This window comes from Clostridium sp. MT-14, from assembly GCF_042436595.1.
In the GTDB taxonomy this organism is placed as follows: Bacteria; Bacillota; Clostridia; order Clostridiales; family Clostridiaceae; genus Clostridium_B; species Clostridium_B aromativorans.
In genome coordinates this window covers 57672-115342 of the sequence record NZ_JBHMIY010000008.1, presented here as the reverse complement: position 1 = coordinate 115342, position 57671 = coordinate 57672, and the positions used below count along the sequence as shown (strand labels likewise).

The 57671-nt window shown below is 33.6% G+C and carries 54 protein-coding genes, 1 pseudogene and 2 riboswitches (2 of these 57 cut by a window edge); of the genes and pseudogenes, 17 read left to right on the top strand and 38 right to left on the bottom strand.

The features are described from left to right. On the top strand, window positions 1-690 hold the 3' end of the coding sequence (locus tag ACFHWD_RS08230; RefSeq protein WP_378061361.1) for an FtsX-like permease family protein. The gene continues 2367 nt to the left of window position 1, outside the view; 690 of the gene's 3057 nt are visible here — the last part of the coding sequence; its start codon lies beyond the left edge, outside the window; the stop codon is at window positions 688-690. 84 nt (window positions 691-774) lie between these two features. On the opposite strand, the gene ACFHWD_RS08225 is transcribed toward ACFHWD_RS08230, so the two are convergent. The 9 genes from ACFHWD_RS08225 to ACFHWD_RS08185 form a co-directional block, all read right to left on the bottom strand. Then, a complete protein-coding gene (locus tag ACFHWD_RS08225; protein WP_378061359.1) occupies window positions 775-3819 on the bottom strand; it encodes an efflux RND transporter permease subunit in 3045 nt (1014 codons plus the stop codon). Between the two features lie 16 nt (window positions 3820-3835). Continuing rightward, window positions 3836-5101, bottom strand: coding sequence for an efflux RND transporter periplasmic adaptor subunit (locus ACFHWD_RS08220; protein WP_378061357.1), 1266 nt, complete (start codon window positions 5099-5101; stop codon window positions 3836-3838). Window positions 5102-5196: 95 nt separating this feature from the next. Next, window positions 5197-5880 (bottom strand): TetR/AcrR family transcriptional regulator, encoded by a 684-nt coding sequence (locus tag ACFHWD_RS08215; RefSeq protein WP_179977396.1) that lies wholly within the window; start codon window positions 5878-5880, stop codon window positions 5197-5199. Between the two features lie 142 nt (window positions 5881-6022). Beyond that, entirely contained in the window at window positions 6023-6604 is a 582-nt protein-coding gene (locus ACFHWD_RS08210) for a TetR/AcrR family transcriptional regulator (RefSeq protein WP_179977397.1), read from the bottom strand. A gap of 95 nt (window positions 6605-6699) precedes the next feature. After that, window positions 6700-6918, bottom strand: a complete 219-nt coding sequence (locus tag ACFHWD_RS08205; protein WP_179977398.1) for a hypothetical protein — start codon at window positions 6916-6918, stop codon at window positions 6700-6702. 39 nt (window positions 6919-6957) lie between these two features. Then, window positions 6958-7260 carry a YidC/Oxa1 family membrane protein insertase gene (locus ACFHWD_RS08200; RefSeq protein WP_378061354.1) on the bottom strand — a complete coding sequence of 101 codons (303 nt, stop codon included), beginning with the start codon at window positions 7258-7260 and terminating at the stop codon, window positions 6958-6960. Between the two features lie 25 nt (window positions 7261-7285). Beyond that, a complete protein-coding gene (locus ACFHWD_RS08195; RefSeq protein ID WP_378061352.1) occupies window positions 7286-7696 on the bottom strand; it encodes a YidC/Oxa1 family membrane protein insertase in 411 nt (136 codons plus the stop codon). Between the two features lie 37 nt (window positions 7697-7733). After that, entirely contained in the window at window positions 7734-8258 is a 525-nt protein-coding gene (locus tag ACFHWD_RS08190; RefSeq protein WP_179977399.1) for an HD family phosphohydrolase, read from the bottom strand. Then, window positions 8212-8925 carry a putative ABC transporter permease gene (locus ACFHWD_RS08185; RefSeq protein WP_378061350.1) on the bottom strand — a complete coding sequence of 238 codons (714 nt, stop codon included), beginning with the start codon at window positions 8923-8925 and terminating at the stop codon, window positions 8212-8214. Before ACFHWD_RS08185 ends, ACFHWD_RS08190 begins: the two co-directional genes overlap by 47 nt. 374 nt (window positions 8926-9299) lie before the next feature. Between ACFHWD_RS08185 and ACFHWD_RS08180 the strand changes: the two genes are divergently transcribed. The 3 genes from ACFHWD_RS08180 to ACFHWD_RS08170 all read left to right on the top strand — a co-directional run bounded on the left by ACFHWD_RS08180 (window position 9300) and on the right by ACFHWD_RS08170 (window position 12374). Then, window positions 9300-10133: a hypothetical protein gene (locus ACFHWD_RS08180; protein ID WP_378061348.1), complete on the top strand. Its 834-nt coding sequence runs from the start codon at window positions 9300-9302 to the stop codon at window positions 10131-10133. Window positions 10134-10256: 123 nt separating this feature from the next. Further along, window positions 10257-10910 carry a response regulator transcription factor gene (locus ACFHWD_RS08175; RefSeq protein ID WP_150356763.1) on the top strand — a complete coding sequence of 218 codons (654 nt, stop codon included), beginning with the start codon at window positions 10257-10259 and terminating at the stop codon, window positions 10908-10910. Continuing rightward, window positions 10911-12374 carry an ATP-binding protein gene (locus ACFHWD_RS08170; protein WP_378061346.1) on the top strand — a complete coding sequence of 488 codons (1464 nt, stop codon included), beginning with the start codon at window positions 10911-10913 and terminating at the stop codon, window positions 12372-12374. 7 nt (window positions 12375-12381) lie between these two features. Here the strand turns inward: ACFHWD_RS08170 and ACFHWD_RS08165 are convergent, their stop codons facing one another. From ACFHWD_RS08165 to ACFHWD_RS08135, 7 genes are all read right to left on the bottom strand, one after another. Further along, window positions 12382-13176: an ABC transporter permease subunit gene (locus tag ACFHWD_RS08165; protein ID WP_378061398.1), complete on the bottom strand. Its 795-nt coding sequence runs from the start codon at window positions 13174-13176 to the stop codon at window positions 12382-12384. Window positions 13177-13198: 22 nt separating this feature from the next. Further along, window positions 13199-14116 (bottom strand): ABC transporter ATP-binding protein, encoded by a 918-nt coding sequence (locus ACFHWD_RS08160; RefSeq protein ID WP_378061344.1) that lies wholly within the window; start codon window positions 14114-14116, stop codon window positions 13199-13201. Further along, window positions 14088-15233: a helix-turn-helix domain-containing protein gene (locus ACFHWD_RS08155; protein WP_378061342.1), complete on the bottom strand. Its 1146-nt coding sequence runs from the start codon at window positions 15231-15233 to the stop codon at window positions 14088-14090. The genes ACFHWD_RS08160 and ACFHWD_RS08155 overlap by 29 nt, the downstream gene beginning before the upstream one ends. A 365-nt stretch (window positions 15234-15598) precedes the next feature. Continuing rightward, entirely contained in the window at window positions 15599-16360 is a 762-nt protein-coding gene (locus tag ACFHWD_RS08150) for an ABC transporter ATP-binding protein (RefSeq protein WP_150356759.1), read from the bottom strand. Window positions 16361-16395: 35 nt separating this feature from the next. Then, window positions 16396-16824 carry an iron ABC transporter permease gene (locus ACFHWD_RS08145; RefSeq protein ID WP_150356758.1) on the bottom strand — a complete coding sequence of 143 codons (429 nt, stop codon included), beginning with the start codon at window positions 16822-16824 and terminating at the stop codon, window positions 16396-16398. Then, complete coding sequence (locus ACFHWD_RS08140; RefSeq protein ID WP_378061339.1) at window positions 16767-17225, bottom strand: RNA polymerase sigma factor; 459 nt, start codon at window positions 17223-17225, stop codon at window positions 16767-16769. The genes ACFHWD_RS08145 and ACFHWD_RS08140 overlap by 58 nt, the downstream gene beginning before the upstream one ends. Window positions 17226-17268: 43 nt before the next feature. After that, window positions 17269-19152 (bottom strand): DNA mismatch repair protein, encoded by a 1884-nt coding sequence (locus ACFHWD_RS08135; protein WP_378061337.1) that lies wholly within the window; start codon window positions 19150-19152, stop codon window positions 17269-17271. Between the two features lie 255 nt (window positions 19153-19407). Between ACFHWD_RS08135 and ACFHWD_RS08130 the strand changes: the two genes are divergently transcribed. Next, entirely contained in the window at window positions 19408-19971 is a 564-nt protein-coding gene (locus ACFHWD_RS08130; RefSeq protein WP_378061335.1) for a TetR/AcrR family transcriptional regulator, read from the top strand. A gap of 16 nt (window positions 19972-19987) precedes the next feature. Further along, entirely contained in the window at window positions 19988-21079 is a 1092-nt protein-coding gene (locus ACFHWD_RS08125; RefSeq protein WP_378061333.1) for a radical SAM protein, read from the top strand. A gap of 83 nt (window positions 21080-21162) precedes the next feature. On the opposite strand, the gene ACFHWD_RS08120 is transcribed toward ACFHWD_RS08125, so the two are convergent. From ACFHWD_RS08120 to ACFHWD_RS08075, 10 genes are all read right to left on the bottom strand, one after another. After that, window positions 21163-21996, bottom strand: coding sequence for a DNA adenine methylase (locus ACFHWD_RS08120; protein WP_179977407.1), 834 nt, complete (start codon window positions 21994-21996; stop codon window positions 21163-21165). A 60-nt stretch (window positions 21997-22056) separates the two neighbouring features. Continuing rightward, complete coding sequence (locus tag ACFHWD_RS08115; RefSeq protein ID WP_150358637.1) at window positions 22057-22422, bottom strand: VOC family protein; 366 nt, start codon at window positions 22420-22422, stop codon at window positions 22057-22059. Window positions 22423-22614: 192 nt separating this feature from the next. After that, on the bottom strand, window positions 22615-23349 hold the full coding sequence (locus ACFHWD_RS08110; protein ID WP_150358636.1) for a site-2 protease family protein: 735 nt from the start codon (window positions 23347-23349) through the stop codon (window positions 22615-22617). Between the two features lie 71 nt (window positions 23350-23420). Beyond that, window positions 23421-24800, bottom strand: a complete 1380-nt coding sequence (locus ACFHWD_RS08105) for an ATP-binding protein (RefSeq protein ID WP_378061330.1) — start codon at window positions 24798-24800, stop codon at window positions 23421-23423. Continuing rightward, entirely contained in the window at window positions 24790-25485 is a 696-nt protein-coding gene (locus ACFHWD_RS08100) for a response regulator transcription factor (protein WP_179977410.1), read from the bottom strand. Before ACFHWD_RS08100 ends, ACFHWD_RS08105 begins: the two co-directional genes overlap by 11 nt. Window positions 25486-25543: 58 nt before the next feature. Beyond that, on the bottom strand, window positions 25544-26776 hold the full coding sequence (locus tag ACFHWD_RS08095; RefSeq protein WP_378061328.1) for a hypothetical protein: 1233 nt from the start codon (window positions 26774-26776) through the stop codon (window positions 25544-25546). 221 nt (window positions 26777-26997) lie between these two features. Then, window positions 26998-27522 carry a peptidylprolyl isomerase gene (locus ACFHWD_RS08090; protein ID WP_179977411.1) on the bottom strand — a complete coding sequence of 175 codons (525 nt, stop codon included), beginning with the start codon at window positions 27520-27522 and terminating at the stop codon, window positions 26998-27000. Between the two features lie 649 nt (window positions 27523-28171). Next, window positions 28172-28366 carry a hypothetical protein gene (locus ACFHWD_RS08085; protein WP_179977412.1) on the bottom strand — a complete coding sequence of 65 codons (195 nt, stop codon included), beginning with the start codon at window positions 28364-28366 and terminating at the stop codon, window positions 28172-28174. Between the two features lie 216 nt (window positions 28367-28582). Continuing rightward, window positions 28583-29410, bottom strand: coding sequence for a DUF6179 domain-containing protein (locus ACFHWD_RS08080; RefSeq protein WP_229981882.1), 828 nt, complete (start codon window positions 29408-29410; stop codon window positions 28583-28585). A gap of 2 nt (window positions 29411-29412) precedes the next feature. Beyond that, a complete protein-coding gene (locus ACFHWD_RS08075) occupies window positions 29413-29877 on the bottom strand; it encodes a DUF6323 family protein (RefSeq protein ID WP_150358547.1) in 465 nt (154 codons plus the stop codon). Between the two features lie 274 nt (window positions 29878-30151). Between ACFHWD_RS08075 and ACFHWD_RS08070 the strand changes: the two genes are divergently transcribed. Further along, window positions 30152-31456 (top strand): ectonucleotide pyrophosphatase/phosphodiesterase, encoded by a 1305-nt coding sequence (locus ACFHWD_RS08070; protein WP_150358546.1) that lies wholly within the window; start codon window positions 30152-30154, stop codon window positions 31454-31456. A gap of 15 nt (window positions 31457-31471) precedes the next feature. Here the strand turns inward: ACFHWD_RS08070 and ACFHWD_RS08065 are convergent, their stop codons facing one another. Then, the gene (locus ACFHWD_RS08065) at window positions 31472-32227 is read right to left on the bottom strand and encodes a dipeptidase (protein WP_150358545.1); all 756 of its coding nucleotides are present in this window, start codon (window positions 32225-32227) and stop codon (window positions 31472-31474) included. Window positions 32228-32309: 82 nt separating this feature from the next. On the opposite strand from ACFHWD_RS08065, the gene ACFHWD_RS08060 reads away from it, so the two are divergent. Further along, window positions 32310-32894 (top strand): helix-turn-helix domain-containing protein, encoded by a 585-nt coding sequence (locus ACFHWD_RS08060; RefSeq protein WP_150358544.1) that lies wholly within the window; start codon window positions 32310-32312, stop codon window positions 32892-32894. 213 nt (window positions 32895-33107) lie between these two features. On the opposite strand, the gene ACFHWD_RS08055 is transcribed toward ACFHWD_RS08060, so the two are convergent. The 7 genes from ACFHWD_RS08055 to ACFHWD_RS08025 all read right to left on the bottom strand — a co-directional run bounded on the left by ACFHWD_RS08055 (window position 33108) and on the right by ACFHWD_RS08025 (window position 40420). Continuing rightward, window positions 33108-34658, bottom strand: coding sequence for a hydantoinase/oxoprolinase N-terminal domain-containing protein (locus ACFHWD_RS08055; protein ID WP_150358543.1), 1551 nt, complete (start codon window positions 34656-34658; stop codon window positions 33108-33110). 1 nt (window position 34659) lies between these two features. Next, window positions 34660-35760, bottom strand: a complete 1101-nt coding sequence (locus ACFHWD_RS08050) for a DUF917 domain-containing protein (RefSeq protein WP_150358542.1) — start codon at window positions 35758-35760, stop codon at window positions 34660-34662. A gap of 4 nt (window positions 35761-35764) precedes the next feature. Beyond that, window positions 35765-36046 (bottom strand): DUF6092 family protein, encoded by a 282-nt coding sequence (locus ACFHWD_RS08045; protein WP_150358541.1) that lies wholly within the window; start codon window positions 36044-36046, stop codon window positions 35765-35767. Continuing rightward, a complete protein-coding gene (locus ACFHWD_RS08040; protein ID WP_150358540.1) occupies window positions 36043-36579 on the bottom strand; it encodes a nitroreductase family protein in 537 nt (178 codons plus the stop codon). Before ACFHWD_RS08040 ends, ACFHWD_RS08045 begins: the two co-directional genes overlap by 4 nt. Window positions 36580-36613: 34 nt before the next feature. Beyond that, window positions 36614-37351: an aspartate/glutamate racemase family protein gene (locus ACFHWD_RS08035; RefSeq protein ID WP_150358539.1), complete on the bottom strand. Its 738-nt coding sequence runs from the start codon at window positions 37349-37351 to the stop codon at window positions 36614-36616. 73 nt (window positions 37352-37424) lie between these two features. Next, complete coding sequence (locus ACFHWD_RS08030; RefSeq protein WP_150358538.1) at window positions 37425-38750, bottom strand: cytosine permease; 1326 nt, start codon at window positions 38748-38750, stop codon at window positions 37425-37427. Between the two features lie 425 nt (window positions 38751-39175). After that, window positions 39176-40420, bottom strand: a complete 1245-nt coding sequence (locus ACFHWD_RS08025) for an HAD-IIA family hydrolase (protein WP_378061322.1) — start codon at window positions 40418-40420, stop codon at window positions 39176-39178. Between the two features lie 275 nt (window positions 40421-40695). On the opposite strand from ACFHWD_RS08025, the gene ACFHWD_RS08020 reads away from it, so the two are divergent. Both ACFHWD_RS08020 and ACFHWD_RS08015 read left to right on the top strand, forming a co-directional pair. Next, window positions 40696-40860 carry a hypothetical protein gene (locus tag ACFHWD_RS08020; protein WP_179977419.1) on the top strand — a complete coding sequence of 55 codons (165 nt, stop codon included), beginning with the start codon at window positions 40696-40698 and terminating at the stop codon, window positions 40858-40860. A gap of 59 nt (window positions 40861-40919) precedes the next feature. Continuing rightward, window positions 40920-41534, top strand: a complete 615-nt coding sequence (locus ACFHWD_RS08015) for a hypothetical protein (protein ID WP_150355656.1) — start codon at window positions 40920-40922, stop codon at window positions 41532-41534. 96 nt (window positions 41535-41630) lie between these two features. Here the strand turns inward: ACFHWD_RS08015 and ACFHWD_RS08010 are convergent, their stop codons facing one another. The 4 genes from ACFHWD_RS08010 to ACFHWD_RS07995 form a co-directional block, all read right to left on the bottom strand. Continuing rightward, window positions 41631-43421, bottom strand: a complete 1791-nt coding sequence (locus ACFHWD_RS08010) for a sigma-70 family RNA polymerase sigma factor (RefSeq protein ID WP_378061319.1) — start codon at window positions 43419-43421, stop codon at window positions 41631-41633. 190 nt (window positions 43422-43611) lie between these two features. Then, window positions 43612-47358: a BREX-1 system adenine-specific DNA-methyltransferase PglX gene (gene pglX, locus ACFHWD_RS08005; RefSeq protein WP_378061317.1), complete on the bottom strand. Its 3747-nt coding sequence runs from the start codon at window positions 47356-47358 to the stop codon at window positions 43612-43614. Window positions 47359-47383: 25 nt separating this feature from the next. Then, entirely contained in the window at window positions 47384-50950 is a 3567-nt protein-coding gene (gene brxC / locus ACFHWD_RS08000) for a BREX system P-loop protein BrxC (RefSeq protein WP_179977424.1), read from the bottom strand. Window positions 50951-50970: 20 nt separating this feature from the next. Beyond that, window positions 50971-51552 (bottom strand): DUF1788 domain-containing protein, encoded by a 582-nt coding sequence (locus tag ACFHWD_RS07995; RefSeq protein WP_150355660.1) that lies wholly within the window; start codon window positions 51550-51552, stop codon window positions 50971-50973. A 267-nt stretch (window positions 51553-51819) separates the two neighbouring features. Here ACFHWD_RS07995 and ACFHWD_RS07990 point away from each other — a divergent pair, with 267 nt between their 5' ends. From ACFHWD_RS07990 to ACFHWD_RS07960, 7 genes and pseudogenes are all read left to right on the top strand, one after another. Beyond that, window positions 51820-52809 (top strand): G1 family glutamic endopeptidase, encoded by a 990-nt coding sequence (locus ACFHWD_RS07990; protein ID WP_179977425.1) that lies wholly within the window; start codon window positions 51820-51822, stop codon window positions 52807-52809. Between the two features lie 223 nt (window positions 52810-53032). Then, complete coding sequence (locus ACFHWD_RS07985) at window positions 53033-53659, top strand: DUF3786 domain-containing protein (RefSeq protein ID WP_378061313.1); 627 nt, start codon at window positions 53033-53035, stop codon at window positions 53657-53659. 53 nt (window positions 53660-53712) lie between these two features. After that, window positions 53713-53812, top strand: a riboswitch (TPP riboswitch). A gap of 47 nt (window positions 53813-53859) precedes the next feature. After that, window positions 53860-53970: riboswitch (TPP riboswitch) on the top strand. An 80-nt stretch (window positions 53971-54050) separates the two neighbouring features. Beyond that, a pseudogene (thiC, locus tag ACFHWD_RS07980) lies at window positions 54051-55363 on the top strand (phosphomethylpyrimidine synthase ThiC). A gap of 38 nt (window positions 55364-55401) precedes the next feature. Continuing rightward, window positions 55402-55596: a sulfur carrier protein ThiS gene (gene thiS, locus ACFHWD_RS07975; RefSeq protein ID WP_150355663.1), complete on the top strand. Its 195-nt coding sequence runs from the start codon at window positions 55402-55404 to the stop codon at window positions 55594-55596. A 49-nt stretch (window positions 55597-55645) separates the two neighbouring features. Continuing rightward, the gene (locus tag ACFHWD_RS07970; RefSeq protein WP_378061310.1) at window positions 55646-56416 is read left to right on the top strand and encodes a thiazole synthase; all 771 of its coding nucleotides are present in this window, start codon (window positions 55646-55648) and stop codon (window positions 56414-56416) included. Window positions 56417-56428: 12 nt separating this feature from the next. Then, complete coding sequence (gene thiH / locus ACFHWD_RS07965) at window positions 56429-57538, top strand: 2-iminoacetate synthase ThiH (protein ID WP_150355665.1); 1110 nt, start codon at window positions 56429-56431, stop codon at window positions 57536-57538. Further along, on the top strand, window positions 57535-57671 hold the 5' end (the start) of the coding sequence (locus tag ACFHWD_RS07960) for a thiamine phosphate synthase (RefSeq protein ID WP_150355666.1). 460 nt of this gene lie beyond the right edge of the window; the window shows 137 of its 597 coding nt (coding positions 1-137); the start codon lies at window positions 57535-57537; its stop codon lies off the right edge, out of view. The genes thiH and ACFHWD_RS07960 overlap by 4 nt, the downstream gene beginning before the upstream one ends.

The following is a 57671-nucleotide window of genomic DNA, read 5'->3' as shown; positions in this document are numbered from 1 at the left end:
GTTTTAAAAATAAGCAGGGGAGATACAATCAAAGTAAAAGATGCAGATAATAACCTGTATTCTCTGAAAGTATCCGATGTTGCAGAAAACTATATGCAGAATTACATTTACATCAGTAAAAACTTGTATGATAAAGTATTGGGAAAAAACATTTCCTATAATATGATAATAACCAATTACAGCCAGAATGCAAATGCATTGTCTAAGCATTTGCTGGAAGACAATTCTATTGTAAATGTAACTTTCAAGGATGACATATTGCGGAAGGCTGCCAGTGGGAATAAAAGCCTTAATAATGTGGTGGCCCTGCTGGTTGTAGTTGCATCAATGCTGGTAATTATTGTGCTCTATAATTTGACATCAATTAATATGAGTGAAAGAAAACGTGAAATTGCTACATTGAAGGTCCTTGGATTTAACGATGGGGAAACCAATCAATACATTTATCGTGAGACATTTTTATTGACACTGATTAGTGTCGGTGTGGGTCTGCTGCTGGGAATTCCCTTTCACCGATTTGTAATCGGCGCTATAGAAAGTAATGCAGATGTATACTTTAAAAATATACATGCCGTCAGTTTTATATGGTCATCTCTTATTATCATGGTGGTTTCCAGCGCCATGCAGTTAATTACGTATTTTAAAATGAAGAAAATAAATATGATTGAATCCTTGAAATCCGTTGAATAATACTGATTTCCAATTAATTGCTGTGTAATGGACAGATACAGAGGGCATATATGTAAAAAGACCATATGATGGAATTAATATCCATCACGTGGTCTTTTTTCTAAACTTCTTCTTAAAATCATTCAAGAATGTATAAACAACTGGTACAAATAACAGTGTCAGCAACGTAGATGTAATTAACCCTCCAATAATTGCAAAAGCCATGGGTGCACGGAGTTCCGATCCCGAGCCATTGGCCAGTGCTGTAGGGAGCATACCAAAGATCATTGCCAAGGTGGTCATGATGATTGGCCTCAGACGCGTACGCCCTGCTTCAATTAAAGCTTCCTTCAAATCCATTCCCCTGCTGTAATTTTGTTTTGTAAAATCAATAAGCAAAATTGCATTTTTAGTAACCAAACCCATCAACATTATAACACCTATCATGGACATCATGTCCAACTCTTTATTGCCAATAAGCAGTCCTAAAATAGCACCTATAATGGCAAGCGGCAGTGAAAGTAAAATGGCAAGCGGATCTATAAAACTTTCAAACTGAGCTGCAATTACAAGAAATACAAATAAGACTCCCATGGCAAGTGCCGTAACCAATCCTGTCATTCCCTCTGTCATCTGTTCCTGAGTTCCACCGGTAGACAATTCTATTCCGGCTGGAACAGGAGCTTCACTTCCTAATTTGCTGGTAAATGCCTTGTTAAACTCGCCCTCTGACACTCCCACATAATTTGCCGTCAATTGAATTTCCCTTTCTTTATCGTATCTGTTAATGGTAGACGAAGAAGTAGTAAAAACTTTTTTAGTTACCTGATCAATTGGAATCATATCCTTGTCCTTATTTGCACTGGGCACATAAATTTCGTTTAAACTGTCAAGATTATTCCTATCGGCATCCTGAAGCTCTGCACGAACATCATATCTGTCCTTTTCCGTTTCATACTGGCCCACTACAGTTCCATTGAATAAAGTACTTAATGTGCTGGAAATTGTAGTTGGGCTTACTCCCAGATCAGCAGCCTTATCACGATCCACATCAAAGTTCACTTCTGGTTTCCCAGCCTTATAGCTAAGACTTACATCCACAGCTCCAGGAGTATTTTTCATTGCTTTTTCAGCCTTCAGGGCATATTTCTGAAGTTTTGCAAAATCATCGCCCTTGATGTGATATTGAACTAACTTACCTGGAATAAGGCCTTCGCCTGCAACAACCGATAGATCGATTCCAGGAATATTTTTCAAATCCTTCCTCATTTCTGCTCCGATTTCATCAATGCCCTCTTTCCTCTTCTGTTTATCAGAAAGCTTTACAAGCAGAACAACTTTATCCGCTTTAACTGTAGAATATATGTATTTTACATTTCTATTCTTTTTAATAATACTTTCCATACTATTATTAATTTTTGAAGCATTATTCAATGTGGAACCTGAATCCAGATTTGCTTCTATATTAAGTTCTCCAGTGTCACCTGTCGCAATAAAACCTGTATTCAGCTTTGTAGCCAGCAGCAAACTCCCTATTAACAATATCAACGGTATTATTATAACTAAAATTCTATGGTTCAATGCTACCTTTAAACCCCTGGCATAAAAATCGGCCAGTTTGTCAAATGCTTTATTGAAATATTCCAGAAACTTTCCTAATACAGGTATTCTCTTTTCTTCACTTTTCAGATATTTGGAAGACAGTAGTGGTACTGCAGTAAAGGCTACAAATAATGACACCAGTACGCTGGCAGCAACAGTCAAGCCAAACTGTACCAAAAACTTTCCCACCAGGCCGTTGATCATAGCAATAGGAACAAATACTGCTACCAATGCAAAAGTGGTGGCCATAACTGCAAGTCCTATTTCAGAAGTAGCATCTTTTGCCGCCTGAATTGCACTTTTGCCCATACGCAGATGACGTACAATATTTTCAATGACAACTATGGCATCATCTATAAGTAGTCCCACAGCAATTGACAAGGCCATTAAAGATACTATATTAAGCGAAAAATTCATAACCTTCATCACCGCAAAAGTGGAAATTATAGATACTGGAATGGCAATTCCAGCAATTGCAGTACTGACAAAATTTTTGAGAAACACAAAAACCACAACTACCGCCAGTATGCATCCTTCTATCAATGTTTTCTGGACATCTTGGACTGAATCACGTATGGATGCTGAGTTATCACGAACAAGTTCAATTTTAGCTCCTGACGGCAAATTTTTTTCAATATCAGTGAGTTTCTTCTTTACAGCATCAGCTACCTGCACAGTATTTGAATTGGATTGTTTGAGAATATCAATACCAATTGCCTCCCTGCCATTATAAAAAGACAAACTGTCTCTCTCCTTGCTACCGTCTTCGGCCTCTGCAATATCCTTGAGTCTAATTTGGCTGCCGTTGCGGGTGGTAACTAAGATATTAAGAAAATCATCCACATTCTTCACAGCTGAACTGGTTCTCAGACCTATTTCCGTATCTCCATCAGTTATCTTGCCGCTTGACACATCAATATTATCACTGCTTAAACTATTGGTAAGTTCTGAAATTGTAATGTTAAAGGAATTCATCTTTTCCTTATCAAGTTTTATATGAATCTCCCGTTCCTGCTCTCCATAGGTATTAACGGCTCCAACACCATTTATAGTCTGCAGTTTTTTTGTAATATCATCATCTACCAGCTGAGACATTTCCTTACTGGACATAGAGCCGGTAACAGCCAGAGAGACAATAGGTTGTGCATTTGCATCGTATTTTGAAACCACAGGCTCATTAATATCTTTTGGCAAATCACCACGAATATTGGATAACTTGTCTTTTACATCCTGCAATGCCTCAGCTGAAGATTTGTCCAATTCAAACGTAATAACAGTATTAGAGATTCCTTCCGTTATGGTTGAGTTAATATGCTGCACACCGGATATCTGTCCTACAGCATCTTCAACTTTCTTTGTTATTTTTGATTCAATTTGATCCGGAGAAGCTCCGCTTTGAATTATTGTAATGGATATAGTGGGAGTATCAACATCCGGGAACTGATCAACAGGTAAATTCGTATAGCTGACTATACCTAAAGTCAATAGAACAATAATTATTACTGTAGCAAATACAGGTCTTTTTAAACTGACATCTGTTAAAAACATATTTAAATATAACCTCCTATTCTGATACCATCTTTACTGCATCACCATCTTGTAAGGTGCTCACGTTGGTACAAATAACATAGTCTCCCGACTGTACCCCGGATTTTATTTCTACATTGTCTTTATCAAATTCTCCTATGGTTATATTTTGTTTTTTTGCCACACCATTATCATATATAAATACATAGTAGTTTCCTTCAGTTCCCCCTATTGCTTTCAACGGCACTGCAATAGCTTTTTTTGTTTCATTGGTAGCAATTTCCACATTTCCAAAGACACCAGGTTTGAGCTTGCCATCTTTATTGTCAATTTGAACTTTACATTTAAATGCCCTGGAAGCAGGATCTGCAGCTCCATCAATACTTTTAACGGCTCCATCATATTCCTTTAAACTATCGCCATCAAGTTTAAACTTAACTTTGACTCCAGGTTTTACATAACTCAAATCACTTTCTCTTATGTCTATGACAGCATATATGGGAGATATTGTCTGCACTTTTCCCAAAATCGTTCCTGGACTTATGTATTGGCCTACATTGATATTTTTCCCGGTTATAACTCCACTAGTTGGAGCTGTAATAACTGTATCCTTCAATGATTCTTTTGTATTATCCAAATTTGTCTGAGCTGTATGTATATTAGCAGCCTGAGCCTGGGCAGAACTGTTTGAAGCTTGCGCACTGGCTTTTGCTGATTCCAGAGCACTCTGTGCTGTTTTTAGCTGGGCCTGGGCATTTTCAAGATCAACTTTTGCAACTGCTCCCTGGTCATAAAGAGCCTTTGTCCTATTATAGTTGTTTTGGGCAGTTTCCAAATCGATCTGAGGCTTGTTGACTCCAAGCTGTGCAGAGCTGGCTGTGCTCTGTGCTGATTTAAATTGAGCCTCTGCTGCTGCAAGCTGTGCTTCACTGGATTTTATATTATTTCTAATATCAGTGTCATCCAGTTTTACCAAGATTTGTCCTTGAGATACGGTTTGTCCATCTTGAAATAAAACCTGAGTTACCTTGCCAGTCAATTTACTGCTTATATCCCCTTCCTGAGATGTTTCCACTGAAGCATTAAAAGACTTATTTGATGCCACCGTATCCACGTCTGCTTTGATTGCCTCTACAGAAACTTTATCTGTATTACTCGAAATTTTTGAAACTTTTTTTTCAGCTAAAGAAATGCTCCCCATAGCTATCACAACACCAACAATAACTAATGCAATCACACAAATTTGCTTCTTTTTTTTAATACTTTCAATTATCATAGGAATTAACTTTTCTTTTATAATCATTTTGCCCTCCCGCATAAATAATTTGACAGTCCAATTAATTCATTGAACATACAGTGAATTAAATTACCTTAATAAAAACCAAATTAATTATTAAGCTAGTTTTTCCATGAATTTATTGTAAAATCCACTAATCTTTTTATGTAACTATCATCATTATCATCCTGCAACATATTGGCTTCCAATAATTTTTTTATATAATCATCACTACTATCCTGTGACATATTGGCTGCCAAATGATTCATAAAAACAGTACTGAAGACTACAGCCCAAAACTGATGTGTAGCCATATCAAAATCCAATTCTTTAATTTCACCATTTTTAGCTCTTCTCTTTAATAAATCAATTACAGCATTCCAGATCTTAACAAATGTATGTAAAATCAAGCTATTTATTTCTTTCCCAAATAAATCCTTCTCATGAAACATAATAACAATTAAATCACTGTCTAATTTAAGAGTTTTTCTAAAGTTTTTACAAAAATAGAGCATAACTTCATTCAATGTCATCTCGTCAATTATTCCATTTAAAGTTTCATCTACACATTTAGTCAGGACTTCACAGCCTTCTTCAAATATGGTATGCAAAATTTCTATTTTACCATGTGGAAAATAATGATAAATCAATCCATCTGCCATTCCTATGTTCTGAGTAATGGAACGAACAGGAGTATTGTAATATCCATTTTTTGCAAATAACTTTTTAGCCGAATCCAGCAGTTGTTTTTTTCTCTCAATAGCCTGCAAATCCCTGCTAGTCAATCGTTTTCCAGTATTACGCATATAATCCTCCATTTCATTCACTAAATGTTCAATAAAATAATTCTAATATTAAATTTTACTAAAGTCAACATATTCTTCATATTATTATAACCTATACATTTATACCTCTTATAGTGTTTGAAAAAATTCTATACCTTTAGTTTCAATCAAGTATTAGCTTTAGTGTAGATAATGCATTCAAACAGTCTTCTTTCTCATCTGTCAACATTACCTGGATTGATGTTCCTAGAAGTGTTCCCAATATCAGCCTGGATGATGAAAGTGAAGAATATGTTTTTAATTTTTCATGATCTGTAGAGTTATTTACTATATACTTTTCAATTAATTTAGTTAACCCGTCAAAAAGCTCTTTAAGGAGCTTTTTTAGGGATTCTGACCAAAGTGCCATACTGGCTAAATCAAAAAGAATTTTAAACAGTTCAGGCTTGTTGATCAGCATTTCTTTGAAATATTTTATCAGATATACTGAACTTTCACTTCCTGTAGTGCCTTTTTTTAAATTATCTTCAATTTCATTAAAATATTTTTTAGATAACATTTCCACCACTTTTTTGAATAATCCTTCTTTATTCTTATAATAATAATTCAACTGACTTAGAGCAACACCAGCTTCATTTGCAATATCTCTTGAGGAAACATTGGCATATCCTTTTGTGGATATACATTTAAAAGCTGCATTCAATATTCTTTCAGCCTGGTCAGTATTTTTAACTTTTTCACCCATTTGATCTCAACTCCTACATAGCTTACATATACAAGCTACCCGATTGGCAAATTAAATAATTTTACAAATATATATTACCATACTGGAATACATTTTTAAATTGGAGTTAGATATTCTTTTATTGAAGGTATTTCATCATAGTATCTTTTAACACTTCTAATTTTGTCTTTTGTAAATTCATCCTTTCCAATTTTTTCTGTGAGTTCAAATAATCTATCCACATTCTTTTCAGGGTTTTGATCAATTATTTTAAATCCGGCCTTTATGGTCATTTCTTTTATACTCTTGTTAAAATTGTCTAAATTGAATTTCATATAAAAATCCTCCTTGAGTTTAATAGCAAAGCCATTTTACTAATTTATATTCTTTTTTGAATTTACTGGCTTTGTTGTTGCATTTGCTTCTTTTTTTATAATGAATTTGTTCATGAACATCTGCTGAAATATCTGATATATATTGCTTATTATCCAGTAAAGTCCCATTCCTGCAGGTACCTGAAATGAAATAAATCCAGTCATGATTGGTGACAGTAAAAGCATGTTCTTCTGAAGGGAATCCTGCATTTTATTTTCAGATGCAGGCATATCCTGTGAAGAATATTTAGCAGATATATAGGTAGTTATTACAGCTAAAATAGGTATTATCATTAAAGTCATGCCATGGGTATTCATGCTGTGAAAATTAGTTGTGAGGTATAGTATTAAATAATTTGTCAATTATGGAAGAGTTCATTCCAAACATATATCTTAAAGGCTGGGATATAACATAATAGAGAGAAAATAAAATGGGTATTTGCAGCAGCAGAGGAAGACATCCTCCTGCAGGGTTTATGTTATTTTCCCTATACAGCTCCATCATATGCTGATTTAACTTTTCGTTATCATTTTTGTACTTTTCCTGGAGCTTTTTCATTTTCGGCTGAATTTCACCCATTTTTGAAGTTGATCTGTACTGCTTTATATACAGCGGAAGCAGCAATGTTCTTATAATAACTGTCAGCAGAATAATGGCAATTCCATAATTTTTAAATGACAATACTTCATATATGAACCTCAAAAAGTGCCCTATGGGGTATGCAATAAAATCAAACATGGTAGTTTATCCTTTCTCATCTCTTTTAATATTGTTGTTAGGTATATATTTTTTCTATCTTTTTAATATTGTTTTTGTTATCTTTACCGAGGGTTTCTGTGAAAGCACAGTATTTGTCTACAAGAGATACTATTAATGATTCTCTGTACTTTGGCGGTTTTAATGTCAATGGCCACATGTGTTTTGCTATTATGTCTTTTTCCACATCATTTAAATTAAAATACATGTTTGCATTTTTTAATGCTTCAGCAGGGTGCGTAAAGGCATGTAATCCATTTTCAGGCTTTGATGTATGCCAGTCATATAAAAATAAATCATGAAGCAGGCCGCCTCTGGCTGCAAAACGATAATTCAAGTTTAAATATTTGCATAGTATATAGCTCTTGTAGGAAACATTAATGCAATGTTCAAGGCATGACAAATTGCTGTGCTGTACGAAATCTTGCATGGATAAGACAACAGGGCTGGTGATTAAGTCTTCAACACACTGTCTGTATTCAGCATTAAGATCAATTTTAGAATATATTTTTAAACGCAATTTTGACTTTATAGATCTTATCATTTACCACACCTCTGATATTCTGGTTTGCCATTCCTAAAATTAAAATCATTATTCTGGGGCATGCCTTCAGGAACCTTTCATATTTCATTATTTTATTGCAGTAAATACCTACAGGAAAATTTAAGTGGTTTATAATTATATGTCTAAGCTTCAATGCATCGATTGTGGATTTTACCGTATCCAGCATAAAATAGATCATTAAAAATAATACAATATAAGTTTTAACCTTGTCAGGAACATATAAAAATGCTGAGGATGCCAATGGCTGAATTATTTGAACTACCAGAAATGCAAGTATTCCCCACAACAGCGAGTATTGTGGACATATATACCCTCTGATATTTGCATAGCTGTCACTGTAATCCCACCATTTGCAGTTAAATAGTTTTTCCAGAATAAAGCCAGTTGCATATTCCAATAATGTAACAACGATAACGGATAATAAAATGCCTACAAATATAGAATAATTTTCAGAATAAGTGTCTATCAGTGAGGATATCTGCAATACCAGAACAGCTCCAAGGCCGTATATCGGGCAAAAAGGGCCGTTTAAAAAGCCCCTGTTGACAAAGCTTTTTCTATTTATACTTGCGAAAGTGGTTTCAATTAACCACCCCAGAAAAGAGTAAAAAGTAAAAAATAAAAATAGAGTACCGTAATCATTCATAATATTTCACCTCTAAGCATATCTAGTGTACAAAGTATTATTAAAATATTGAATAATTCGTACGTTTGAACGAAAACATTTTATCATATACATATGTATATAGTCAATTAAATTTTATTAATTATATATAAACAAACTGTTAAATATTTGTAATGCTAATTTCTATTGCATCAATACACATCTTTTTAAATAGCAGCTACCTGGAAAATTATTTTTTACAATTAGGAGACAATTAAAGGATGAATTTAACACATACATAGTCCATAATAGAAATTGTAGTAAATATTACATGCATGGAGTAAATTACTATTTAAAAAATCATTATAATTAAATGCTCATTGTATACTTAAAAATATAAGAAAGGACGGTAAAAAATGAATAAAAAAAGATTGCTGACTGTAACTCTAGCTTCGGTATTGATAGCAGCAAGTACAGCAGCAGTTGCTTTTGCAAGCCAATATTCTGCCAGTTCTACTAAAAATGTTGTGAAGTTGGCAAGTGATAAAGAGAATTCAACTCCAAAAGCTGCTGCTTCAAAGACTGTAACTTTAAACACTGATACTGGAGAAATTATTTTGACAGATACAGATCAAGCTGAACTTACCGATGAATTGAAAAAGATGGAAAATGGAACTATAAGGAGTAAGCCAGAAGCTGTTCAAGATCTAAAGGATTTAATCAATGATATTAAAAGTGGTAAAATTAAATTATTAGATATAAGTGATGAGCAGGCTGTTAAAACTGCCAAAAATGCAATAAAATATTACACTGGACTGGATGTAGAAGAAGTGATTCGCAGGGATGGCTTAAGACCATATATCACCAGATACAATAGTCCCTATGCCTGGGGGCCGGATATATTAGTGTCTTTTGATGGTGAGGGCAACACCAAAGATAATATTTCTGCTTCAATATCAGCTGTTGATGGAAAAGTCTACAATGTTACAGCAATAATTGGCCGTTATCCAAAAGTCAATATTGATAATGATAAAGTTAATGAATCTGCTGCTTCGTTTCTAAAGGATAAAGGTTTTGGTGCTAATTTTAAAAGTATAGCTGTTGATAATGAAAAAGCTTCAAGAGGTATTGTGGGAGCAAAGGCATTATATGAGGATGGAACTGAAATATTGATGGAGTTTAATGCATCAAATAACTCTGTTATTAACTTTACTCATTACAATTTAAAGACAATGAAGTTCGCTAAGTAATTATTAAAAGCTATAATAGGCAAAATAACTTTATATATAAACAGGATTCAGGCATCAGATGGGACTTTTTTATATTCTATCTGATGCTTGAAAATTGTTATCCAGGGTTCGGGAGGGTTTTAAATGATAAAAATATTGATTGTAGAAGATGAAGTCCCAATATCAAATCTCATTAAACTAAATTTGGCATTGGCAAATTATGAGTGTAAACAATGTTATGATGGACAGGAGGCTTTAAATATATTGAAAAATGAAAACTTTGATTTAATACTTCTAGATGTAATGCTTCCTAAAATTGATGGTTTTACGCTTTATAAAAAAATAAAACCATTGGGATTGCCGGTGATTTTTTTAACTGCAAGAACTTCTGTTGGTGATAGGGTAAGCGGACTCAAAATGGGGGCGGACGACTACATAATAAAGCCCTTTGAAGGTATTGAACTGATTGCAAGAATTGAAAATGTATTAAGACATTACAATAAAAATTGTAAAATACTCAAATACAGGAATTTAGAAATAAATTTAGAAGAAAGGACAGTAAAAGAAAATGGAAAATTGATAGATCTTACGTTAAAGGAATTTGAACTTTTAGCATTTTTAATGCAAAACAAAAATAAAGTTCTTACAAGAGAACGCCTGATAGAAAAGGTATGGGGATATGATTATATTGGAGAAACCAGAACTATAGACAACCATATTCAAAAATTAAGAAAAAAATTGGCCATGAGAGATAGCATAAAAACCGTATTTGGTTTGGGATATAGAATGGAGGAATAAATGAAGCTCTGGGAAAAAATATTCATAAGTATTTTACTCGTTTTTCAGGTATTCTTTATTTCTTCAAGTATTTTTTTGATTAATAGAAGTTTTAATTCAAATTTGGACAATGAAATCAATTCTGGAATAAGTGAACAAAACAGACTTTGCATTTCCCTGGCAGCAGATATGTATCTAGCTAAAATGCATCAATATCCGGACAATATCCAGAAAAAGTTTAGTAAAGAGGATACAGACTCCATTGTAAGTACTTATATAAGTCATTTTAAAGAAGGAAAAATATTCATAAATGTAACAGATAAAAATGGAAATGAAATCATCACTAATTTTAAAGTAAATGCAGACAAAACAAAAAAGCAATTACATGCTCCCTTAAATAAAGTTTCTTATGTAATAAAAGATGTGAAGGGTAAATCCTATTTATTTATAGATAAGAAAATTAATTTGAATGACAATGATTATAACATTTCTTACATAAAGGAAGTATCTTATATATATGAAAATGAAAAATTCATGTTTAACCTTTTAATGAAGTTAAATGTGTTCTTATGTATAACTCTAGCAGCAGTCATGATAGTATTAAGTAAAATTATTACAAGACCTATAAATGGATTAATAAAATCCACCAAAAAAATATCTGAAGGAAATTTTAGTGAAAGAGTGGAAATAGATACGGATGATGAAATTGGCCTGCTGGCCGAAAATTTTAACAATATGGCTGATGTCATAGAAGATAAAATAAAGGCTTTAAAAAATGTGTCACAGGATAAGCAGAGGTTCATTGATAATTTGGCACATGAACTGAGAACTCCACTGACTTCCATTATAGGTTATGCAGATTTTTTACGAACTAACAAGTGTGATGAAGAAACTTCCATACAATCTTTAAATTACATATACAGTGAAGGTAAAAGACTGGAGAGCTTATCTTCTAAATTGATGGATTTAATAATTCTCAAAAAAGAAAATTTGGATATAAAAAAGGTAAATGTAAAAGAACTTTTATATGAAATACGCAGTCGATTAACTCCCAAATTAAAGGAAAGCACTATAGACTTAAAAATTGTTTCAGGAGATTTTTATATGTCAATTGATAAAGAGCTTATGATAATACTAATAAGCAATCTTGTTGACAATTCAATAAAGGCTTCTAAAAGTGGTGATGAGATTCATTTAAAGGCATATATGGATGAAGACCCTATTATTGAGGTTGAGGATATGGGGGTTGGAATTTCTAAAGCTGACATGGAAAAGATATTTGAGCCTTTTTATATGGTTGATAAATCAAGGGATAGGCGTAATAATGGGGCTGGTTTAGGACTTGCATTGTGTTCAAAAATCGCTGAAATTCACGATGCCAAAATTCATGTGGAAAGTGAGCTGGGTAAAGGCACTAAAATAAAGCTTCGTTTTGTGAACAACTGTGACTTATCAGGCATAAAATCCGGTCATAATATTATCTAATGTATATTCAAATCAGCTTTTCAGGAATAAATCCGGAGGAAATCCTCTTTACAAGTATATAATCAAGTGCCAGCAGAGCTCCGCCTCCTACAAGCATCACAGCTTTGCTGAGCAAAAGTACCCCTGTCATCTGGCCCACCAGTAAAAGAATTACTGGAATGAGAAGAAAGCCGCTTACCTGCTGTGCTTCCTGGAAGGTTTCCGATTTCGCAGATACCATCACAGTAAATGTCAGCGATAGTAAATTAACTGCAGGTGAAATCCAAAATATGATTATAAGCCATTTTATATCCGGGAAAATAAGTTTTCCAAAATAGATGAAACCCCCGATATCAAATATAATACCAAAGATTATAAATGAAATAAAGGTAATTATGTAAGATGGCACAAAGACACCTAAAATCTTGGCTCTGAGCAGCTGTTCCATGGATATTGGCGTATAAAGCAGAGATTCCATGGTCTTGTGTTCCTTTTCTCCCACAAAACTGCTGGCTCCGATAACTCCTGAACACATTATTGGAATTATAAGAAAATATGACGGAAACATAAAGTTCAGCGATACTTTTATTAAAAGCTGGGCAGGAGTATATGCACCATATTCCGAAGGCAGCTTTTTTAAAAGAGGAGCCATCTTTGCAAAGGTACTTGAATCACTTCCAATAAAATTCGCACCTACAAGTACTGCCAGAGGTATAATTACAATGAGGACAATAGGCACAATAGCCATGGGAACAATAACCCGTTTTGAACTTATTGTTTCATTTACATCTTTATATATCAACGCTTTTTCACTTTTATTAATCATTTTTCAAGTCACCTCAAACTTATAGTGTTATATCATCGGATATACCCTTGATATATTTAAAGTACAGCTGCTCCAGGGACCATTTCTGCTGTATTGCCTCATAGATTTCCCCGCCGCCTGCCAGTATATTCTGTATTAGAGTATTAGCATCTTTGTCCCCTGAAATAGACTTGCTGTATGTGTCATTGCCATCATGAATAAATCCAAATTTACTCGAAATATTTTTTCCTCTTATCTTCAACTGAAGAGCTGCGTTTTTCCTTGAAGCAAGCTCATCAAAGGTGCCCAGGCCGAGGACACTGCCATTGTTTATAAAACCGTACAGTGTACAAATATCCTCAGCATATTTTAACTGATGTGTGCAGAGAAATATTGTAACCTGGTTTTCCTCGGCAAGTTCTTTTATAAGCCTTGTGACATTCAGTGCGTTTTCCGGGTCCAAACCGGAAGTAGGTTCGTCAAGAAATAAAATCTGAGGATTGTGAACTAATGCTACAGCCAGTGAAACCCTCTTTCTCATTCCCGTACTGAAAGATTTCACCTTCTTGTCTCTTACATCCCACAGCTCCAATCTTTTTAATATAAAGTCCACCCGTTCATCAAGCAGTTTTTCTTCCATCTCATGCATTTTTCCAAAGAACATCAGATTCTGTCTGGCAGTAAGATTTTCATAACAGGAAGCGCTTTCTGTCATAACTCCACACAATCTATGAATCTCGATATTATTTTTCCCTACAGGTATCCCCAGAATTTCAGCATGTCCTGATGTGGCTGAAAGAACCCCGTTTAGGATTCTAACTGTGGTGGTTTTCCCCGAGCCATTGGGACCGAGAAAGCCGAATATCTCACCTTTTGGTATGCTCAGACTTACACTGCTTAAAGCACTGACCTTTCCATCATAGGATTTTTCAAGATTTTCTATATTTATGGCATCCATCTGTCCCACCTAATTTCCCTTTCAATTTTTCAACAAGCAAATTGTACCGTTCATCTCCTTTTAAAGGTGAAAATGCAGGATTTTCAGCAACTGTATCAACAAAATTTTTCTTGATTGTCATATCATCTATGGGAGTATTTGTTCCGATACAATTATTATCCTCAAACCATTCAGCTACCTGGTTAAAATATTCATTCCCTTTAAATCTAATTGGAAATTTAATTCTGCAGACAGTATCCACATAGCGCTCTAAAGCATCCATTGCCTTTTCTTTTTTCTGTTTCATCAGATATCCCTGTGCAGCAGTGATATGAATTCCAAAGACATTATTTGTCAAAATATCTTTAAGTTGAAAAGAATCAATAATCTGGAGGCCCTGGGAATAGATCTTATCAAATAGAACTGGCTCTTCCACGTTCAGAAAAAGATAATTGTTTAAAAGCGTCAGTGTGCTTATTACATTATTGTAAAGCAGTATTTGATTCACGATTTTTGCCTGGTCAGTTTTTCCCTGCATCCTATATGCATTGATCAGTATGGAATCATCCCCGCTGTAGGGAGCTAATTCATTATCCAGCAGGCGAATGACTTCTTCACTGTTTCCCAGTACCATCTCTGCCAATGCTTCCTTGGTATTTGCATCTTTTATTTCAGAAATATTCTCCGACTCCTCTTTTATTCTCTTGCTCAGCAATATACACTGCTGAAAAATTTGTTTTTTCACCACTTCTGTTTTTGCCAGAATGGAATAATTCAATAATAATTGAATCATGGAAAGCAAAAATGGGAAACAGGAATAATACTTTTTTATCAATTTCCTGCACTGCTCTATGACTTCATCAAAGGGATTCACGGCAAATTCATGTGAAAGACTATTATATATTTTTTTAATGTCTTGCTTTGTAAGCTGCGGAGAATATCCCAGTAATTCATCCACTGAAATGTTGAAATAGGCTGCAAGCTCTGGAAGGAGCAAAATATCAGGGTAGCACAATCCGGATTCCCATTTGGAAACAGATGCTTTGGAAACTCCAATATAATCTGCCAGCTGTTCCTGTGTTATTCCCCTCTTTTTTCTCATATGAACAATACATTTACCTATATTCAACACTTTCATATCTATCACCTCTAATAATATTTTATATGTTAATCTGTTTCCCGTAAATGGATTTGTAGTTGATTTTAGTAGAAAAAATCAACCTGGAGGAAACCTGATTTTATATATGATGAAGTATCAGAATTGCATTCTGATTTTGGCAGATCTAGTATTGATCTTGTAGTGCTTATAAACTTTTTAGCAATCCATTTATACCTTTTCAAGCTGTATTTTAACGATAGAGTCTATTTCATTTCTGGAGTTGCTTTCATAATACTCCTTAAGCTTTTCAGGTCTTGGTTAATGATAGCTATGGGTCAGTTGCCATGACAAAATTTAGAAATAAATGAGTAAGTTTTATTTATTTATAAAATAAAGTATTTTTATTATCCAATAAATACAATATTTTTTCTATTGAGACTGGGAATCTCCACAATCAAAGCTTGAACTCCAAACACATCTTTAATTAATTTTTCTGTTAAAATTTCTTCCGGTACTCCAAAAGTAACGACTTTTCCCTTATTCATTACATATAATTTATCACAATAAGTTGCTGCAAGATTTAAATCGTGCATTGCGGCAAATATTTCAACTTTCAATGACTTAACCGTTCGTAAAAGCTGTATTTGATATTGAATATCTAAATGATTAGTCGGTTCATCTAATATCAATGCTTTTGGTTCCTGAGTTAAAACTCTGGCCATCATAACACGCTGCTGTTCCCCTCCTGACAATGTATTAAAATTTCTTACGGCAAAATCAGCCATTCCTGTTTTAAGCAAAGATTCATGTGCCAACAAATAATCATTTTCATTATCTTGTTCCATGAGTTTTTTATGAGGTGTCCGACCCATAAGCACGACTTCTTCCACCGTAAAATCGAAATTTAAGTTATTCATCTGGGTCATTACACCTAATTTTTGGGCTGATTCTTTAGGAGTTATTGCTTCTAAGCTTTTTCCATCTATCCATATTATACCTTTATTAGGCTTTAAAACGCGATAAATTGTTTTAAGGAAAGTCGATTTTCCACTCCCGTTTGGACCAATAATGCCAACAAATTCCTTATTTTTTACTTCTGCATTAATATCACGAATAATCATCTTATTCCCAATTTTTACTGATAAATTTTCTGCCTTTATCTCCATTTACTCATCTCCAAACCCATAAGATTTTCTCATCATTAACCAAATAAAGAAAGGCCCTCTCCAACCATAGAAGTTATAATACCAATTGGAAGTTCACCATTTTTAAGTATAATTTTTGATACAACGTCACACCAGATCATAAAAATCGAACCTACAATCACAGACAAAGGAATGACATAACGATGATCTGAACCTACAATCATTCGAACAATATGAGGAATAACTAACCCGGTAAAACTGATAACACCAACTGCTGCCACTAAAATTCCTGTAACAGCTGCTGAAAAAGCAAGATAAATTTTACGGACATTTGTTACATCAATTCCTAAAGTAGTAGCTGATTCATCTCCAATTAATAAGGTATTCATAACACGAAATTGAGTTAAAAAGAATAAAATACAGATTATTACAATAACCGTTGGAACCAATAAAACTTTCCATGAAGAACTAGCCAAACTACCCATTGTCCAAAAAGTAACGGATCTAATTCCTTCAGAATCCCCTGCGTCGTTACTGCAAATTTGTATGGTTCATTCAGATTATGGATGAGAACGTGCAATCGTCTTGCCGCATCTTTATCAAGATAATCTTTTTCTAAATCTGATGTTGTGTATGTAAAATCCCCACCTATTCCCAGAGCCATCCGCTTTCGTTTTTTGGAAAGCGAGAAGTAAGTGTTTTTAGCAATCTGACAAAGCCATACGTATAATTTGCAGCTTCCATTGAACTTATCTATATGCTGCATGGCTTTGAAAAAAGTTTCCTGTGTAACTTCTTCAGCAATATCCTCATTACGACACAGAGCCAGAACGTATTTATATACACCGGAAAAGTTTTCTGCATATATTTCTCCAAAGTCTGTCATTTCACACCTCCCATGTATAAGACTCAGCTCCTGTAAAAGTGTTTCAAAGTTTTTGATTTTTTTCTATTTCAATACCAGCTAATTTCATTAAATATACAGCATTTCTCGTATCTGAAATTCCCTCTTTCAATTTATAGTCAAAATAAATCTTGTTATTCCTGTAATACTCGGAAAAATGATAATTTCTGATTTTTGATTTTCTATAATCGGCCATTTCACCTAACTCCAAGTCATGAGTGGATATAAATCCCAAATTACCTATTTTACTCAATTGTTTTACTAAAATCGTTGCTCCGGTATGCCTGTCTCTCGAATTGGTTCCTTTAAAAATTTCATCTAATAAAAATAGTATCCTTTTTCCTTTTTTTGAAGCTTCAACAATATTCTTAATCCTCAATATCTCTGCATAAAAAGAAGATATATTTTGTCCCAGGTTATCATTTACTCTCATACAGCTGTAAAGATCCATAATAGTACAGAAAAACTCCTCGGCACATACAGGAGCCCCGGCATATGCCAACACAATATTAATTCCTACAGTTCGCAAAAATGTACTCTTTCCAGACATATTAGACCCTGTTACAAGCATAACCGAATATGATTCTCCTATCTTCAAGTCATTACATATGCGGTTTTTTTCTTCCAGAAGAGGATGTCCCATATTCTTTGCTGTAATTATCGATGATCCAGCTGCAATCCCAGGCATACACCAATGTGGATTATCGTATTTAATAACTGCAATACTGCATAAGGCCTCTAATTCTCCTATTACATCAATCCACTCATGAAAATTGTTTCCCGACTTTATTTTCCATTTTTCAACAGAAATATTCCAGTAATATTCTATCATGAGTATTGGATTCAAAATGGAATACAATATATTACGTCTATTGGCTATGGACCCGCATATTTTAGAAAAGGCCTCTATTTGCCCATATGCACTTGTTCCATCATTACTGTAAAGCTTTTTACATAAGTTCACAATATACTTTGATTTAAATTCATGTTTCTCTATAAGTCCAATCATATTTTTATACATTTTTATGTCAGAATTATATTTTTCGGCAATAATTAAGTTTTTAATCCTGTCTTTTCTATTTATTTTTAGAATAATGCACTGAACTAAAATTAAACTGACAGGAACATAAGAAGGAACCAAATAAAATATTTTTGGTACAGTTTTGTAAACATCAAACAAAGCTGCTAAAATAAAATAGACTATTTTAACCATCAAAGTCAAAGTAGTTGCTGCTGTTACAGTTGAGAGAATTCTCAAAGCCCAAATCAGCTGTTTTTTTAATATATAATCTTTCCCCTCTTTTAGCCATGAAAAAAGTTCCTTTGAATTTTGTTTATTATTTGGAATCATTTTTCCTTCTGCTTCAAATTGCTGTCTAAAATAGATTTTATGTGCAAGCTCTACAACTGTGGACTGTCTGTCATATATATTTTGTTTATCCTGAGGCTTTTCTGTCAGCAATTTTTTTAACTTCTGCCTTCCAATACAAGTGTGGGCTGTATTTATCAATTGAAATAGAGAACCTTTGCCAAAAATATCGAGATCATATGAATAATTATGATTCTTATCTATAAAATCCCCGCCAATATCCTCAAAATTCCTCCACTTTCCATTTAATCGTTTTATTGAAGCTTGATTTACTTTAACCAGTGCAGCCGAGTGCATTATTTTAGTTTTCATATTTGTCTGTAAATAAGCTAGATAAAACAGCAAGCTGAGCATAATTAAAACTGTAAAATTAAATATAAAAGATTCTCTTAATATATACATTTCTATTAAAGCTATAAATCCTGTTATAAAAATAATAAGTCTTAAATTACTTATACCAGCCATATATTTTTGCTGCCTTTTAATTAATAAATTGTACCTGTGTTTTCTTTTTTTATATTCTTCCAGTGCCGATAGCATTTTTAAATCCTCCCAATTTAAATCATATTTCATCTGCTTTTTTAAAGGGCTATAAAAACTTTTTTATCTAAATTCTTGAATATATTATAGTACTACCATTAGTTACTTTCATTTCAACTGTTTCCCTTAAATGGATTTACAGTTGATTTTATAATTAAAACCTTTTTAAATTGAGCAAATTCGCATATTGATATATTATTACAATTAGGTTATAATAAAACGTGTATTAAACATGTTTGAAAGTGAGGTATCAAATTGAACAATCCAAATAGTACAAAAGAGCTATTGATAAAAACGGTAGTAGAATTATTGCAGGAGTGTAGCGATATTTCAGAAATAACCTCGAGAAAAATAACAAAAAGAGCCAATGTGAATTTATCAACAATAAATTACTATTTTAATTCCAAAGATGAATTGGTAAACATTGCTGTAAATAAATTAATAGGAGACACTGCAGATATATATTTTCAAAATATGACAAGCAGCAGCAGTTCACCAAAAGATAAGCTTAAAAATTTCTTAATTAGTATTAGTGATATGGTCGTCAATTATAAAAAATATACAAAACAGATAATTCCCTATATCTTATTAAAGGAGAAATTCATTCAAACTCTGGAAATACTGCCCTTAATCAGAGATTGTTTTGAAGAAAGCAAAAGTGATAAAGAGTGCAAAGTTATTTCATATCAATTGATTTCATTTATGCAGCTGGTATTCTACAGAGCGGATGAATTTAAATCCTTCAGTAAAATTGACATCATGAATAAAAAGGAAAGAGATGAACTCATTGATATGGAACTGAATTTATTGATCAAATAAAAGTTGGAGGTTAATAATGAAAAAAACATTTAATTTATCTGAATATATGAGCAGGGGTATTGAAATTATAGTGAAGAATGTTTTGAAGTCATCTATAAAAAATCCAAAAGAAACTCAATTTTTAATAAAATATATGCTGTCGATAGCAGCTGCAAATAATAGAAGAAATATACTGGAAAGTGAGGGAGAACATATTCCTCCATTTTTAATGGCAAGCATTTCCTCCAGCTGCAATTTATATTGTAAGGGGTGCTATGCAAGGGCCAGCAGCTCCTGTGGAGATAACTTAAAGGATACTGAAATATCAGAAGAAAGGTGGGAACAGCTATTTAATGAAGCAAGAGAACTTGGAATCTCATTTATATTACTCTTAGGCGGGGAACCCTTGATGAGAAGAGGTATTATTGAAAAGGCTTCTTCTGTTAAAGAAATAGTTTTTCCGATCTTCACAAACGGAATCCTGTTGGATGAGGATTATATAAATTTAATTGATAAAAATAGAAACCTGGTGCCGATAATAAGCATTGAAGGCAATGAGTATCAAACTGACTCCAGGCGTGGGAAGAATACCTATAATTTAATAATGACTGCAGTGGATAATTTAAATAAAAGAAAAATTTTATTCGGATGTTCTATAACTGTAACAACTGAAAATATAAAAACTGTTACAAATGAAGGATTTATACAGGATCTTTATAATAAAGGAACAAGAGTACTGGTATTTGTAGAGTATACTGCGGTAATCAAATCCACTGAAAAGCTTGCACCCACAAAAAAAGAGCGCCTTTTGCTGGAAAAAAAGCTGGAGGAATTAAGACAGGCATTTGAAAGCATGGTATTTTTATCATTTCCAGGTGATGAGAAATACATGGGAGGATGCCTGGCAGCCGGGAGAGGATTTTTTCACATAAATGCCAATGGCAGCGCAGAGCCATGTCCCCTCTCTCCCTATTCAGATGTAAATTTAAAAGACTCCAGCCTTAGAGAGGCTTTAAAATCACCATTATTCAAAAAACTTAAAGATAACGAGATGCTGGTTGGAGAACATAAAGGAGGATGTACATTATTTAAAAAAGAAGATGATGTTAAAAAATTTTTAAGTACCTGATTGCAAGTATTATATACAATATTTGCTAAATATCGTTATTGTATTTGTAGACATCAGGAAAACAGATACTATAGATAATTTACCTATATGCTATAATTTCTAATCAACACTTCTTCGACTTCCCCTCTTTTAGAGGCAACACTGTTAATTGATCTGTTAGCATTGACTATTTCAATACTATAACCACTATAGAGCTTCCTGATAAATTCGGTATTACTGTTTGATAAGAGAAATCTTATCTTCTTTTTTTTTAATTCATCACAAACTTCCTTTAATTCAATTTGTTGCTCCCTTCTAAATCCTCCTGTGGTATATCCTGTAAAATTGGAACTGTGACTTATAGGATCATATGGAGGGTCAAAATATACAAATGAATTTTTTTTAATTCCTTTTAAAACTTCTTTATAATCACCAGATTTTATTACAATATCATTCTCATTTAAAAATTTGCTCACTGCCCTCAAAATTACATCATTAACGATATTAGGATTTTTGTACCGTCCAAAAGGAGTATTAAAATATCCTGCTTGATTTACTCTATATAGCCCATTATAACATGTCTTATTCAAGTATATAAACCTGCTGGCCTTTCTTACTTCTGACCAATTTTTATACTCCTTCTTTCTGTCAAATTCTCTCATTTTATAATAAAATTCTTCATCATTGGGATAAGTTTTTAAATATTGAATCAATTCCTCTACTTTATTTTTTATAACATTATACGTATTTATTAATTCAAAATTGTAATCATTTATAACCGCTTTTTTAGGCTGCAAATCGAAGAAAACAGCTCCCCCACCCACAAACGGCTCATAATACTTATAATTTCCTTTAGGTATATATTTACCTATTCCTTTAATTAACTGACGTTTTCCCCCAACCCATTTAACAAAAGGTTGAATTGATTTATTCTTCATAAATATATTTCATTCCTTTAAAGATAGATACTTTTATAAGAAAAAAGAAAGTGATGTATATCATCTGTTTTCAACTATCTGAACCTCCACTCCATTTGGATCCTCTATAAAAAAGAATTTAACTTTTGGTGATGGTGAAATAGGTCCTCTTTTAATGATTATACCTTTGCTTTTTATATATTTCATAGTTTCATCCAGCGATTTCACTTCAAATCCGATAGATATTCCCCTGCTTTCAATTTTAGAATTATTACCTTTATCATATATCAATTCAATTTTGGGTTTATCATTTTCTCCAATCATAGCAATATCCACCCCTGAATTTGGACTAAATCTACTAAAAATTTTAATTCCCAGCAGTTCATTGTAAAATTTCAAAGATTCCTCCATACTTTTTACGTTTAATGTTATCCAGCAAAAATTCATAATATATCAATCCTCCATATCATATTTTATATTTTCTTTATTTCTAATTATCTCTATAGATAACTTTTCTACTTCCTATTAGTTCCGTTTCCAACAAGCACTGTCAGAGCAAAATATATGTATTATCATCTCTGTCATCTAATTGACCTCCTCTACTTTTTTCAATTTAAGTGATTATGACGGGCTCTTTAATTATTTATATCGAAGAATGCTTTGAAATAATTCCCTGAAATCAAACATGGCATAAAGATATATTCCGCTGACTGCTAATGATGTTAGTAGTATACCATAAATTATTATAAATTTTATTTTAATGCTTTTAGTCAGTTTAAAATAGAAGCTGTTTTTATATTTTCTGGTAAAATCATATGTTTGGTAAATCCCTATTGCAAGAATAATAAGTAATGAAATTTTGCCTTTCAAACCTTTTATAGATATAAGTAAATACAATATAAACGGCAGCCCTATATAACATATAACAGGAGATATTGCTTCAGCTATATGACCTCCATCAAGGGGTTTTACAGGAATTAAATTTATTAAGTTAATTACCATGGAAGTGAAGCTCAACACCAAGAATGTAACATCCCCTGTAAAATAATAAATTGCATAGTAGATAAATCCAAATATGCCCCCAAAAAGTGGACCTCCTATTGCAACAATTGCGTTTTCCCTGCAGTTCTCAATATTTTCATGAACTATATATGCACCAAAAGGCGTAAACCCTCCAAAAGCAACTTTTAAATTCAAAAATTTTGCTGAAACATAATGCCCGGCTTCATGAATAAGTAAAATAAATAAATATCCCAATGCATAATAAAAATTAATGACAAATCTCAATACCAATATTGTCAGAGAAACTATGAATACATTAAATACTATTTTTCCCACACCTGGCTTTTTTATTAAATCCACACTGTCTTTCACATTGTAATCCTCCCCATCTCCTCATCAAGTATTTGTCAATTATAGGCTTAGTTTTCTTTTATAAAAAGTATTTACAAATCATTTCTCAATTTCACATATATTATAAAGGTATTGTCCTTGTTTTTCGCCCATACCTCTCCCTTATGCAATTTAACAATATTCTTTACTATTGCAAGCCCTAATCCTGAATTATTTTCATAAGAATTTCTTGACTTATCTCCCATGTAAAGCCTTTCAAATATCTTTCCAATTTGCTCATCTGATAAATCCTGAATGGGTTTATTTTGAAAACTCACTACTGTGTTTTTTTTATCTGAAGTAATATTCACATATACACTGCTGTTTTCAACACTATATTTTACGGCATTGGACAGTATATTCTGAAAAGCTCTGCTTATGAGGTAGGGATCCACATTCAATTTCAGATCTTCCATATCATACTTTTTTACAAATTCAATCCCCGATTTCTCCGCCAAAATGGACATCTCCCCTATAATCTGTTCCATAATTTCAACTATGTTCACATTACACAACTCGGTTTTTACTTCACCGCTTTCCAGCTTTGAATATTGAAACAGATTGTCTATTAACAGCTTGAGCTTTTCCGCCCTTTCCAGAGACTTTTTACTGTAGATTTCCCTATTTTTTACGGAAGTGTTTTTGTCGTTTAATAGATATAGATAGCCAATCAAAGAGGTAAGAGGAGTTCTCAAATCATGGGACAGATTTGTCATCAATTCATTTTTAAACCTTTGAAGAGATTTTTCACGTTCCATCATATTTTTCAGATTGAGTGACATCCTATTTATTTCCTCTGCCAAAATTCCCAGTTCGTCACTGCCTCTTTTTTCAAGTTTACAGTTCAAGTTTTCCTGGGAAATTTTTACTATGCCTTTGCATATATACTTTATATACTCAACTTTTTTATAAGACCAGAAATAAATAATTCCCAGTGAGATCACAATTGGAAATGCTATTATAAATACATGTTTGAATATTTCATGGTATGCCCCTGAGTTTTTCCATGTAACAAGTACATATTTATTTCCTGAGATATACAAATCATATAATTCATATACTCTTTTCCCAATGTGATCTTTCACCATATGCTCTCTTAAAGAATCCAAATCCATATACCTGTCTTTTATTCCCTTTGATTTCAAAACTATATTGCCTTTCATATCAGCAAGCGCTATGTTTATATTATTCAACTGTGCAAGATTATCTATATAGTAATTATTTTGGAGGTCGGTGGATTTAACATACCTGGTAACCTGTACATAAGCATCATTTGATGCATTGACAAAATTCTGGGTGTTATTTTTATCAGAAATTATAATTTGGACAGAAATAGCTATTCCAATTACTAATATTATAAAACTGAATATGTTTATTATAAGAAGTTCCCTGGATATACTTTTCAGAAAAAATTTTCCTATTTTATTTATCAATTTTATAGCCTATTCCCCATACCACTTTTATGTATTTGGGCTCTCCTGGGTTTATCTCTATCTTTTCTCTTATATTCCTTATATGCACTGCCACCGTATTCTTGGAATTGTAAAAAGCTTCATTCCATACATTTTCATATATAGTTTCCGTACTGAGCACCCTTCCCCTGTTTTCCGCAAGTACCTTTAAAATAGAAAATTCAATGGGAGTAAGTTCTACTAAATTCTCCCCAACAAATACCTCATGGGATTCAGTATCTATTGTAAGATCATCTATAACAATCTTATCCCTGTTATGAGGTTTCTCCCCATTGAATTCTGAATATCTTCTGATTTGGGATCTTACCCTGGCCACCAGTTCCAGTGGATTAAAAGGTTTTGTCACATAGTCATCGGCACCTATATCAAGGCCCAATATTTTACTGCTGGGATCATCTTTTGCAGAAAGCATTATAATAGGTATTTTTTTCTCCTTTCTAATTTCAAGGCAAGTATGCAGTCCATCCAGCCCCGGCATCATTATATCCAATATTATCAAATCCACAGCTTGCTTTTTCAACTTTTCTATTGCTGACCCCCCATCACAAGCAGTGATCACCTCAAATTTGTCATTTTGGAGATAAATCTTTATTATATCCAGAATATCCTCGTCATCGTCTACTACCAATACACTGTATCCCTTCATGCAAATGTCCCCCTTACTGCAATTCACAATTAAAACAATAATTTTATTATAACATGTTCTATAATTTTACGCTTTTTGCAGATTTGATAAAATTAAATCTTTCCGCAAAACATGAGAAGAAGTAAATCATTATAAATGTACAGGGAAATGAATAACGGGGCTGGCCTTCAGAAATAAAATACACAAGGGCAAACATGTAAAAACAGATAAGATTGTATATTGAATAGCGATCTACAGACTTTTTACCTGAAAATCCCTTAATTGTTATTACACTGTATACAAGCAGCATGACTACAGCAGGAACAAATACCACATATCTTGCAGCATAGGCGTAAAATGAAAATATGAATTTAAAAATTGGGTTTACATTTGCACCATTGAAACTATAGTCTATTTCACTGAAGCCGATATAGGTAATAAACAGCCGTTTGAACCCAAGCTGAACAAATTCTGCTGGATGTGCTTTTATCCATTTCCGTGCTGCCCTGGAGAGCATTTTGTTTTTATCCGTAGCATTGGCATTTATATATTCAGTCTTTTTTACAACAGAATTGCGCACATTTCTGGCATCCATCCACAAGCCATATCTGTTCTGGGAATTATTGTTTACATAAAGTACTATTCCCCCATTGTTGGATATAAAAGTGAACTGCCCCAGGAGTCTGGTATTTCTATATAACCATGGGGATATGGCTACAGCACTTATTATAAATACTATAATTGAATGTTTTAATACTGCCGAAAACTTCATTTTGAAGCACAGTTCCACTATAAAAACCAGAAGAAAAAATCCCAGGAAAAATGGTTTTACCATGGCACCCGCAGCTGTCAGTACGCCAATCAGTATGTATTTGTGTTTAACATCATAGAAGTATAAAAACGTTATTAAAAGCAATATGGCAGTAAACAGTATTTCTCCTGCTAAAATACTGTTGTAGAATATATTGCTGGGGAAAACAACAAATAGACCATATGTAAATTTACGCCTTTTCTCACTCAAATCTGCTTTTTTTAATATTTTATAAAAAAGTACGTAGTTTACGAATGTAAGTGTTAAATTAAAAATTTTTGCTGCTGCCAAGCTACTGCCAAAAATTCTATATACAAGCCCCAGCACAACGGGATACCCCACAGAAGTGTAGGTGTCACCCCAAGGTCCTCCAGCCGCTATCTGTCTGGCTAGTCCATCATAATAGGCAAAATCGGAAAAGGGCTGTGTATTTACCAAAAGCACCCACAGTATACTCATTAAAATTCCGAACAGAGCAGCTTTCCTATAATATTTCTCCATAACAATCCTCCTTTTGATTTTCATATCAGATTCCATTTTAAAAAAAACTTTTAAAGAATCAGTTATAAAATCTATGAAGATTTTCTGAAGATTATACTGACAAGCTGCAAAGACTTTCCTTTTGAATAAAAGAAAAATGAGAAATATAATTCCCGAGCCTAAAAGCTCAGGAAAATTGATTATCACTATTCTATAACTTTTTACAATTTTAAATATGTATTTTAACCCTCTACCTTTTCGGGTTCATCATATTTTTCCCCAAAAGTCTCTACAGTTACCTTTTTCATTTTTTGATCCTCATAAGGCCTGTCGTTATAATCCCTTTTTTGTGATACTATTTCATCTATCTCTTCCATTCCCTCTATAACTTTTCCAAAAGCAGCATACTGGCCGTCAAGATGAGGGGCATCATCCGTCATTATAAAGAATTGAGAGCCCGCAGAATTTGGTGCCATGGTCCTTGCCATAGAGATCACTCCCCTTGTATGTTTTAAATTATTTTTAAAATTATTCGATGAAAACTCACCTTTAATGGAATAACCTGGTCCTCCCATTCCACTACCTTCAGGATCTCCTCCCTGAATCATAAATCCGGGTATTACTCTGTGAAAAATTGTATCATCATAAAAGCTCCTGTTTATCAAAGATATAAAATTATTCACCGTATTTGGTGCAATATTTGGATAAAGTTCCATCTTTATGGTTCTGTTATTTTCCATTTCAATTGTAACTACAGGATTTTTCATTTATTTTCCCTCTTTCTATAATAAGATTTGATTGTGTATATTTATCCAATAGCTACCTGCCCTAATACTGCCACTTCTACAAGTGACAGATAAGGGCAGCTACGCTCCTGGATAACGATTTCTAAACTTCAGGTGATGTCAAAAATCCCACCTGAAGAAAGAACTCTGTTTATACTATTGAAGCTTTTATATAATTATATAATATTCACCCTGTTTATTAAAGCCCTGGATCTCTCTAGAGCTTTTCTTTGTATTTTTACCAGCCTATATTCTCCAATTTTACCTTTATAAATATATAAATAAAAAATTAAGCAAATAACAATTGAATTGATAAAAATAATAAAAAATATCATAAAAGAGTGTATTTTTTGCTTCAATTATAATATAATAATAAGGTATGTAGGTNTTTGTATTTTTACCAGCCTATATTCTCCAATTTTACCTTTATAAATATATAAATAAAAAATTAAGCAAATAACAATTGAATTGATAAAAATAATAAAAAATATCATAAAAGAGTGTATTTTTTGCTTCAATTATAATATAATAATAAGGTATGTAGGTGAGTGATTACAGAGAAATTGTAAATTCACAAAATCATGTTATACGAGAAAGAACCTATATATAAGCAAGTAACTTCTCCCAAAAGTTACTTGTTGTTTTCATTTTTTGGTTCATCTATTTTAACTTTAACATCTGTCAAAATCTTATCTTTCGAAACACCGGTCTTGCTTTCAAAAAACATTTTAAGTTTATCCTGTTTATAGCAGAAAACTGAAATAATACATAAACTCAATATCTCGGTAATTGAAAGCACTACAATGCACAGGAAGAAAAAGTTCATTCACATTACCCCCTTCCATTGTGCCAACCTGTCATCCCTGTAACCACCCATACAGTAATGATAGAAAGGGGTACTTCTATATAACATGAATCATTACTATTAAATACATTATAGCATAATAATGGTAATGATTAAAAGATACCAAGTTTATGTATTTTTTATATTTATGTGAACAAATCAAAAATGAGAGGTAGATAAGATACAGGTACATTAATATCAGCCATAAATATGAATGATTGTTTTTCCTATATTTTTTATCCTTTTTTCACTCTGTCCCAGCAAAAAATTGACATAGTAATTCTGCCACTCCCTTTCCATGTTTCCTCTACAGTTTATCAACTGCTCGTGTGTAAGTTTAAAGGAGCTGCATGCCAGATCATCATAAAATACAGTTTTCCCCAATAGGGCAAGAAAAGTATCATCAAGAGATTCAAATACCTCACATAGAGTTAAAAAAGCACATTGTTCAATAAGTATTTGAAAAACACTGATCGGTGATTGTGAAATATCTATTTTATATTTTTCCCCATAGCCTTTAAGTATTTCTAAAATAGATGATTCCTTAAAAAAATTGCAGAATTCTGTTTCAACTTTCAATTTTTCAAGATACTGTTTTATGTAAAAAATTCCTTTTATATTCATATCATCAAAAACAAGAGGATAATCCATACTGGAGTATGTATCCTGCGCCCCAAAAATTATATCATAATTTTTAAAAAAATCCGGCAGTGCAGCATCTATCGTATCATTATACATCTTAACTGGAACCCGAAGTCTATTTTCTTTTATTTCTTCGTAAAGTTTTTCACATTGGCAGAAAGTTTCTTTTAAAATTTCAATCCCCTTTTTATAAATTTCAAGTATATTTCCTTTTGAAATTAAAAAAGACCTGCTGGAGTCTTGCTGATTTTGAACACAGGCATTAACTGCATAATAAATCGAACCTAAAATACGAAAAGCAGTATCTTCCTTTATGGAACTGCCCTTTCCCCTTGTATATTTCACTATTAGGTTTTGAAAAATTGACATTATATCTCCTTCCAATGTTACTCCTCCTCTTCCCTACAAGTAAGCTTTTTACCATGCCTGAAATTATTTATAATTTTTTCAGTACCTTTTCCCATTACAAGTTCCATGGAACCATTATAGACATTTCCATAAAAAAACATTAAGGCTTCCAATACCTGTTTATCAGGTAAAAAGTCTGACGTACAGTTTTTTACATAGTGAAAAATCGCATACATATCATTGATTGTTTCCACTAAATTATCCTGATTTACATAAGGAGATTTTCCAATTTTTCTTATAATGAATTCAATTATATCCAGATTGAGCTCAATTCTACCCTGACTTTTCAAGGTGCTGTTTTTTGCATTTATTATATCTTTTATATCCTCTACACCAAGAACAAGATTGTACTTACTTAACTCGGCATTTAACTTGAAAATTTCATCTATGCTGTTAGATTTTTTAGATTTACTTACTGAGTCAAATATTTTGGGCAAATTCATGACTTTTCCTCCTAAAAATTTAATTTAGTACATTTGACATATAATTTATTTTGTGATAACATATGATATATTGGGTTTTTGTATGTATTTTTAATTTATTATATCATACCAATATATAAAAACAAGCCATTTCTATTTTTTTCTACCTCAAATTATCTCATCTCATTATTAATATTCTTTAATAATCTTATAATATAATCATAATCTACAAGTGGTATATTAAAAATATTGTTGTAATTATTTAAAAATCACTATTATCAGGGGGAAATTTCAAATGGAAAAGCTTACAAAATATTTATATATAATATCTTTTGACGGACTTGCCACTTTAGATTTTAAATACATCTCTTCTTTACCTAACTTTAAAAAATTTCTTGCCGAAGCTTCCTATTGTAAAAAAGTATACAGTGTTTACCCCTCCCTAACATATCCTGCCCATGCCAGCATTGTCACGGGAAAGTATCCCAAAAATCACGGAATAGTAAACAATACCTTATTACAGCCTAATAGAAAATCACCGGACTGGTACTGGGACAGACAATATATAAAAGGAGACACAATTTATGATCTTGCAATAGACAGGGGAATGACAGTAGCAGCCTTGTTATGGCCTATCACAGCAAAATCCAGAATACAATACAACATGCCGGAGATTTTTCCCAATAGGTCCTGGCAAAATCAAACTATAGTATCTTTATTGAATGGAAACCCTTTATTTGAATTTCAACTAAATCAGAAATTTGGTTATTTGAGAGATGGTATGAAGGAACCTGAATTAGATAATTTTACCCATGAATCACTTCTATATACTATAAAAAACAAGAAATCTGATATAACATTTGTCCACTATTCCGATTTGGATTCTATGCGCCACTGCAGTGGATTTTATTCTGAAGAAGCAAATGCCGCACTTCTAAGGCATGACAAAAGGTTAGGTGAAATAATTATAACCTTGAAAGAAAATGATATGTATAACGACAGCACAATTATAATTTTAGGTGATCACAGCAGCATGGATGAGGATAAAATTATAGAACTCAATGTATTATTGAAAAACAATGGATATATTGATGTAGACGAAAGAGGGAAAATTAAAAACTACAGGGCAATATCAAAAAATTGTGATGGCTGTGCCTATATATATTTAAAGAACAAAGACGATAAATTGTTGATAGACAAACTCTATTCTCTTATAGAAAATTTCAATAAAGAAAATCAATGTATCGAAGAAATATACAAAAAAGATATTGTAATGAAATTAGGCGCTGATCCAAATTGTGCTTTTATGGTTGAAGCAAAAAAGGGATTTTATTTTCTTGATGACACGGTGGGAGACATAATAAAATATATAAAACCGGAAGATGTGAGCAGCTCACATAATATCACAAGAGCCACCCACGGGTACTCGCCATACAGAAAAGACTATACAACCGTCTTTATGGCAAGCGGCAGAGGAGTAAAAAGAGGTGTAGTTGTAGATGATATGAATTTGGTTGATGAAGGACCAACTATGGCAAAATTGCTTGGAATTGAGTTAAAAGATGCAGACGGAAGAATTATAAATGAAATATTGGAGTAATAAGTTGATGTCAATCTACTTATTTATGACATTATCTAACACCCGAAGATAATTTTCACAACCTATTTTCTCAATATCTTTACTGTTGTAACCACGATTTGAAAGTATTTTTAATACCTTATTTGCTTCTCCATGCCCTTTTATAACATCAAATGATATTCTAGAGTTGCTATATATTTGTCCACTTTCTTCAAAACGATCGCAGAAATCAAATCCGAAACCAACATGATCTATCCCTGCCAAATTAACAATATAATCAATGTGTTTTGCTAAATATTCAGCATTTGAATCTTCATCATTATCGGCTACCATAATACTGGATGCATTAACACATATTATGCCACCTCTGTTTGCAATCGCCTTTATTTGAAAATCTGTAAGGTTTCTTTTTATATTAGATAAAGCTCTACTATTAGAATGTGATGCGATAAATGGATTTTTTGTAAATTTAAGTACATCATCAAATCCTTCATCATTCAAATGGCTTACGTCTATAAGCATCCCTAATTTTTCTGCTTCCTTTATAAGGTTAAATCCAAAATCGGTCAAACCTCCTTTACGGCCTTCAGGAACGTCTGTATAGTGACACCCATCTGCTGCATAATTTCTTCTACTCCAGGTAAGTCCTAACCCTCTTACGCCGAGTTTGTAGAAAATTTTTAAAAGATCAAGATCATTGTATAAAGGCTCTACCCCCTCAAAAGATAAAATAATACCTAATTTTTTATCTTTAATTGCACTCATTACATCATTAAAATTTTTACAAAGCATAAGTTTATTGATTTTTTTAATAGGAAAGTATACACTTATAAAAGGGCAGCTGTAAAATATTAATTAAAAGGGGAGTTATGCTTTGAATCCGGAAATATTTAAAAAGCTTAGATTAAAAAAAGGATATACACTAGCTGATATGTGTCAAATGACAGGATATACAGCAAGCTTTCTTTCACAATTAGAAAGAGGATTAAAAAAGCCCTCACTTAATTCTTTAAGGAAAATTGCTGAATGTCTTGAAGTTCCTATAATATTTTTCTTTATGGAAGATAACAATATACATTCCAGTGAAAATAGCACTGATAATAGATGCGTTGTTATACATAAAAATAGCAGAGATAAACTAGTATTACCAGGAATCACTGCAGAATATGAATTGTTAACGCCAAATTCAATGGATTCAAAAGTTAAACCTGAAATAATTGGGCTATATTACAAATTAGATTTAGGTTGCTGGAGTTCTGAAAAAATGATTACTCATAAGGCTGATGAAAGTATTATTGTACTAAAAGGAAAAGTAAAAGTTTATGCAGGAGATTCTGTATATGAACTTGAAGAAGGTGACAGTATATTAATAAAGAAAAATACACCTCATAATATTTTAAATTGTGGAGAAGAAATATCTGTTAATTTAAGTTATACAAAAAATGATTATTTTCTATAAAAAGGCTAAACGATACCAATAATACATAGTATCTCCTGTTGTACTGTCACATACAAAAAATATATCAATACAGCAATCTCTCGTCACATTGTCAGGAAATAAAAGGAAATCACGTGGGTAAATCCAGTTACAACAATTATACGTAACTGGATTGTAGTTGCATATAATTGCTGCTGGAAATTAATTTAAATTATTTGCGGAATTCCCCTGTATTTATTTCAGAAGATTTCCTGCTGCTTTTACTCTTATTCTAGTTGCATTTCCCGGAATATATGCCAGCGGTACGTCATCAATATCTACAATTTCTATAGATTCAGGATCAGCCCCTGCTTTAATTGCCTGTTCAATCGCCATATTTTTGGCTTCCTTAATAGCCTCTTCACGTCCAATTTTATCCAATATAAATATTTTCTCAACTTGTCCACTTATTTGAGCTATTGCTGCCCCAATGGCGTTCGCCACATCAAAATAATCAGGTCTTATAACTTCTGATGCCCCTGATAATTTATCTGGAAGAAGTACACTTCCTCCTCCTACCAATACAACCTTCATATCATTTGCATTTGTTTTTATCCTATCAATTGCTGATTCTGCCATAATTATCATCCTTTTATATACTTCTTCTGCCATATTTAAGTGAACACCATTTATTTTTTTATCATGACCTATTTTAGCCACTCCAAGTAAAGTTGCTATATCCGAAGCAGTAAGTGTATCTCCCCCGAAACACATGGCCTTTTCTGTAAGTTTATATCCAACGCTATCAGGTCCAATTGAAACTTTATTACCACTTTTTCGTATAACAGTTCCTCCACCGAGACCTATAGATACAAGATCCGGCATACGGAAATTTGTCCTTACACCACCTATTTCAACTGCAGTAGAAGATTCTCTTGGAAATCCATTTACAAGTACGCCAATATCTGTAGTCGTACCTCCTACATCAACAACTAGTGCATTTTTTTGTTTTGCAAGATAAGAAGCTCCCCTAAGACTATTAGTCGGTCCACAAGCAATAGTAAATATAGGGTATTTCATGGCATAATCTACTGACATAAGTGTACCATCATTTTGTCCAATATAAACTTGACAATCTATATTTTCATTTTTAAGTGCTTTTATGAATCCTTTCACTGTAGTTTTTGCCACATCAACTAATGATGCATTCAATATATTTGCATTTTCACGTTCTAAAAATCCTATACTGCCTATTTCGGATGACAGTGACACTGGTACATCCGGCATTTCTTCTTTAAAAATTTCTGCTGCCTTAATTTCATGCTGATTTGACACAGGTGAAAATACAGACGTAATTTCTATAGAATTAACTTTTCCCTTTATTTCACTGGCTATTTTTCTCAAGTATTTTTTATCAAGTGTTGAAATTTCATTTCCATTAAATTCAAATCCACCTTTAACTATGTAGCTAAAGTTACCTATCGCTTCTTTAAGCTCCTCAGGCCATCCTGTCATTGGTTTTATTGCAGTTGTAGCAGGGTATCCAATTCTTATGATACCAACCTTATTCAATCTTTTGCGTTCGACAATTGCATTGGTACAGTGCGTAGTTCCAAGCATGGCATATTTTATATCTTCTCTCGGTACACTACTCATTTTCAAAACTTCCAAAAGTGCCTTATATATCCCTGAACTTACATCCAAAGTAGTTGGGGTTTTTGTTTTTACCACAGGTGTCAGATTTTCATCAAGAATTACTGCATCTGTATTAGTTCCACCAACATCTATACCAATTCTATACTTCATTTTAAAATTCCCCCATTCTGCTTTTAATTCTCTGCTCAATAGGAACATAGTCTACATCGTAACCAAAATATCTTGGCCCTACAGTCTTAATTCCATCTTTGGTCCTCCATTTTTCATCGCAAGGTATACAAATTACTATTCCTCTATTTCCATATCTAAGAGTTTCTGTTGTTATAGCATGTCCTGTTTCAATATCAAGTACCACAATAAGATCTGGAGCCGTAGCCAGTATTTCTCCCTCATTAGTTTGTACTATTAAATTTTCATTTTGGAACTCTATTTTAATGGATTTCCCCTTATACTCGTCGATGCCCGTCATTTTACTTTCTCCACGTACAAATCCACCGTCTGTTTTTCTCAATATGTCACATACCTTGCCTTTGAATAATTCAAATCCTCCACTTACCTTAAGCACTGCATCAACAGGATTTGTATTTTTATTTTTTGCTATTCTTATTGCACGTCCAACTTCTTCAGTTTTAGTTACAATTCCCCTAATTGAAGTTTTTTTAACTTGAGATCCAGTCATAGTGTAGCTTGCCATCATTGTCGATCCACCCGATGCTACAGTTACAGCCCTAGCTAAAGTTTCACTCCACTTATTGCTTACAGTATTAAACATTGTGGCATTTCCCTTTTCATCACACACTACCAGAGGAGTTGATTTTACTCCGCCAAGGCTAAAAGTTACCATTTGAATTTCCGGAAAAGCCCTTCCCATCCCGTCTCCATCCACAATGGGCATTCCCAATGTTGCTGCTACTGCAAAAGGTATCATAGAATTGAGTCCCCCCGCCTCAAATGGTATTGTAGCAAAAATTTCTTTGCCAAGATAATCTTTTAAAAGTGAAAAAGCATTTATGGCTTCTTTGCCATTAGGAATTTTCTCAATTAAAATAGTTGGCGCTCCCATCATATTAGTTGGTACAACAATTGCATCATCTGGCACTTCATCTACATCAAGCATTGTGACTTCTCCATGAGTCTTAATGGCATCGATAGCCATAAGTTTACCAACATATGGGTCTCCACCGCCTCCTGTACCATACACTGCAGCTCCTGCCGCTATATCTTCAATTTCCTTGACGCCTATTTTTCTCATACCTTTACTCCCTTTCATCTATCAATTGAACTAATTTATTTGATACATCATTAAGCATCTGTTCAAATGCTGTATTGTCACTCATACACAACAATTTTTCTCTATTTATAATGTTGGCTATTTCAACTAATTTTTTATCCTTGACAAGATCCAATTCATCAAATAGTTCAATTATCTTTTGAGCCGTATCAATAAGTCTAAGTGAGCCATATATTTTAGGTTCATCTATACACCCAACTGCACTTGAAACAATATAAGCAAGTAATTGAATCAGCTTTTCACTCATATTTTTTCCTCCCACTTGTTATAGAAAACAACATCTTCTAACTTTTTTTTGGGAGGCGATTTAGGCTCATTTTGAGGATATCCAATACTTATTATCAAGTCTGGTGATATATAATCAGGAAGTTTTAATATTTTTCTAACCGCCTCACCATTAAAAGACTTGACTGGGCATGTTCCCCATCCTCTCTCTGTGGCTAGAAGAATAATATTTTCCGATGCCATAGAAACATCCATTATTGCCATCTCATCACTTCCCAATTTTCCTCCCCTATCATATGCTAGCTTTCTATTAGAACAAACTACGATTATACATGGTGGTTTTCCAATTAATCCCGGGCTAAAAGGAAAGATCTTATTTAATTGTTTTATATCATCCATAATTCCAAACAGCCATGACTGAATGTTACTGCCAGAGGGAGCTGTAACAGCCCCTTCAAGCAATTTCATAACTTCAGATCTGGCAATAGCCTTTTTGGAGAATGCTCTGATGCTTCTCCTTTTTTTCATAATATTTAATAATGTACTATCCGCCATATTTTCCCTCCTAGATATTTTTATCCGAATATTGCTATTTATTTAGGATATTCCATATACTACGTGATTTTTTTGGAGATCTCGGATATGACATTCTGCTATGACTTAAGCCGAGCAATACTAAAGATTCCAGATATCTAACCGACACAGATACTGGATATATTACAGGTACATCATATCTTTTATCATGCAATAACCCCATTAACTTTTCACTAACCCCTATCATACCGGTACAGCCCAGTATTAAAAGTTGTGCATTATATTTTTCTATAGCTTCAATTGCCAATTTAAATAAAGATTGTATTAGGCGATCTTTCTCACCTAATTCTAAAACTGGAATGTTAACAGCCTTAACTGATGCAAGCTTTGCTGCAACTCCTGCATCATAAGCTATTCTCTCAATAATGGGAACAACACCATCTGTAACAGTAATTACTGAAAACCTAGTTGAAAGATCTGCAGCACATAACATAGATGTTCTACATGGACCAACTACAGGAATATCAACCAGCTCACGTAATGCATCCAATCCAGGATCTCCCATACAACTGACAAATATACCATCATACCCTTGTTTAGCGGCGTCCAATCCAACTTTAATAATACCAGGCGCAGCTAATGCTTCATCAAAAGAGCATTCAATTGACTCTGTTCCATAGGGAACCCTTTCAACATCAATTTGTACTTTAGAAGATGCAAAGCCTTGTGCTTCAGCAATAGATTTTTTTTCGAAATCTTCATCTGTAATAGGACTTATATATTTGATTTTCATATTTGTATAATCATTCCTTTCGTTTCACTAATTTCAAACCAGAATTACTGACTTGCGGCATATATTTCAATATTTAACCAATATACTTATCTGTCTGAGCAAATTTAGCATTAGTCTGGCCTTTGAAAGCAGCATAAATTTTCATTAAAACATAGTATGTTACCACAGCTGTGATGATAGAATTTAAGGATGAAATTCCCTGCTTAACAAAATACCCTACCATAAATGCACATAGCCATGATATTATTGTTATTGGATTCCATGATTCACAAGAATCAGGCAAATTTCCATTTTGTCTCGCTTCATCCAAAACAGTTCTATCCCTTTTTAATATAAAGTAATCCACTACCATAATTCCTGCAATTGGAGGTACAAATACACCTAAAAATGTCAGATAGGCGACAAAATAATTCATTATTCCAATGGCAGATAACAAAGTACCAAATATGCCAATTACTACAGTTATAGTACTTCTATTAAATTTTTTCTTAAATATGGTGCTAAGTACAGTAGTCAAGCCCAAACTTGAAGAGTATAAATTTATATCATTTATTTTTACAGTTGAGAAAATTACAATTGCAACACCTAACCATCCAGATAAAGAATACATTATTGTCATTATGTCACTGGATTTAACAACATGAGCCATTAGAACTGCAATCATGCACATACTAAGTTCTCCAACAAATGTGCTAATTAGTATCATCCAGAATACTTGTTTACTATTTGAAAGGAATCGACATATATCAGGGGTCATAACTGCTCCAACAATAAAACCACCTGCCACCATAGTAGTTCCAACTGAAAGTGACATAGAAGGACCAGGCTGCGTTGAAGTTAAAAGTGTTGATATATTTGTGTTGCTTAACATTTTAACTGTTGCTATTCCTACAGCCAGTAAAAATAACGGAAGCGCAATATTAGCAGTATAACTCAACATTTTAAATCCATAAACTACTATGGCAACAATTGAAAGGCCGGTAATAATTGCCCATATTTGAGCATTAAAAATCTTAGTAGCATTAAACATTCCTTCCGCACATACAGAATTTTGTACTCCAAACCATCCTATACATCCTATAGCTATAATCAATCCAACTATTGTAGAGCCTAAATTCCCAAAACCTGACCACTTTGACAATAAGCTTGTTGACAATCCTTCTCTAGCAGCTATAATTCCCAATGCAACGCCAACTATTTGTAAAATTACACTTCCAAGCAAAACTGACAATAGTGCTTTGTTAAATGTCATGCCATATCCCAATGATGCACCAAGCATTAACTGTGATACACAAGCAAAGCCCCCTAATCTGACTACAGTTACCTGCCAAAAATTTTGTTTTGCAGTTTTTGGAACACGCTCTAGAGAATAATCATCTTTAGTTTCTCTGTTACTCATATTTGTCCTCCTCCTGTTTTAATAATTTCAATATTTGATTACTTATAACATTGTGCCTAAATTAGTTTTTTTGTGGTATTATAATTATAATAATTTAACCTGTAGTTAATTAACTCACAGTGAATATGGTATTAATTTATATTATAAAGCTATTTATCAATTTGTCAATAATTTAATCAAATTTGTTATTAAATATCAATTTAATGATTATTTTATTATTGAAATCGTTAATAATTAAAATATAAATTATAAAACTGTCTATTTGATAAAGCTATTTCTTATACTAATAAAAACAAATATATCTTTATATATAAAAAAAGTTGAGAATTATTGTTTCTCAACTTTTTTATACATATACCAAGAACTAATGGACCAATTTTTTATTTTGGAAATAATTGATCAGGCATATTCAATTATAAAAAATTCTAACGTATATATGAAACTTTTTCTTTCTGCAGGGCATCTTTAAGCCACATTGGGTGCATGGGCAAAAGATTTTTTGGTAAACGGTCAAAATCAAAATAATCTACATCCAATGTTTCTTCTCCACTTTTAATTAAATTGCCCCCCACAACTTCACATTCAAAACAGGTTGTAATAAAATGGTCTATCTTGCCACTTGGATATGAAAAAACTTGTGAAAGGGGGTTTGAATAAACTCCAATTAATCTATTGACCTTAACTTTCAAACCGGTTTCCTCCATAATTTCTCTGATAATTGCTTCTTCTACGGTTTCTCCAGGTTCAACATGTCCTGAAGGAATACCCCACAATCCATTATCCACACGTTTCATCAGAAGAACTTTTTTATGCCTGTCAAATATGATGCCTGCAACTCCTGCTTTAACACCATCATTAGGCCAGGGAAAAGAAGGTGAAGCCCACTTTTTCACAGCTAAATTATCATCAAATAATCCCTTTAAATTTGAAATAACAGCATCGGGATTACGAAAATCCCTGGCAGATGGAAAGCTATTTGTCTTTTTATTCGATACTAGAATGGCTTGTATTCCCATCTGATGTGCTCCTAAGATATCGCTATATGAATTGTCACCTATCATTACTGCCCTAGAAGGTACTTTTAAATCCTCAAGAGCTTTCTTAAACATATAGGGATAGGGTTTTCCTATAATTACAGGCTTTTTTTCTGATGCTACCTCAACTGCTTTCACAATTGCCCCAACTGCCGGTAAAAGGCCTTCTGTACCTGGAAAATTTCTATCATTGTTTGTCCCAATAAATTTTGCACCATTATCAATTAATTGCACTGCTTTTTTAATATCACGAAGACGCAATTTATCATCCCAGCCCACTACAACTGCTTCTGCACTCATCGTATCATCAATTAAAATTCCGGCTTGTTTACACTCCCACTTTGAATTTTCATCTCCAAGGACAAATACAGTCTTTATATTTTTCTTCTTCAAGTATTGAGCTGTAACCCAACTTGCTGTAATTACTTCTTCACTATGTGCCTCTATGCCAATTTTATTTAAACGTTTCACCATTTTTTCCCGCGTTGTGCAGGGGTTATTTGTTAAAAATCTAATCGCTTTTCTATTTCTTCGAAGAAGTTCAAGGCATTCTACTGCCCCTGGAAGAGGATTGCCTTCTATATAGATAACTCCATCTAGATCAAATAAAAATACATCAAATTCATCAGCTGCCATGTACTCTCTCTCCTTTAATTTTATTCAGTAACGTTTTCAACTATATAAAAGTAGCATTTCTATTGTATATACTGTATTTATTTCATATTAGAAAAATATCAACGGGTTTTACCTTTAAATTATATCATAGACATCACATGTCATTTTCTTCTTCATCTAATTTTTTTGATATTTTTTTCTACTACTAATTTTTTACACCCTACAGATCATTTCATGAAATTTCGAATAAAAAACTCCCTTAAGTAAAAGCTATGTTAATGAATGGAGGTGTCTTTATGTCAAAATCAATACATGATAAAACTAAGGATATAAAACAAAAAAAAGGTAAAAATACTCAGCCTATAGGTAACAGTGACTTTGAATCAAAAACACGCTGGAAAGTTTACAGCAGTAAAAAGGGATATCAGATTTGTGGAAGGGATACTCATTCTGAACAGTAATTTTCATGAGAAAGCTCCACCTAAATCTAACAATCACTTAATTTGAGGAGGTAGATAAAATGCCAAAAAGAACTACTAAAATAATTGCCGGGTTAATTACTTTAATTTTGTTAAATATCAGCCCTGTAATGGTTCATGCCCTGTCACCCGACAATGTACCCATAACAAGTCAGACCGTTTTGAAAAGCAATAAAAATCATAAACATCCTGATTATAAATTTCGTCTTGATAAACTAGTAAAAGATGGTATAATAACAAAAGATCAGGAAAACATAGTACTGAATTCAATAAAACATGATGATTTCCGAAAATTTATGAAAGAGAAACATAAATGCTCTAAAAATAAATTAGATGTTCTAGTTAAAAATGGTACGATAACCAAGAAGCAAAAATCAGCCATACAAAAGTTATTTTCCTCTTCCAGAAAACAGGGAAAAAATTTCAAAAATTATTTTAACAATGGGTTGAATGAATTAGTAACTAAGGGAACTTTAAATAAAGAGCAAAAAAATGCTGTACAAAATTTATTTATTTCCTGTAGAAAAGAACACATAAAAAATATGACTGAATTTTTCAGGAATAGATTGGATACTTTAGTAAGCAAAGGTACAATTACTAAAATACAAGAAAAATCCATAATAAAGAGTTTGACAGATTTTAGGCATACTTCATAGCTTTGTCCATAAATATATTTAATTTAAAATTTCACATGTTATTGCTGCTCGGCGAGGCAGCAATAACATATGGATACCTCAGAATGCAGACTTAAATCACTCATTTAAATCTATTCTAAATTTTAGATCTTCTCTGAACTCAAAATTGCTGAGATCAGTCGTTTTTAAAGTATATTTCTTATTGGAATCCAGTGCTGGAAATACTATTGTAAATTCATTGGGATGTTTATCATCCAATCTGTCAATATACCTCTTAGGAGCGAGATCTTTTCCAGAATTGTCTTTTACAAAGAGGTTGGTTGCCTGAAAATAGGGAGCCTTTCCAACGGCTGTAAATCTAATTGTAGTTGAATTGCTTTCAGTTTTAATTTCATTTATTATGAGTTTACCCATCCTGCCCTGGGGAAGTTCTATGGGATATTTTCCATCTATGACTCTGTATATTTCTTCAGGTTTATTCCCCTTCATCTTATATGAAACTTTTTTACCATTCTTGTCTGTATATGTTCCTCCTGCACCTGTAGAATAAATATTGCAGGGAATAACAGTCAAATATTTCGGGATACGTTTTACGCTCATATAATTCATCTCGGCAGAGAAAGTCCCTGGAAAATCACCAGTAATACCACCGCCTTTAGGCAGAAGCTGTACTCCATTATCATCAAAAACAATCCAGTAATTGTAGTTGAATACATTGTTATAAGAATTATTGGATGAATCAGATATATATTTTTTTGTTTTAACATTTCCACTTACAAAAATAGAGGTATCTATAGGGGAAAATACTATTTTGTCTATATTTGCAGTGCTGTCTGGCAAATCGATTTTCTTATCTGGTTTAAATATACGGCTATTCTTAACCAGTTCATCCTTAGATATACTGAATTCAAAATTCCATTTACCTCTTATATTGGATAGTTCATCAATATTTAAATCCACATTGAAATTAGAAGAATTCTTGAATAAATCAGTATGAATTTCTTCAGTTCCCACGTAAGTGCAGCTGTTAATATAATTTCCAGAGGCAGAGCCAGTAGAACCATCTATATATTTTCCATTTATTTTTAAAAACCTAGATAGACTTGAAGATTCCAGGCCTTCAATTTTTTTATTGCTTTTTACAGTATAACCTATAATCAATTTTGAACCATCGGTCATGGCCTCATTTATGGTAAGAGTTACTCCATTGCTTGTAACACTTTTATTTATGAGCTGAGAATATTTAGAATAGTTTCCATGAGAACCCAATCTATCATTTAGAGTTTGAATTATAGAATTTAAAATTGGAATATTTTCGGCAAAAGCAGGAGAAACCATGCCTATACCTGTAATGCTGATTAAACTAATAGCTGCCGCAATTGAAGCACATTTTAGAAATTTAAAATTTCTCTTTCTGTTAATTCTTTTATTTAATCCATAGCTTTCTGCTATATTTTCTATATTTTCGCATAAAAAATACCTTCTTATAAATATTTGCTTATCCAGATCTTTCATATCATTTATTGCTCTCAAAATCTCTTTTCTATTCTCTTTTGATATTATTGTATGTTCCGTATTAATATCACATTGGAAATCGTAGTTATCTACACTATCGTTTGTACTTTCATTGAAAAGTTTTCTTTTATAATCTATAGCCTTATACTTTGCTATAGCAGTTATCCAGTATTTAAATTTCCCCTTTTCCGGATCAAAACTCCATATATTGTTCCAAACAGCCCAGAATACATCATTAACACATTCTTCTGAGTGTTGAAGCTGAAATTTGGAATTCAGCACTGTCCGCACCACCTTAAAAACCAGATTGCTATATTTGTCCACTGCAAATTCCAATGCTTTTGAATTTTTCTCTTTTATTTGTTCCACAAAATTATTTTCATCTATATTCACATTTTTCCTCCTTAAGAAGCTTTCATAATTTAATACGAAGCCATGATAGATTTTCTGACATCAGATTTTGTACTTTGATTGTAAACATAAAAAACTAGCTTAATCAATGCACTAAGCTAGTATCATTCTGAATATATATTCAATATTTTTATCTTCCGGAATCAATATAAAATATTCACTGAAATCAACATTATATTTTGGCCAGCAAATTCATTTCAACTTTTTTCCCGCTGGAATCAATGACTTCAACTCCCTGAAATCTGGCATAGTTTGCTTTAACTCCTTCATCTAGATCAATTCGTATTCTCTTATTTGCCAGGTGCGCCGCAGCCCGGTCATATTCCCTGCACTCTTCCATCTGCTTCTTTATCCTATATATTTTCTTCTTAGCAGAATTTCTCTCTCTTGATGAATAATCTTCCGAATCAACTATAAGCCTCTGTCTCTCAATTTCAGTCCCATATTTTCTCTGAAGCACGTGCAGATAATCCATCCTGACTTTAGCTACAGTCTGATCGCTGTACCTGTGCATATAAATAAGCGCCTTGAATCCGTTGCTTTTCCCGGAATCGAAGAGCCAGTAAATAGGTCTCTTCTTATAGTTCTTTACATGATCACTGTAAAATTCTCCGACAAAATATCTCCTAAGCGACTGCCTTGCCGTTTCAGAAGATTTCCTCCCTATGGAATCGGCTATAAAATCCAGATTTTCCTCCAAAGTGTCTTCCCCGTACACAATCTTCACAAATTTGATAAATTTTGAAACTATGTCATCTTCAAAATACTCATCTTCCGTAATGGGAATGACATTGTCCCTGTCAGGAGCAAAGGTGGCATCTGTCCAAAAGTCCGATATGAAATTTCCGTCATTGTCTCTCTCTATTTTTCTAACCTGCCAGGTTTCTCCTCCAGGCTGTGAATTGCCCACCCTAAAATGAGAACTGAACTCACCTCCCGCATATATAAGACCTTCTACATCAACGGAGTACCTGCCGAACATGCATCCTACAGCATAGGATATAAATGATTTTATGTCCCTCTCTCTGTCCGCCTTTCTGACAGTAACATCCCTATCCTCCTCTTCAGGTACAATCTCCTCCTGAAGCCCATAGATACGGATGAATATCCCGTTAAGCTCTTCTTCATTATGCTTTAACTGCTGAAACTGCCTGTCTGCAAAGGACTTCCATATATCAAAAGCATCGGATAAGCGGGTGGTTTTAAGCGGATAGTTATTAGTACTTCTCCTATTCCCGTTGCCTGCCGTGAGCTTTCCGCTATCGGCCAGTAAAAGTGGGTGAATTTTAAAATCCCAGGACGTTTCAAAAGAATCCCAGTCATTCTTTGAAATTTCTATATTGTTTCTGGTTAATTCCATAATGTCTCTTTTGATGTCACTATTGTCATGTAAAATCAATGGTATTTTCTTAATATCTCCAACCTGAAAATTAATTGTAGGTGCTATTATCTTTAAAACCTCATAGGTAATTTTCGAATTCATCAATGCCAAGACATATTCAAGAAAAGTTTCTTTAGGAAATATTGAGGAGCCTCCTACATCAAACAAAAAACCTTGCTGACTTAATCTTGCTGCAAAATTAAAAGTACTAATTAGAGACCAGGTTACTCCCTTTTTAAAATAAAAATCTTCATTTCTTATTACTGATGATTTATAGTTTTTAATTTCATATCCATTGTGCTTCCAGTTGACGACAAATTCATTATTACCATACCACTTTCTAAAATCTCCTCCCTTATTATATGGGAACCACTTCTTCGAACTCTTTTCTGCAGTACTTGCATTTTTATATCTTATACCCATAGAATCTCTGTTTACCTCAAACCATAACCTTGTAAATCTGTTATTGTCTGCTGTTGCCATTCCCTGTTTTGGCTCTGCAATATTACCCAAAGGTGCTGTATTCTCAAACAACCTTTTCATATTATCACTAATCCAATACGCTATTGGACAACCGGGTAAACATTTGAATACACTTTCACTGCAATCATATATTCCAAAACCACTTTTTATAATACTTATCGTTTTTACTTCTTTTTTCCTGGATGACATATTCACTAATCTAATGTATCTACCTTTATATTTGCTGTTGGCAAACTTTCTCTGAACAAAAGCAGTAGATTGTACAACCTCCCCGGCTATTTCATCAAATGTTCTAGCACCTAAATGCAGCATGTTTATTGTAACTTCATTATCCAGCATCTTTTCTCTCAATTTATAATAGGATGATAGAAACATCCACGAATGCTGACTGATCACGGCATATATACAATTATCACCTGAAAATGAACTCAATTTTTCCATAAATACAGAGAACAAATCATATTTTGAATCATTGAATTTGTCTTCCAGGTATATTTTTAGATTGCTATTCATACCTTTTCTTCCTAAATAGGGCGGATTAGTAGCACAGATTTCATATTTCCTGCCCATTATCTCAGCCTGCTTCACCAACGCTCCCATCCTGTCTAAAAGTATGCTTTTATAATCTGCAAACATCAGATTATCTTCCCCGGCTATCTCCTCAAGTCTCTGCTCTAATAATTCAAAATCAACCTTTTCAACTTCAATTATGGAACCATACTCCCCGGCATCTTTAAAGGTTTCAATTAAATACTTAACATCCTCCTTTAACTGTACACTGTGTCCTGTGGATTGTGAATTGCAGAAGTACTCCACTGCTTCTCTGCCAGTTCCATCTAAAAACTCATTACTTTCCTGTATAGAGCACAGATTGAGTTCCAGTCCATTTTTCTCTATATCCCTAAACAGCCTCCTGTTGTATTGTCTTGCCTTCATTATAAGTGTAAATGAAGCCAGCTGTACTGCCCTCTCGTCTATATCCAGCCCGTACAGATTGTTTTCAAGTATAAGCCTTGGTATTTTCCTCTCCAAATACCCTTCCCTCTTGTATATTTCATAGAATACTTCAAAGGCATAAACCAGTATATGTCCCGAGCCCATACATGGATCCAGCACTTTTATATCCTCAGGTCTGAATTTGCCGTATTGTTCTCTTATACTCTCCAGTTCTTCCTCAACTTCTGGCTCCTGCCCGGTTTCTTCAATATAATACTTCCATTTTCCCTGCAGTTCTGCATCCGGGTGACCCTCAAGCCACAGCCTTCCCAGTGAATTCTCAACCATGTATTTAACTATCCAGTCAGGAGTAAAAAGCTGTGTTGCGGCAGGTATATTCTCTTTTGTTATTTTTACATTTTTCTTAAGTGCTGCAAACACCTTATCCTTCTTCTCGGATATATAGTACTGGTACATCCATCCTATTATTTCCACTCCCTCTTTCCAGTCATCTTCCGGTATCTCCTCCACCATCTTCCCTATCACGGAACCCTTATCAAGAAGATGTGCCGGAAAGAGCAGCTCCGTATAATCACTTATTTTCTCAAACATCTGGGGCATTATACTGCCAAGTTCACTGCACTGTTTTATCAATATGTATTTATAAGCTTCTTCTCTATCTTCAGCTTTTCCACTGTCCAGAAGCCCATATACACTGTCTCCATCAAGTTTTAATTCCTCTATTGTCTCTGAAATTCTAAAAAGTACATCCGGTTCATTTTTTCCCTCTATTGAAGAAAGTATTCTCACACCAAGGGGAAGATAATTGTTAACTTCCATATATCTAAGTGCCATAAATCTGTTAAACCAGGTATAGGCGGCTTCCTCCATAACTGGCTTAAACCCCCTTTTCCTTACCTGCCCTACAAGGGCATCTCTCTGATTCTTCGGAAGCTTGAATATATCTCCACTTCCATTTAATTTGAATCCGCCCTGGATTTCCACTGCAGTGTCTATTTTCTGCCCGCCTACACCTATCAGGTTGGCTTTTTCACTAACTGCCTCTATTAAATTCTCTCTGGCCCATATGGCAAATACCTTTATCTTATTTTTATCCACGGCTGCTTTTCCCCTAACTCATCTGTTATATCAAATTTATTATGGTATTGTCTTTCAGTTCCTCCTTCAACTTACCTCTTAGAAACTCCACCACTTCATCTATATCTTGGACATTCTTTATAATTTTCTGACCCTTCACCAGTTCTCTCATGCTCAGAGTCTTTATTTTCACAACAATTTCAGGCCCTCTATCATTGTTCCTTTGCATTTTTTGAACTTTTTCTTCAACTATTATCTTCACCCATTTAAGTTTGACCTTCTCTGCCAAATCGGACATAGAAGCTATCACTGCAAAATTATCCGCACTTTCAACTCTATTGTAAAGATCTTCAAACTCCCCTCTTACCTTGTCTTCAAATATACTTTTGAAGCTGCATGTTTTCAAGACATCAAAAACTTGATCTCTGCACTTTTCTATGAATTCTTTTATTGGAATGCTCTTTTCTTCCAAAAGTACTACTACTTTGTCATTGTACTTTTCTATTAGAACAGGCAGTTCATGTATTCGAGAATAAGGTCTTTTCATTTTGAGTATCTCTCTTATTTTCTTCATAATCACATTCATGTCATCATCTATTATATATTCCTTATTTACATCATAATTTTTCAGTTTTTCCACAGCTCTGTCAAATATAATTTTCTGTTCACCTGTAGAAGAAAAGTCAATCACACCATTTTCTTTCTTATAAAAAAATGCTTTTATATCATCCACATCATCTTCATAATCCAGAAAATTCTCTTCAAGATCATATATTCTTTTGAAGAATTCCACTGTATCCGTGATCTCCATTATTTTCTGAAATAATCTTTTTCCCAATTGCAGAACCTCTTCTCCAGGATAACGCGTTCTAGAAGAAAATTTAACAAGCATTTCGTTGATCTTAGAGAGCTCATTTTTACATTCTCCTTTGAATATATCCATTATTCCATCCTCATCAGAGGGAAGGGACAGAAAATTAAACATATCCCTGCTTAAATCTCTTACCGTATCTACATATTTCTGGCTTACTCTCTCTCTGATCTTCAATATTGTCCTTTCAACATATTCCCTTTTGGTAACATAATGCACTATTTCCCTATCATTGGGGCTAATTACCTCCCCATTTAATATCACCTTGATACACTGTTTTTTAAACAACTCTATTATAACAGCAGCTATATCTAAACCCTTCCATCCATAAGGAGGGTTTGAAAATTTAGCCAATACAGTTTTAACTGTAACCTGAAGATTTCTGGATGAACTGATCTGTATATGATTTTGTATCTCATCCACCGCTAGTTTATTTGGATTTGTATCTGCAATCTCCATCTGGTTAAATTTTTTATCCACAATATCATAAAGTTCTTTTACACTATTAGTAAATTTTTCTACATAATTCAGCTTGTTGTATTTGGAATTCACCAATATTCTCAATCCACTGTTCATTCTGTCTATAGGATTCTTTTCATTTATATCTACTAAACTTCCATTTATGTATATAGGTGCTTTTTCCATTGACCCTTCTATTAAGAATTTAGCCCTTTTAGCTCTTTCTCCTCTTTCCCTGCTTTTTTTTACCTTGATATCTTCTACGGCAGCACTGGATTTTATACCGCTTTTAATTCTGAGATACTCATCTATCTTCAACATGTTTTCTATTTCATCAAGATATGAATAATCCTGTGAAATATCTAAAATAACGTTACCTTCCCTGACAGATAGAAGTTTTAATTCGGCCTCACTGGAATCACGGGGCAGTTCAAAACTTGGAGTTATTACCCTCACTCCTATTTCATTTATCTGAGAACCAATTGTTCTGTCATCTACTATTTTATTAAAAGTAAATTGATACCTTCTCGAATAGGAAAATTTAGCGCCATTATATATATCATCAAAAATGATTTCAGAAATCTTATGTGTGACTTTTCCAATATCCACGGGCATGTTGTTTATTTCTCTATTTACATCCTGTTCATCATTTGTGAGAAATACATACTCTTCTCCATTTTTCTGAATGAGTGTCTGCCTCATAAGTTTCTTCAAAGAAATCTGTACATCTTTTTTTATATGCAATTTATCTGCATCTATTCTATTTACCAACAGTGTAGATATATTTTCTATATTTGCTTTTATTTCTTTTACATACTTTAAAAGAAATAGCAGTTTCAAAACTTTCACGTCAAAGGCATCTAATTTTTCATTTTTTTCTGCATAAATTACAACTGATCTAATGGAGGAGTCCAGAAAGATCTCTATAGTTTTGTAAAAGGAGGAAAAAGGGACAAGCATCCTTGTATCTTCTTCCATATAATCCACCGCAACCTGCTGATATGCCCCCAGCAAACTTCTCTCTCCCCTGGATAGACTCTTACCGGATGCCCCATGTTCCCTCACTCCATTGAATACAGATTGAATGAGATTAAACTGATAGGGTATAAAAGGATAGACTTCTGCAAATTCCTTTTCATTCCTGTAAATTTTCATTTCTGCAGTATCTGATGTAAAAGTCAGCAGGTTTTTTATTATTGATTCCTTCTGCTCATATAACAATCTCAAATAACTTTCGGCAGTATTTTTTTTCCTAAGTATACGTTTTTTTATTACCTCGTCAACATTTGCAGAAGACAGTGAAAGCCGGATATTAAATCTTCCCTGAATTTTAGAAAAATCATTTCCCTTTACTTTTGTAAATTCATCCAGACCCTCCTGTGAAGTGACAACAACCCAGCACTTTCCACCACATTTAGTACCGAGATCTTCCACCAGAGTCTGGAGGTTTAACATGAGTTTTGTATTATCTCCAATATATTGTCCCATTTCGTCTACCATAAATATAACATGATGGTTTTTTCCCTTTGATTTAATGTATTCTTTTACCCTAGATGTAAATTTATCTATGCTAAGTGAATAATTTTCTTCACATTTATTGTACCAATTCCTTGCAGATTTTTCACTCATCTTTGTAGTTTCAGATAACGACTTTACAATTGAATCCTCCTCATAATAAAAATCCTCTCTTGATTCAAGCCATGACTTTCCGGACATCTCTTTAAAAAATCTTTTAAATTTCTCATATACACCGTCTTTAACCATCTGCCGTTCCATATTCGCTATCCATGGCATTGATCCACAAAAACCCTGCATTTCACTAAACACTTTATTAAACACATTTACAATGGCATCTTTATTCGATTTAGAATCCGCCTCTGATTTGGAGTCTATATTAAAAAGAATTACATCGGTCGGGGTATCCCCAGCCAGTTTCATATTCTCAAGAGTAAAATTATCCAATCCCTTGTCACTAAAATAATCAATAGCATTTTTACCATCTATAATTTTATTCTCCAAAAGATAGGATAATATTTTCAAAAGGTGGGACTTACCGCTTCCAAAGAATCCTGAAATCCACACCCCGTTCTTATCCGTATCTTCCAGTATACTGGTTTTATACATTTCAAAAAACTCATCTATGTGTTTCTTTAACTCACTGGTTACAACATATTCATCTAGTTCCTGTTTTACATTTTCATCATCTTCCTGCCCAACTTTGATAACACCTTTTATATCCCTGTCTATTTCTTTATAAAACATATCCTTCAAAATAAATTTCATTTTTTTGTCTCCCCCATAATTCAATACTTATCTATTAATTGAAATGCCCTGTAATAGTTGTCATCTTTTAAAATATTAAACAGCATTAGGGAGCCTCCATCATAGGTGCCTGGAAAAAACATAACAAGAGGTTGTTTTTCTATAACTCTATGCAGGTTGTTTAACACTCCATATGATCCGATTATAGGCCATGATTTTCCAACTCCAGTTAAAAATATTATATCGCTTCCGCCAATCCTGTCTGCTATATACCCTACCATAAGATCATTTTTCAATGTAAGTCTAAGAGCTTTCTTGGTTGCATTTAAAACATATTTGCTTCCTTTTTTTTTCTCCATCTCAAAGTTTTTTTCAAGATATCCCTTTGATTTTAAAATGTTCAAAATAATATCATAAAGGTCAAACTCGATTATATTGAGCCCATAGGCTTTTTTTGCCTTTTCCTCTATAAATTTAACTCTATCCCTAATTAAAAGCTCATATTTAGGATCATAATCAAAAATATAAAATCCTATTTCATCTCCAAGTCCCTTATTCTGTCTGAAATACGGATCAGCTATCCGTGGTAATATTTCATCGATCCTCTTATGTATATCCTTCATATTTTATCTCAATCTCCTACGCGGTCCAATTTTATAGTAATTATTATATCACAAATAATAATACCTTCTACAGAACCTTGTAAATTCAGAACCTGATTTAACCAACAATGAATTTCTTTCACAATAAATATAATTGAAGGCAAAAAATTTACAATATGGTAATATTATTACCACGATTTTGTAATATATTAGCGAGAAACTATTGTATATCAAGTAGTTTTTATATACTCATTTTTTATAAATATAATGGAAGGGGGAAATTAATCAATGAAAAACATCTTAAAAAAACTTCAAATTTTGCTGCTGGCATTATTTGTGGTATTGGGAAGTGGAGCCGGATCTGCAATTGCAAAGGAACAATTCGGCGATACTTACAGAGGCAGCTATATTTTATCAAATTATTTTCCAAAGAGGAATATAACTCATTCAATTTATAACTACCAGCCTCAAAACACCATAAATAGGGTTAATCTTCCAGCTAACACTGAAAAATCAGGTAATTGGGCAGGCTATATAGCTGTACCTGTTTCCCAGAACAATACTTATACAAGCGTTTCAGGAAGTTGGACAGTACCTAATATTACATCCAATCGTCAAAATGCCTCAACCGCACAATGGATAGGCTTGGGAGGAGTAAATTCTGAAGATCTCCTTCAAATGGGAACTATAGAGGAGATACAAAATGGACAACCTATAGTTGAAGTTTTTTGGGAAAAATTGCCCGATGCTGCCCAGAATATAGTTAGTATCCCAATTGGCTCAACTATCAGTGTAACTATATCCAAGGCTTCGAATTCCACATGGAATTTAACATTCACTGCAACTACGCCTAAAGGAGAAGCAGTAACAAAAACTATATCCACTACCCTTGATTCTTCCTATGAGCAGAAAATAGGCACATCCGCAGAATGGATCAGCGAAGATCCGGCTAATCAGAACAATCAGCTTCTACCTCTAGCAAACGCGGATGAGGTAAAATATCAATCGGCCAAAGTCAATGGAAATTCATTATCTGATTCCAGCAACAAAATCCACCCTGTTGCCATGATATCAAATGGTGGAAATATCGCAATTTATCCCTCTGAGATCGGAGCAGATGGTGAATCATTTACAACAACTACTAACTCCAGTTACAACAATAACATCAACAGTATTTCCAATTTCAGACATAGATCCGATAATTTATCAAAACATATTTCAAGATATCCCGGAGATTATTCTCATTACAGACAACCTGCAGCAGCTGCTGCCTATTAGTCAAAAAAGAAGCCGGATAATTTCATAATCGGCTTCCGTTTTGAAGTGTAAAGCCAAAAAATATTATATTAAATAACACAAAAACAGCATTATCATTCACAAATATAATGCTGTTTTTATATATATTAAATAGTATATAATTAAAATATATCATGTCTCCTGCTTCAAAAAATACTTGATAGAAAAGAGGTGTTTCACAATAGGAAACAAGAAAAACAACTATGTGCTGTGTTATAAGGATCTATGTAAAAAATTCAGCCGGCGTCCCCTGGAAGAAATTGTCCAAAAAAGTGGAGCAAAATATGACGCTGAAAAGAATATGTTCACCTTAAAATACTTTAACAGGGAATATTTAATTTCCTATCCGGAAGGCTCTATTACATTAAAGGATTTTAATCACAACGATCTATCTTATGAATCCGATACGGTAATGGATAAAATACTGATCATGAGCTATCTCTGCAGATGCACCAAAAGTGGACTGACCAATAAATGGGTACCCTACAGGGAAATAGAAGGTGTAGGCTGCACCTATGATTTTTTTGCCGGCCATGGTATAGACAAACTTACCAAATACTTCGGAAACAGAGATGAACTATTTCTAAAGGCCGGGAAAAAACTTGATGCTAAAAAACTATGCCTGGGAGATATGTCACTTCAGTTTAACATATTTCCAAATGTGCCCGTTGTACTGGTCTTATGGCTGGCAGATGAAGAATTCGAAGCCCAGGCAAACATCTTTTTTGACTCTTCTGCCTCAAAAGAAATTCACATAGAAGATCTGGCTTCCCTGTGCTCAAAGGCGGCTGACGAATTGATTAGATGTGCAAAACAAGTGGAAAATTTTTAAAAATGTTTACATATATATGGATAAGTGCTATTATATATATGTAAAGTAAATAGAATTGTTTGTGGGGGGACCGTTTCGGTTGAGAAGGTAAAACCTGACCCTTTGAACTTGATGTAGTTAACACTACCGTAGGGAAGCAAATATTTAAAATGTGTATTCGAGGAGTGTTTTCATCAGACACTCCTTTTTTATTTAAAAATACAATGTTACAGGGGAGCCCATGTTGATGGGCTGAGAGTAAGATACTATCTTTTACCCTTATAACCTGATTTGGATAATGCCAACGTAGGGAAATTTACGCTGTTTAAAAAACATTCAGAGTTTTTATATCCTATGGGAAGCATTTGCTCCCTATTTTTTTATCCATAAAATCAAGAAGGAGATTGATAAAATGAATTATACAACCCAGATGGATGCTGCCAGAAAAGGAATAGTCACGGAAGAAATACGTATAGTAGCCAAAAAGGAAAATATGGATGTCAAGGATCTCATGCACCTTATGTCCAAAGGCAAAGCTGTCATTCCAGCCAATAAAAATCATAAAATTTAAGTGCAGAAGGCGTGGGAAAAGGGCTTAAAACAAAGATAAATGTCAATCTTGGCATTTCAAAGGACTGCTGTAATATAGATCTGGAACTTGACAAAGTGAAAAAAGCAATAGACATGAAAGCTGAGGCCATTATGGATCTAAGTTGTTTTGGGAAAACAAGAGAATTTAGAAACAAGTTAGTGGCTATGTCTCCTTCTATGATAGGTACTGTACCCATATACGATGCAGTTGGTTTTTATGATAAAGAATTAAAGGATATAACTGCTGAGGAACTTTTAAGCGTTATAGAAGCCCACGCAAGAGATGGGGTTGACTTTATGACCATCCATGCCGGTATAAATCTGGAAGCAGCACAGATATTCAAGAGAAACCCGAGACTTATGAATTTTGTCTCAAGAGGAGGCAGCTTGATGTATGCTTGGATGAACTTGAATAAGAGACAAAATCCTTTCTATGAATACTTCGATAAAATTCTTGACATATGTGAAAAATACGATGTAACCATAAGTCTGGGAGATGCCTGTAGACCTGGCTGTATAGATGATTCTACAGACGCAAGCCAGATAAAGGAACTCATGACCTTAGGTGAACTGGCAAAAAAAGCCTGGAAAAGAAATGTACAGGTAATGATAGAAGGGCCCGGTCATATGGCTCTTAATGAAATAGAAACCAACATGAAGCTTGAAAGAAAGCTGTGTCATGATGCTCCATTTTATGTACTAGGTCCCATAGTAACAGATATAGCACCTGGATATGATCACATAACAAGCGCCATAGGCGGCGCTATTGCTGCAACTTATGGAGCGGATTTTCTCTGTTATGTAACTCCTGCAGAGCACCTCAGACTGCCTGATTTGCAGGATATGAAGGATGGAATTATAGCCGCCAAAATAGCTGCCCATGCTGCAGACATTGCAAAGGAAATCAAAGGTGCAAGAAATTGGGACAACAAAATGGCTGAGGCCAGAAGAGCACTTGACTGGGAAAAAATATTAGATACTGCAATAGACCCTGAAAAAGCCAGAAAATACAGAAAGAGCTCAACACCTGAAGATAAAAAAACCTGTACCATGTGTGGAAAAATGTGTGCTGTAAGAAACATGAACAAGGTAATGGAAGGAAAAAACATAAATATCCTTCGGGATAAAGACTAGAACATCGATTCCAATTGCTTTTGAAATGAGGTGTAAAAATGACCGTAAATGGAGAAGAATTGGATTTTGCCCCCGAAACGACAGTATCACAATTACTAAACAAATTAAATATAGACGAAAACACCGTTGTAATTGAAGTGGATTTAGAGTTAGTAGACAGGGAACAGTACAAATCCAAAAAATTATCAAGCACTTCCAAAGTAGAAATAATCCGTTATGTCGGAGGTGGTTAGATAATTTACATTATATACAATAAATCAAAATTAAAGGAGATTTTAATTTATGGATGAACTTATAATAGCAAATAGAAAAATAAAGAGCAGGTTCTTTATTGGGACTGGTAAATTTACATCAAATGAAATAGTGCCTGATATAATAAAAAGTTCTGAAGCACAAATTATAACCGTAGCACTGAGACGTATGGATATCCACGCTGCAGAACCAAATGACAACATATTGAATTTTATAGATAAAAGCTGCATACTCGTGGCAAATACATCCGGTGCAAGAAATGCAGAAGAAGCTATAAGGCTCGCACATTTAGCTAAAGCAACAGGATGTGGAAATTGGGTTAAAATAGAAGTTATTTCAGATAGCAAATACTTGCTTCCCGACAACTATGAAACCTTAAAGGCTACTGAAGCCCTTGTAAAAGAAGGATTTGTTGTACTTCCCTATATAAGCCCGGATCTAATGGATGCAAAGAGACTTGTAGATGCCGGTGCCTCTGCAGTAATGCCTCTGAGTGCACCTATCGGGACAAATAGAGGTCTTAAGACAAAAGAACTATTAAAAATTATAATTGACGAAATAGATATACCAGTTGTAGTGGATGCAGGTATAGGGAAGCCATCTCACGCCGCAGAAGCCATGGAGATGGGAGCCGATGCAGTACTTGCAAATACTGCCCTTGCAACAGCAGAAGACCCTGTACTCATAGCCGAAGCTTTCAAGCTTGCAATACAAGCAGGAAGGAAAGCTTTTCTTTCAAAACCCGGTGTTGAAAAAGAAGTCGCCGTAGCCTCATCTCCTCTTACAGGATTTTTAAGATAGGAAGTGTTTAAAATGACCTTTTATGATGTAGTGCAAAATTTAAAAGATTTTGATTATGAAAACTTTTTTAAAAAAGTTACAGACAGACAAATTGAAAAAATAATAGATAAAGAGGAACTGGATAAATGGGATTTTCTGGCGCTTCTCTCTCCTACTGCCGAAAAGCATATGGAAGAGATGGCTCAAAAATCTCACAGACTTTCACTTAAATACTTTGGAAGAAACGTTGTCATGTACACTCCCATGTACGTTGCCAATTACTGTTCAAATAGATGCGCTTACTGTGGATATAATTGTACAAATAAAATAAACAGAAAGGTACTCACTCTCGATGAAGTTGATACAGAAGCAAAAGCTGTACATGACATGGGGTTCAGACATGTAATAATTTTGACAGGAGAATCCAGAAAATATTCGCCTGTTTCCTATATAAGAGATTGTGTAAAAATAATGAACAAATATTTCAGTTCAATATGTCTGGAAATATACTCTCTTAAAAAGGAAGAATACAGAGAACTTGTTGAAGCCGGTGCAGATAGTCTTACTATGTACCAGGAGACCTACAACCAGGAAGTATACTCAAAGGTCCACCTTGGAGGTCCAAAGAAAAATTACAGATACAGACTTGAAACACCAGAAAGGGCCTGCGAAGCTGGTATATATTCCGTAGGTCTCGGCCCGCTTTATGGTCTCTATAACTGGAGAGAAGAAGCTTTTTTAGGTGGACTGCACGGTGCATATATACAAAAAAAATTTCCTGGAGTAGATGTGAATTTTTCAGTTCCACGGATAAGGCCTCATGCAGGTTTTTTCAAAGATCTGCATGAAATAAGTGACAAAAACATGGTACAAATACTGCTTGCACTTAAACTCTTTATTCCAAGATCAGGTACCAACATAACCACAAGAGAATCCAGGGAAATGAGGGACAATCTCATACCTCTCGGTGTCACCAAAATGTCTGCAGGCGTATCTACGGAAGTTGGAGGACATACTCAGGAGAATCCTGGTGAAATGCAATTTGACAACTCCGATAAAAGAAGCTTAACAGAGGTGAAACAGGCAATAATCAAAAAAGGATATTTTCCTGTAATGAAGGATTGGGAACCTATAGCACTATGAAACAAAAGCTATTTATAGTAACGAATAGAAAACTTGTAAAAAATAACAACATGCTTGATATAATAGAAAGTTCAGTACAAGCAGGTGCAGATGCCGTAATTCTACGTGAAAAAGATTTGGACTGTAGTAAAAT

Excerpts from the sequence above, each read along its gene's own strand:
- ACFHWD_RS07970 (WP_378061310.1), top strand. The coding sequence starts at position 55,646 with ATGGATGAACTTATAATAGCAAATAGAAAAATAAAGAGCAGGTTCTTT.
- ACFHWD_RS08215 (WP_179977396.1), bottom strand. The coding sequence starts at position 5,880 with ATGCGTAATACTGGAAAACGATTGACTAGCAGGGATTTGCAGGCTATT.
- ACFHWD_RS08170 (WP_378061346.1), top strand. The coding sequence starts at position 10,911 with ATGAAGCTCTGGGAAAAAATATTCATAAGTATTTTACTCGTTTTTCAG.
- ACFHWD_RS08135 (WP_378061337.1), bottom strand. The coding sequence starts at position 19,152 with ATGCTATCGGCACTGGAAGAATATAAAAAAAGAAAACACAGGTACAAT.
- ACFHWD_RS08210 (WP_179977397.1), bottom strand. The coding sequence starts at position 6,604 with ATGGGTGAAAAAGTTAAAAATACTGACCAGGCTGAAAGAATATTGAAT.
- ACFHWD_RS08190 (WP_179977399.1), bottom strand. The coding sequence starts at position 8,258 with ATGATAAGATCTATAAAGTCAAAATTGCGTTTAAAAATATATTCTAAA.
- ACFHWD_RS08015 (WP_150355656.1), top strand. The coding sequence starts at position 40,920 with ATGCCAAAAAGAACTACTAAAATAATTGCCGGGTTAATTACTTTAATT.
- ACFHWD_RS08100 (WP_179977410.1), bottom strand. The coding sequence starts at position 25,485 with ATGAAGGGATACAGTGTATTGGTAGTAGACGATGACGAGGATATTCTG.
- ACFHWD_RS08205 (WP_179977398.1), bottom strand. The coding sequence starts at position 6,918 with ATGAAATTCAATTTAGACAATTTTAACAAGAGTATAAAAGAAATGACC.
- ACFHWD_RS08025 (WP_378061322.1), bottom strand. The coding sequence starts at position 40,420 with ATGGCAGCTGATGAATTTGATGTATTTTTATTTGATCTAGATGGAGTT.
- ACFHWD_RS07990 (WP_179977425.1), top strand. The coding sequence starts at position 51,820 with ATGAAAAACATCTTAAAAAAACTTCAAATTTTGCTGCTGGCATTATTT.
- ACFHWD_RS08150 (WP_150356759.1), bottom strand. The coding sequence starts at position 16,360 with ATGGAGATAAAGGCAGAAAATTTATCAGTAAAAATTGGGAATAAGATG.
- ACFHWD_RS08020 (WP_179977419.1), top strand. The coding sequence starts at position 40,696 with ATGTCAAAATCAATACATGATAAAACTAAGGATATAAAACAAAAAAAA.
- ACFHWD_RS08055 (WP_150358543.1), bottom strand. The coding sequence starts at position 34,658 with ATGAAGTATAGAATTGGTATAGATGTTGGTGGAACTAATACAGATGCA.
- ACFHWD_RS08160 (WP_378061344.1), bottom strand. The coding sequence starts at position 14,116 with ATGGATGCCATAAATATAGAAAATCTTGAAAAATCCTATGATGGAAAG.
- ACFHWD_RS08185 (WP_378061350.1), bottom strand. The coding sequence starts at position 8,925 with ATGAATGATTACGGTACTCTATTTTTATTTTTTACTTTTTACTCTTTT.
- ACFHWD_RS08180 (WP_378061348.1), top strand. The coding sequence starts at position 9,300 with ATGAATAAAAAAAGATTGCTGACTGTAACTCTAGCTTCGGTATTGATA.
- ACFHWD_RS08030 (WP_150358538.1), bottom strand. The coding sequence starts at position 38,750 with ATGAGTAACAGAGAAACTAAAGATGATTATTCTCTAGAGCGTGTTCCA.
- ACFHWD_RS08220 (WP_378061357.1), bottom strand. The coding sequence starts at position 5,101 with ATGATTATAAAAGAAAAGTTAATTCCTATGATAATTGAAAGTATTAAA.
- ACFHWD_RS08040 (WP_150358540.1), bottom strand. The coding sequence starts at position 36,579 with ATGGCGGATAGTACATTATTAAATATTATGAAAAAAAGGAGAAGCATC.
- ACFHWD_RS08155 (WP_378061342.1), bottom strand. The coding sequence starts at position 15,233 with ATGAAAGTGTTGAATATAGGTAAATGTATTGTTCATATGAGAAAAAAG.
- ACFHWD_RS08225 (WP_378061359.1), bottom strand. The coding sequence starts at position 3,819 with ATGTTTTTAACAGATGTCAGTTTAAAAAGACCTGTATTTGCTACAGTA.
- ACFHWD_RS08125 (WP_378061333.1), top strand. The coding sequence starts at position 19,988 with ATGAAAAAAACATTTAATTTATCTGAATATATGAGCAGGGGTATTGAA.
- ACFHWD_RS08140 (WP_378061339.1), bottom strand. The coding sequence starts at position 17,225 with ATGACAGACTTTGGAGAAATATATGCAGAAAACTTTTCCGGTGTATAT.
- ACFHWD_RS08115 (WP_150358637.1), bottom strand. The coding sequence starts at position 22,422 with ATGAATTTTTGCTGGATAACATTAAACGTAAAAAGTATGGAGGAATCT.
- thiS (WP_150355663.1), top strand. The coding sequence starts at position 55,402 with ATGACCGTAAATGGAGAAGAATTGGATTTTGCCCCCGAAACGACAGTA.
- ACFHWD_RS08145 (WP_150356758.1), bottom strand. The coding sequence starts at position 16,824 with ATGGGTAGTTTGGCTAGTTCTTCATGGAAAGTTTTATTGGTTCCAACG.
- ACFHWD_RS08035 (WP_150358539.1), bottom strand. The coding sequence starts at position 37,351 with ATGAAAATCAAATATATAAGTCCTATTACAGATGAAGATTTCGAAAAA.
- ACFHWD_RS08045 (WP_150358541.1), bottom strand. The coding sequence starts at position 36,046 with ATGAGTGAAAAGCTGATTCAATTACTTGCTTATATTGTTTCAAGTGCA.
- ACFHWD_RS07995 (WP_150355660.1), bottom strand. The coding sequence starts at position 51,552 with ATGAAGGATATACATAAGAGGATCGATGAAATATTACCACGGATAGCT.
- thiH (WP_150355665.1), top strand. The coding sequence starts at position 56,429 with ATGACCTTTTATGATGTAGTGCAAAATTTAAAAGATTTTGATTATGAA.
- ACFHWD_RS08075 (WP_150358547.1), bottom strand. The coding sequence starts at position 29,877 with ATGAATTTGCCCAAAATATTTGACTCAGTAAGTAAATCTAAAAAATCT.
- ACFHWD_RS08090 (WP_179977411.1), bottom strand. The coding sequence starts at position 27,522 with ATGAAAAATCCTGTAGTTACAATTGAAATGGAAAATAACAGAACCATA.
- brxC (WP_179977424.1), bottom strand. The coding sequence starts at position 50,950 with ATGAAATTTATTTTGAAGGATATGTTTTATAAAGAAATAGACAGGGAT.
- ACFHWD_RS08065 (WP_150358545.1), bottom strand. The coding sequence starts at position 32,227 with ATGCTTTGTAAAAATTTTAATGATGTAATGAGTGCAATTAAAGATAAA.
- ACFHWD_RS08195 (WP_378061352.1), bottom strand. The coding sequence starts at position 7,696 with ATGTTTGATTTTATTGCATACCCCATAGGGCACTTTTTGAGGTTCATA.
- ACFHWD_RS08200 (WP_378061354.1), bottom strand. The coding sequence starts at position 7,260 with ATGACTTTAATGATAATACCTATTTTAGCTGTAATAACTACCTATATA.
- ACFHWD_RS08070 (WP_150358546.1), top strand. The coding sequence starts at position 30,152 with ATGGAAAAGCTTACAAAATATTTATATATAATATCTTTTGACGGACTT.
- ACFHWD_RS08095 (WP_378061328.1), bottom strand. The coding sequence starts at position 26,776 with ATGGAGAAATATTATAGGAAAGCTGCTCTGTTCGGAATTTTAATGAGT.
- ACFHWD_RS08175 (WP_150356763.1), top strand. The coding sequence starts at position 10,257 with ATGATAAAAATATTGATTGTAGAAGATGAAGTCCCAATATCAAATCTC.
- ACFHWD_RS08120 (WP_179977407.1), bottom strand. The coding sequence starts at position 21,996 with ATGAAGAATAAATCAATTCAACCTTTTGTTAAATGGGTTGGGGGAAAA.
- ACFHWD_RS08050 (WP_150358542.1), bottom strand. The coding sequence starts at position 35,760 with ATGAGAAAAATAGGCGTCAAGGAAATTGAAGATATAGCGGCAGGAGCT.
- ACFHWD_RS08085 (WP_179977412.1), bottom strand. The coding sequence starts at position 28,366 with ATGAACTTTTTCTTCCTGTGCATTGTAGTGCTTTCAATTACCGAGATA.